The organism is Paenirhodobacter populi, from assembly GCF_004022215.1.
In the GTDB taxonomy this organism is placed as follows: Bacteria; Pseudomonadota; Alphaproteobacteria; order Rhodobacterales; family Rhodobacteraceae; genus Rhodobacter; species Rhodobacter populi.
Genome location: NZ_SAUZ01000015.1, coordinates 53,960 through 110,309 on the forward strand (window position 1 = coordinate 53,960; position 56,350 = coordinate 110,309).

The 56,350-nt window shown below is 63.6% G+C and carries 54 protein-coding genes and 1 pseudogene (2 of these 55 cut by a window edge); 35 read left to right on the plus strand and 20 right to left on the minus strand.

Annotated elements, in window-relative coordinates; all coding sequences use genetic code 11:
• The 3 genes in view from D2T30_RS13510 to D2T30_RS13520 are tightly spaced (at most 30 nt apart) and all read right to left on the minus strand, a layout consistent with a single transcriptional unit that may run on beyond the window.
• Positions 1-494, minus strand: partial view of a hypothetical protein gene (locus D2T30_RS13510; protein ID WP_128209288.1) — the 5' portion only. 115 nt of this gene lie to the left of the window's left edge; 494 of the gene's 609 nt are visible here — the first part of the coding sequence; the start codon lies at positions 492-494; the stop codon falls past the left edge of the window.
• Complete coding sequence (locus tag D2T30_RS13515; protein ID WP_128209289.1) at positions 491-958, minus strand: Fur family transcriptional regulator; 468 nt, start codon at positions 956-958, stop codon at positions 491-493. The genes D2T30_RS13510 and D2T30_RS13515 overlap by 4 nt, the downstream gene beginning before the upstream one ends.
• Positions 959-988: 30 nt before the next feature.
• On the minus strand, positions 989-1,438 hold the full coding sequence (locus D2T30_RS13520) for a Fur family transcriptional regulator (RefSeq protein ID WP_164884305.1): 450 nt from the start codon (positions 1,436-1,438) through the stop codon (positions 989-991).
• 191 nt (positions 1,439-1,629) lie between these two features.
• On the opposite strand from D2T30_RS13520, the gene D2T30_RS13525 reads away from it, so the two are divergent.
• The 10 genes from D2T30_RS13525 to D2T30_RS13570 all read left to right on the plus strand — a co-directional run bounded on the left by D2T30_RS13525 (position 1,630) and on the right by D2T30_RS13570 (position 11,939).
• Positions 1,630-2,529, plus strand: coding sequence for a metal ABC transporter substrate-binding protein (locus tag D2T30_RS13525; RefSeq protein WP_128209291.1), 900 nt, complete (start codon positions 1,630-1,632; stop codon positions 2,527-2,529).
• A gap of 109 nt (positions 2,530-2,638) precedes the next feature.
• Positions 2,639-3,520 carry a manganese/iron ABC transporter ATP-binding protein gene (locus D2T30_RS13530; RefSeq protein WP_128209292.1) on the plus strand — a complete coding sequence of 294 codons (882 nt, stop codon included), beginning with the start codon at positions 2,639-2,641 and terminating at the stop codon, positions 3,518-3,520.
• Positions 3,517-4,395 (plus strand): metal ABC transporter permease, encoded by an 879-nt coding sequence (locus tag D2T30_RS13535; RefSeq protein WP_128209293.1) that lies wholly within the window; start codon positions 3,517-3,519, stop codon positions 4,393-4,395. Before D2T30_RS13530 ends, D2T30_RS13535 begins: the two co-directional genes overlap by 4 nt.
• Positions 4,392-5,225, plus strand: a complete 834-nt coding sequence (locus tag D2T30_RS13540) for a metal ABC transporter permease (protein ID WP_128209294.1) — start codon at positions 4,392-4,394, stop codon at positions 5,223-5,225. The genes D2T30_RS13535 and D2T30_RS13540 overlap by 4 nt, the downstream gene beginning before the upstream one ends.
• Before the next feature lie 124 nt (positions 5,226-5,349).
• Positions 5,350-6,417 carry a hypothetical protein gene (locus tag D2T30_RS13545; protein WP_128209295.1) on the plus strand — a complete coding sequence of 356 codons (1,068 nt, stop codon included), beginning with the start codon at positions 5,350-5,352 and terminating at the stop codon, positions 6,415-6,417.
• Positions 6,418-6,470: 53 nt separating this feature from the next.
• Complete coding sequence (locus D2T30_RS13550) at positions 6,471-7,817, plus strand: hemolysin family protein (protein WP_128209296.1); 1,347 nt, start codon at positions 6,471-6,473, stop codon at positions 7,815-7,817.
• Positions 7,818-7,972: 155 nt separating this feature from the next.
• Complete coding sequence (locus D2T30_RS13555; RefSeq protein WP_206612956.1) at positions 7,973-8,944, plus strand: LysR family transcriptional regulator; 972 nt, start codon at positions 7,973-7,975, stop codon at positions 8,942-8,944.
• A gap of 70 nt (positions 8,945-9,014) precedes the next feature.
• Positions 9,015-9,314, plus strand: a complete 300-nt coding sequence (locus D2T30_RS13560) for a DUF4167 domain-containing protein (protein ID WP_128209297.1) — start codon at positions 9,015-9,017, stop codon at positions 9,312-9,314.
• 176 nt (positions 9,315-9,490) lie between these two features.
• Positions 9,491-11,476, plus strand: coding sequence for a conjugal transfer protein TraG (locus D2T30_RS13565; RefSeq protein ID WP_128209298.1), 1,986 nt, complete (start codon positions 9,491-9,493; stop codon positions 11,474-11,476).
• A gap of 10 nt (positions 11,477-11,486) precedes the next feature.
• Positions 11,487-11,939, plus strand: coding sequence for a ribbon-helix-helix domain-containing protein (locus tag D2T30_RS13570; protein WP_128209299.1), 453 nt, complete (start codon positions 11,487-11,489; stop codon positions 11,937-11,939).
• Between the two features lie 24 nt (positions 11,940-11,963).
• Here the strand turns inward: D2T30_RS13570 and D2T30_RS13575 are convergent, their stop codons facing one another.
• Positions 11,964-12,371, minus strand: coding sequence for a VOC family protein (locus D2T30_RS13575; RefSeq protein WP_128209300.1), 408 nt, complete (start codon positions 12,369-12,371; stop codon positions 11,964-11,966).
• Between the two features lie 75 nt (positions 12,372-12,446).
• On the opposite strand from D2T30_RS13575, the gene D2T30_RS13580 reads away from it, so the two are divergent.
• From D2T30_RS13580 to D2T30_RS13645, 14 genes are all read left to right on the plus strand, one after another.
• Entirely contained in the window at positions 12,447-13,028 is a 582-nt protein-coding gene (locus D2T30_RS13580) for a TetR/AcrR family transcriptional regulator (protein ID WP_128209301.1), read from the plus strand.
• A 258-nt stretch (positions 13,029-13,286) separates the two neighbouring features.
• Entirely contained in the window at positions 13,287-14,240 is a 954-nt protein-coding gene (gene trbB / locus D2T30_RS13585) for a P-type conjugative transfer ATPase TrbB (protein ID WP_449295456.1), read from the plus strand.
• Positions 14,237-14,569: a TrbC/VirB2 family type IV secretion system protein gene (locus D2T30_RS13590; RefSeq protein WP_128209303.1), complete on the plus strand. Its 333-nt coding sequence runs from the start codon at positions 14,237-14,239 to the stop codon at positions 14,567-14,569. The genes trbB and D2T30_RS13590 overlap by 4 nt, the downstream gene beginning before the upstream one ends.
• The gene (locus D2T30_RS13595; protein ID WP_128209361.1) at positions 14,566-14,847 is read left to right on the plus strand and encodes a VirB3 family type IV secretion system protein; all 282 of its coding nucleotides are present in this window, start codon (positions 14,566-14,568) and stop codon (positions 14,845-14,847) included. Before D2T30_RS13590 ends, D2T30_RS13595 begins: the two co-directional genes overlap by 4 nt.
• Positions 14,848-14,857: 10 nt before the next feature.
• Complete coding sequence (gene trbE / locus D2T30_RS13600) at positions 14,858-17,491, plus strand: conjugal transfer protein TrbE (protein WP_128209304.1); 2,634 nt, start codon at positions 14,858-14,860, stop codon at positions 17,489-17,491.
• Positions 17,488-18,261, plus strand: a complete 774-nt coding sequence (gene trbJ, locus D2T30_RS13605; protein WP_128209305.1) for a P-type conjugative transfer protein TrbJ — start codon at positions 17,488-17,490, stop codon at positions 18,259-18,261. Before trbE ends, trbJ begins: the two co-directional genes overlap by 4 nt.
• 41 nt (positions 18,262-18,302) lie before the next feature.
• Positions 18,303-18,614 carry a putative entry exclusion protein TrbK-alt gene (gene trbK-alt, locus D2T30_RS13610; protein ID WP_128209306.1) on the plus strand — a complete coding sequence of 104 codons (312 nt, stop codon included), beginning with the start codon at positions 18,303-18,305 and terminating at the stop codon, positions 18,612-18,614.
• Between the two features lie 3 nt (positions 18,615-18,617).
• The gene (trbL, locus tag D2T30_RS13615) at positions 18,618-19,940 is read left to right on the plus strand and encodes a P-type conjugative transfer protein TrbL (RefSeq protein WP_128209307.1); all 1,323 of its coding nucleotides are present in this window, start codon (positions 18,618-18,620) and stop codon (positions 19,938-19,940) included.
• Complete coding sequence (trbF, locus tag D2T30_RS13620) at positions 19,937-20,626, plus strand: conjugal transfer protein TrbF (RefSeq protein WP_128209308.1); 690 nt, start codon at positions 19,937-19,939, stop codon at positions 20,624-20,626. The genes trbL and trbF overlap by 4 nt, the downstream gene beginning before the upstream one ends.
• On the plus strand, positions 20,623-21,675 hold the full coding sequence (gene trbG, locus D2T30_RS13625) for a P-type conjugative transfer protein TrbG (RefSeq protein WP_128209309.1): 1,053 nt from the start codon (positions 20,623-20,625) through the stop codon (positions 21,673-21,675). Before trbF ends, trbG begins: the two co-directional genes overlap by 4 nt.
• On the plus strand, positions 21,672-22,814 hold the full coding sequence (locus D2T30_RS13630; RefSeq protein ID WP_206612957.1) for a TraB/TrbI/VirB10 family type IV secretion system protein: 1,143 nt from the start codon (positions 21,672-21,674) through the stop codon (positions 22,812-22,814). The genes trbG and D2T30_RS13630 overlap by 4 nt, the downstream gene beginning before the upstream one ends.
• A 2-nt stretch (positions 22,815-22,816) precedes the next feature.
• Positions 22,817-23,041: a DUF2274 domain-containing protein gene (locus D2T30_RS13635; protein WP_128209310.1), complete on the plus strand. Its 225-nt coding sequence runs from the start codon at positions 22,817-22,819 to the stop codon at positions 23,039-23,041.
• Between the two features lie 229 nt (positions 23,042-23,270).
• A complete protein-coding gene (locus D2T30_RS13640; RefSeq protein WP_241651277.1) occupies positions 23,271-23,810 on the plus strand; it encodes a DUF6088 family protein in 540 nt (179 codons plus the stop codon).
• Positions 23,807-24,892 carry a nucleotidyl transferase AbiEii/AbiGii toxin family protein gene (locus tag D2T30_RS13645; RefSeq protein ID WP_338325444.1) on the plus strand — a complete coding sequence of 362 codons (1,086 nt, stop codon included), beginning with the start codon at positions 23,807-23,809 and terminating at the stop codon, positions 24,890-24,892. The genes D2T30_RS13640 and D2T30_RS13645 overlap by 4 nt, the downstream gene beginning before the upstream one ends.
• A gap of 225 nt (positions 24,893-25,117) precedes the next feature.
• Here D2T30_RS13645 and D2T30_RS13650 read toward each other — a convergent pair whose 3' ends face one another.
• The 3 genes from D2T30_RS13650 to D2T30_RS13655 form a co-directional block, all read right to left on the minus strand.
• A complete protein-coding gene (locus D2T30_RS13650; protein WP_241651278.1) occupies positions 25,118-25,693 on the minus strand; it encodes a DUF2285 domain-containing protein in 576 nt (191 codons plus the stop codon).
• Positions 25,686-25,901 (minus strand): transcriptional regulator domain-containing protein, encoded by a 216-nt coding sequence (locus D2T30_RS23645; RefSeq protein WP_241651279.1) that lies wholly within the window; start codon positions 25,899-25,901, stop codon positions 25,686-25,688. The genes D2T30_RS13650 and D2T30_RS23645 overlap by 8 nt, the downstream gene beginning before the upstream one ends.
• Before the next feature lie 109 nt (positions 25,902-26,010).
• Positions 26,011-27,564 (minus strand): MFS transporter, encoded by a 1,554-nt coding sequence (locus tag D2T30_RS13655; RefSeq protein ID WP_128209312.1) that lies wholly within the window; start codon positions 27,562-27,564, stop codon positions 26,011-26,013.
• A gap of 141 nt (positions 27,565-27,705) precedes the next feature.
• Between D2T30_RS13655 and D2T30_RS13660 the strand changes: the two genes are divergently transcribed.
• Positions 27,706-28,644, plus strand: a complete 939-nt coding sequence (locus D2T30_RS13660; RefSeq protein ID WP_128209313.1) for a LysR family transcriptional regulator — start codon at positions 27,706-27,708, stop codon at positions 28,642-28,644.
• Here the strand turns inward: D2T30_RS13660 and D2T30_RS13665 are convergent.
• Together D2T30_RS13665 and D2T30_RS13670 are read right to left on the minus strand one after the other, a co-directional pair.
• Positions 28,629-29,663, minus strand: coding sequence for a serine hydrolase domain-containing protein (locus D2T30_RS13665; RefSeq protein ID WP_206612959.1), 1,035 nt, complete (start codon positions 29,661-29,663; stop codon positions 28,629-28,631). The genes D2T30_RS13660 and D2T30_RS13665 overlap by 16 nt on opposite strands.
• Before the next feature lie 149 nt (positions 29,664-29,812).
• Positions 29,813-31,072, minus strand: a complete 1,260-nt coding sequence (locus D2T30_RS13670) for an MFS transporter (RefSeq protein WP_128209314.1) — start codon at positions 31,070-31,072, stop codon at positions 29,813-29,815.
• Between the two features lie 173 nt (positions 31,073-31,245).
• Between D2T30_RS13670 and D2T30_RS13675 the strand changes: the two genes are divergently transcribed.
• The gene (locus D2T30_RS13675; RefSeq protein WP_128209315.1) at positions 31,246-32,142 is read left to right on the plus strand and encodes a LysR family transcriptional regulator; all 897 of its coding nucleotides are present in this window, start codon (positions 31,246-31,248) and stop codon (positions 32,140-32,142) included.
• Between the two features lie 202 nt (positions 32,143-32,344).
• Here D2T30_RS13675 and D2T30_RS13680 read toward each other — a convergent pair whose 3' ends face one another.
• Both D2T30_RS13680 and D2T30_RS13685 read right to left on the minus strand, forming a co-directional pair.
• Positions 32,345-32,674 carry a conjugal transfer protein TraD gene (locus D2T30_RS13680; RefSeq protein WP_380730359.1) on the minus strand — a complete coding sequence of 110 codons (330 nt, stop codon included), beginning with the start codon at positions 32,672-32,674 and terminating at the stop codon, positions 32,345-32,347.
• Entirely contained in the window at positions 32,613-32,939 is a 327-nt protein-coding gene (locus D2T30_RS13685) for a conjugal transfer protein TraD (RefSeq protein WP_128209316.1), read from the minus strand. The genes D2T30_RS13680 and D2T30_RS13685 overlap by 62 nt, the downstream gene beginning before the upstream one ends.
• Before the next feature lie 179 nt (positions 32,940-33,118).
• On the opposite strand from D2T30_RS13685, the gene traA reads away from it, so the two are divergent.
• From traA to D2T30_RS13705, 4 genes are all read left to right on the plus strand, one after another.
• Entirely contained in the window at positions 33,119-36,103 is a 2,985-nt protein-coding gene (traA, locus tag D2T30_RS13690) for a Ti-type conjugative transfer relaxase TraA (RefSeq protein ID WP_128209317.1), read from the plus strand.
• A gap of 395 nt (positions 36,104-36,498) precedes the next feature.
• A complete protein-coding gene (locus D2T30_RS13695) occupies positions 36,499-38,448 on the plus strand; it encodes a TIR domain-containing protein (RefSeq protein ID WP_128209318.1) in 1,950 nt (649 codons plus the stop codon).
• Positions 38,445-40,001, plus strand: coding sequence for an argonaute/piwi family protein (locus D2T30_RS13700; protein WP_128209319.1), 1,557 nt, complete (start codon positions 38,445-38,447; stop codon positions 39,999-40,001). Before D2T30_RS13695 ends, D2T30_RS13700 begins: the two co-directional genes overlap by 4 nt.
• Positions 40,002-40,634: 633 nt before the next feature.
• Complete coding sequence (locus tag D2T30_RS13705; RefSeq protein WP_128209320.1) at positions 40,635-42,896, plus strand: hypothetical protein; 2,262 nt, start codon at positions 40,635-40,637, stop codon at positions 42,894-42,896.
• Positions 42,897-43,027: 131 nt separating this feature from the next.
• On the opposite strand, the gene D2T30_RS13710 is transcribed toward D2T30_RS13705, so the two are convergent.
• The 4 genes from D2T30_RS13710 to D2T30_RS13725 are packed head-to-tail and all read right to left on the minus strand — an operon-like array spanning position 43,028 to position 47,338.
• Positions 43,028-43,696, minus strand: a complete 669-nt coding sequence (locus D2T30_RS13710) for a hypothetical protein (RefSeq protein ID WP_164884306.1) — start codon at positions 43,694-43,696, stop codon at positions 43,028-43,030.
• Positions 43,693-45,663, minus strand: coding sequence for a DUF3732 domain-containing protein (locus D2T30_RS13715; protein ID WP_128209322.1), 1,971 nt, complete (start codon positions 45,661-45,663; stop codon positions 43,693-43,695). The genes D2T30_RS13710 and D2T30_RS13715 overlap by 4 nt, the downstream gene beginning before the upstream one ends.
• Positions 45,663-46,163: a three component ABC system middle component gene (locus tag D2T30_RS13720; protein ID WP_128209323.1), complete on the minus strand. Its 501-nt coding sequence runs from the start codon at positions 46,161-46,163 to the stop codon at positions 45,663-45,665. The genes D2T30_RS13715 and D2T30_RS13720 overlap by 1 nt, the downstream gene beginning before the upstream one ends.
• Positions 46,160-47,338 (minus strand): ABC-three component system protein, encoded by a 1,179-nt coding sequence (locus tag D2T30_RS13725; RefSeq protein ID WP_128209324.1) that lies wholly within the window; start codon positions 47,336-47,338, stop codon positions 46,160-46,162. The genes D2T30_RS13720 and D2T30_RS13725 overlap by 4 nt, the downstream gene beginning before the upstream one ends.
• Positions 47,339-47,908: 570 nt before the next feature.
• Here D2T30_RS13725 and D2T30_RS13730 point away from each other — a divergent pair.
• The 5 genes from D2T30_RS13730 to D2T30_RS13750 all read left to right on the plus strand — a co-directional run bounded on the left by D2T30_RS13730 (position 47,909) and on the right by D2T30_RS13750 (position 50,816).
• The gene (locus tag D2T30_RS13730; protein ID WP_128209325.1) at positions 47,909-48,124 is read left to right on the plus strand and encodes a helix-turn-helix transcriptional regulator; all 216 of its coding nucleotides are present in this window, start codon (positions 47,909-47,911) and stop codon (positions 48,122-48,124) included.
• On the plus strand, positions 48,114-48,359 hold the full coding sequence (locus D2T30_RS13735; RefSeq protein ID WP_128209326.1) for a hypothetical protein: 246 nt from the start codon (positions 48,114-48,116) through the stop codon (positions 48,357-48,359). Before D2T30_RS13730 ends, D2T30_RS13735 begins: the two co-directional genes overlap by 11 nt.
• A 66-nt stretch (positions 48,360-48,425) precedes the next feature.
• Positions 48,426-48,845 (plus strand): putative toxin-antitoxin system toxin component, PIN family, encoded by a 420-nt coding sequence (locus D2T30_RS13740; RefSeq protein ID WP_164884307.1) that lies wholly within the window; start codon positions 48,426-48,428, stop codon positions 48,843-48,845.
• Positions 48,842-49,096: a toxin-antitoxin system HicB family antitoxin gene (locus D2T30_RS13745; RefSeq protein WP_128209328.1), complete on the plus strand. Its 255-nt coding sequence runs from the start codon at positions 48,842-48,844 to the stop codon at positions 49,094-49,096. The genes D2T30_RS13740 and D2T30_RS13745 overlap by 4 nt, the downstream gene beginning before the upstream one ends.
• 70 nt (positions 49,097-49,166) lie before the next feature.
• Entirely contained in the window at positions 49,167-50,816 is a 1,650-nt protein-coding gene (locus D2T30_RS13750; RefSeq protein WP_128209329.1) for a recombinase family protein, read from the plus strand.
• Here the strand turns inward: D2T30_RS13750 and D2T30_RS13755 are convergent.
• The 5 genes and pseudogenes from D2T30_RS13755 to D2T30_RS13770 form a co-directional block, all read right to left on the minus strand.
• Complete coding sequence (locus tag D2T30_RS13755) at positions 50,709-51,353, minus strand: hypothetical protein (protein ID WP_241651280.1); 645 nt, start codon at positions 51,351-51,353, stop codon at positions 50,709-50,711. The genes D2T30_RS13750 and D2T30_RS13755 overlap by 108 nt on opposite strands.
• A 33-nt stretch (positions 51,354-51,386) precedes the next feature.
• A pseudogene (locus D2T30_RS24020) lies at positions 51,387-51,506 on the minus strand (hypothetical protein); the annotation flags it as partial.
• A 418-nt stretch (positions 51,507-51,924) separates the two neighbouring features.
• Positions 51,925-52,326 carry a hypothetical protein gene (locus D2T30_RS13760; protein WP_128209330.1) on the minus strand — a complete coding sequence of 134 codons (402 nt, stop codon included), beginning with the start codon at positions 52,324-52,326 and terminating at the stop codon, positions 51,925-51,927.
• Positions 52,327-52,419: 93 nt separating this feature from the next.
• On the minus strand, positions 52,420-53,736 hold the full coding sequence (locus D2T30_RS13765) for an McrC family protein (protein WP_128209331.1): 1,317 nt from the start codon (positions 53,734-53,736) through the stop codon (positions 52,420-52,422).
• Positions 53,733-56,350, minus strand: partial view of an AAA family ATPase gene (locus tag D2T30_RS13770; protein WP_206612960.1) — the 3' portion only. 112 nt of this gene lie beyond the right edge of the window; the window shows 2,618 of its 2,730 coding nt (coding positions 113-2,730); the start codon falls outside the window, past its right edge — the gene reads right to left on this strand; its stop codon occupies positions 53,733-53,735. Before D2T30_RS13770 ends, D2T30_RS13765 begins: the two co-directional genes overlap by 4 nt.

The following is a 56,350-nucleotide window of genomic DNA, read 5'->3' on the forward strand; positions in this document are numbered from 1 at the left end:
CCGTCTGCAACGCCAGCCGCCTGTGCAGCGCCGAGCCGGGGCTCAAGATCGACCCGACCGGCCCAGGCGGCAGTGGCGGCGAGGGCGAAAAGCGCGACCTCCGGTGCATCCTGATCCTGTGCTATGTCAGGAGAGCATCCGGCACCGGTCGCGCCCGGGCTGGCTCCCTGCGCCAGCAGCGCCGCGACCGTCACCCGTTGCGCAAGATCGCGGGTCTGATGGGTGATCCGACCTTCTGCATCCCGTTGGACAGCCTGGACCAGATCGGGGTGTCCGGTGGCGATGGCCGCCGCGATGGCAGCGCCCCATTTCTGATCCTCGCTCAGGGATCCCGGGTTCTGATCGAGGGCGAGGAGGAGCCGCGAACCCGCGATCTCCGCCCATGCGGGCAAGGTCGCGCAAAGCGCGGCCAGAGGGCGAAGCGGGGGCTTGCCGGTAGACCGGGTGATCAGCGACTGGCGCGCGATCTGACGCAGATGCTGGCGACGGTTCATGCGGTTGCTCCTGTGTTCGGCGGCGCCATCGGTTCAAGGCGGATCACCACGTCGATATTGGCGATCCGGTAGCCCTGCGGCGGCTCGGGCAGCCGGGCGAAGGCGATCTCTTCCGGTTCGATGTCGATCACCCGGTTGTCGGCCTCGACATGGAAATGGTGATGATCCCCGGTGCCGATGTCGAACTGGGCCGGGCCTCCGGCGGTGGCGAGGCGGCGGATCAGCCCATGCGCCGCAAACTCGCTCAGGGTGTTGTAGACCGTCGCCAGCGACAGGCGCTGCCCGGCTGCCATCGCGGCCGCGAAGATCTCGTCGGCCGTGAAGTGGTGATAGCTCCGACCGAACAGGATATCCGCGATGGCGCGGCGCGGGCGGGTGCTGCGCAGCCCCGCCGCCTCCAGCAGGTCGGCGCCCGTCGGGTCCGGGCGGGATGGATCGGTCTGAATGATGGCTTCCTGGAGCATGGGAGCTGGCTTGTCGCTTTGGTTTCGGGGTCAGGATCTGTGTTCGGAGGCATCATCGCGGCGAATGCGGCACAGCACATCTACGCCGGAGATCGTATAGCCAGGCGGCGGCGGCGGCAGATCGCCCAGGCGGATCAGATCGGGCGGGATGTCGAGCAGGCGGTCCTCGTCCTCGACATAGAAATGGTGATGATCCTCGCCTTGCAACTCATACCAGGCGGTGTTGCCGTAGATCGGCACCCGCCGCATGAGGCCGGAGGCGCAGAAATGCTTGAGGCTGCCATAGACGCGGCTCAAAGAACCGGGCGCACCCCGCCTGCGCACCTCGTCATACAGGCCCTCGGCCGAAACATGAGCCGGGGGCTGGCCGAACAGGATGTCGATCATCGCCAGACGCTGCCGGGTCGCGCGCAGCCCGGCCTCGGAGAGGATGCGGCGCGCTTCGTCGGGGGCAAGCCCGCTGTCGTGGCTCAGCGTCATGATCGACCTCATATATTGCGAGTGAGTCGCAACAAAGATGCGCGGACTGTCCGGGGGCGTCAAGTTAATATTGCGACTGATTTGCAGTTGCAATTTCTAGAGCGCGCACTATTCATATTGCGACTCACTCGCAGCTAAGTCTTGGGCTCGACTGCGATGGATCTTGACCCGAAAACAGGAAAGGACTTCCGATGTCTTCGACACTGTCGCGTCTGCTTGGCGCTGTTACAGCCACGGCTTTGATGGCCGGCACCGCCATGGCGGATGATGACCGCATGAAGGTCGTGACGACCTTTACAGTTCTGGCCGATATGGCAAGCCGGGTGGCAGGAGATGCCGCAGATGTGGTGTCGATCACCGTTCCGGGCGCCGAAATCCACGGCTACGAACCGACGCCGCAGGACATCGTGCGCGCCCAGGATGCCGACCTGATCCTTTGGAACGGCATGAACCTGGAACTGTGGTTCGAGCAGTTTCTGCGCAATCTGGGCGACGTGCCTTCGGTCACACTGACCGACGGGATCGACCCGATCTCGATCTCGGGTGGCGAATATGACGGCAAGCCGAACCCGCACGCCTGGATGGGCCTCGACAATGCGCTGATCTATATCGACAACATCCTCGCCGCCTTCGCGGCCCAGGACCCGGAGAACGCGGCGACCTATGTGGCCAACGCCACCGCCTACAAGGCCGAGTTGCGCGCGACGCTGGAGCCGCTGCGCCGCCAGATCGCCGAAGTGCCCGAGGCGCAGCGCTGGCTCGTGACCTGCGAAGGCGCCTTCAGCTATATCGCCCGCGATTTCGGCATGCAGGAGCTCTATCTCTGGCCGATGAACTCCGACCAGATGGGCACGCCGCAGCAGGTGCGCGCGGTGATCGACGGGGTGCGCGAGCACAACATCCCGGTCGTGTTCTGCGAAAGCACGGTGAACACCGCCCCGGCCCAGCAGGTCGCCCGCGAGACCGGCGTCCGCTACGGCGGAGAGCTTTATGTCGACAGCCTGTCGGAGCCCGATGGCCCGGTCCCGACTTATCTCGACCTGCTGCGCGTGACCTCCGAGACCATCGCCAATGGCCTGTCGGTCGAGTGATCTGACCGCGTGAACCATCAAGCCTGTCGCGCCGCCCGGCGCGGCAGGTTCGGTCGTTCAGGCACTGGCATCTCCGGGCGACCGTCCCTCTCCGGCAGAAAGACGACAGATGATGCATGACAATTCGATCCATGCCGATGACGGAGCGGGGATCATCGCGCGCGACGTGACGGTGACCTACCGGAACGGCCATACGGCACTGCGCAACGCGAGTTTCCAGATCCCGAAAGGCACGGTGACGGCGCTGGTCGGCGTGAACGGCGCGGGGAAATCCACGCTCTTCAAGGCGGTCATGGGTTTCGTGCCGGTGGCGAAGGGCGAGATCCGGCTTCTGGGCATGACGGTGAAAGAGGCGCTGAAGAAGAACCTGGTCGCCTATGTGCCGCAAAGCGAGGAGGTCGACTGGTCTTTCCCGGTGCTGGTCGAGGATGTCGTGATGATGGGGCGCTACGGCCATATGGGCTTTCTGCGCATCCCGTCGAAAGCCGATCATGCGGCGGTCAGCGCTGCTCTGGCCCGCGTCAACATGCAGGACTACCGCCATCGCCAGATCGGCGAGCTGTCCGGCGGGCAGAAGAAACGCGTTTTCCTGGCCCGTGCCCTCGCCCAGGACGGGCAGGTGATCCTGCTGGACGAGCCCTTCACCGGCGTCGATGTGAAGACCGAGGAGCAGATCATCGCCCTGCTGCGCGAGCTGCGCGACGAGGGCCGGGTGATGCTGGTCTCGACCCACAACCTCGGTTCGGTGCCTGAATTCTGCGACCGCGTGGTGCTGGTGAAGGGGACGGTGCTCGGCTACGGCCCGACCGAGACCACCTTTACCCGCGACAATCTCGAGGCGGCCTTCGGCGGCGTGCTGCGGCATTTCACCCTCGGCGGCGACGCGCTGCATGACGATGCCGACGCGCGCCATGTCACCATTCTGACCGACGACGAACGCCCGCTGGTGCAATACGCGGGCCGCACGCATACGCGGGAGGGGGCGAAATGACGGTGCTTCTCGAACCTTTCGCATACAACTACATGACCAATGCCATGTGGGTCTCGGCGCTGGTCGGCGGGGTCTGCGCATTCCTCTCCGCCTATCTGATGCTCAAGGGCTGGTCGTTGATCGGTGACGCCCTGTCCCACTCCGTGGTCCCCGGCGTCGCAGGGGCCTACATGTTGGGCCTGCCCTTCGCGCTCGGGGCCTTCCTCTCGGGCGGGCTGGCGGCGGCGGCGATGCTGTTCCTGTCGGACCGGTCGGGCCTCAAGGTCGATGTGGTGATCGGCCTGATCTTCACCTCCTTCTTCGGCCTGGGGCTGTTCATGGTCTCGGTCAATCCGATGTCGGTCTCGGTCCAGACCATCACCATGGGCAATATCCTGGCGATTTCGCGCGAGGACACGATCCAGCTCGCCATCATCGGCTTCGTCTCGCTCGGCGTGCTGCTGCTGAAGTGGAAGGACCTGATGGTGGTGTTCTTCGACGAGAGCCACGCGCGGTCCATCGGCCTGCATCCGGGGGCGCTGAAGGCGGTGTTCTTCATTCTGCTTTCGGCCTGCGTGGTGGCCGCGATGCAGACGGTCGGGGCCTTCCTCGTCATCGCCATGGTGGTGACGCCCGGGGCGACGGCCTATCTGCTTTGCGACCGTTTCCCGCGGCTGATCGCGCTGTCCGTCGCCATCGGCACGGTCACGAGCTTCGTCGGCGCCTATGCCAGCTACTTCCTCGACGGGGCGACCGGCGGCATCATCGTCTGCCTGCAGACGCTGATCTTCCTCGCGGCCTTCGTCTGGGCGCCGAAGCACGGACTTCTGGCGGCAAAAGCCAAGGCGCGTGCCGCCCTGCGTGAAGACGCGCTGAACGGGGAGGCTTTCCAATGATCGACACGCTTCTCCTGCCGTTCCAGTTCGGCTTCATGCAGAACGCCTTCTGGATCGCCGCCATCGTCGCGGTGCCCACCGCGCTCCTATCCTGCTTTCTCGTTCTCAAGGGCTGGGCGCTGATGGGCGATGCGGTCAGCCATGCAGTCCTGCCGGGGATCGTGCTGGCCTATATCTTCGGCTTCCCGTTGATCCTCGGGGCCTTTGCAGCCGGCCTCTTCACCTCGGTCGCCACCGGCTATCTGGCCGAGAACAGCCGGGTGAAGCAGGATACGGTGATGGGCGTGGTCTTCTCCGGCATGTTCGGCCTCGGGATCGTGCTCTACACCTCGATCACCTCGGACGCGCATCTCGACCATATCCTGTTCGGCAACATGCTGGGCGTGGGGCCGGAAGACCTCTGGACGGCTGGCGGGATCGGCCTGGTGGTCTCTGCCCTGCTGCTGTTGAAGTGGAAGGATCTGATGCTGCATGCTTTCGATCCGGCGCAGGCGCGGGTCTCGGGTCTGCCGGTTGGGCTCTTGCATTACGGGCTTCTGACGATCCTCTCGCTGACCATCGTCGCCACCATGTCGGCGACCGGCCTGATCCTGGCCGTTGGGCTGCTGATCGCACCGGGTGCGATTGCCTTCCTCGTCACCCGCAGCTTCGGCAAGATGCTGGTGGTGTCGGTCGTGGTCTGCCTCGTCTCGATGCTGGGCGGGGTCTATGCCAGCTTCTTCCTCGACTCTGCGCCCGCGCCCACGGTGGTGCTGATCCTGACCGCGATCTTTATCGTCGCCTTCATCCGCAAGACCCACCTACAGCGCAGGGTCACGGCCGCGATCTGAACATTCCAAAGAGCGGAGCCAGCAGGTCACAAGCCCCCGCCATTGCGCTGCCGGTCTGGCGGGGAAACCCGCCAGCGGCCCCCTCTGGCGCGAGCAGTCGCGCCCACCGTCAAAGGAAACTTCCATGCGTGGCACCTCGCTCGCCGCAACCGCATTCGCGCTTGGCCTGACCGCCTCCGCAGCCTCGGCGGAAATCGCGTCACCTTGGGAGGGAGAGCTTGGGCTGGAGTTCGGCATCGACTCGACCTTCCGCTCCGACGATCCCGACGCCGAGCTGACCGATGTGTTCGGGACCGCCGAACTGGCTCTGCGTCTGCGCCTGACAAAAGGCGCCGCGCTGAACTTTGGCGCGACCGCGGAATCCGTCCTCGACCCGCGCCCCGGCAAGGATCGCACCTTCGGCGACATCGGCCTCTATATCGACACGCTGAATGTCGAGGTTGAAGCCGGTCCGGTGACCCTGACCGCAGGGAAATTCGCGGCCGGCTTCGGAACCGCCTGGGACACCATGCCCGGTATCTGGGGGTCCGATCTGGCCGAGGATTATGAACTGGCCGAGCAACTGGGCTTCGGCCTAGCCTGGGATCTGGGCGAGACCCCGGTGGGCGCGCTGACCTTCGGGGTGAATCTGTTTACAGCCGATACCAGCGCCCTGTCGGACTCCGCCTTCACGAAACGCGGCCGGCTGACGCGCGCCGATGGCGGGGCCGGCAATACCGGCAAGCTGAACAATGTCTCTCTGACCCTCGACGGCGCGGATATTGCGGCGGCCCCCGGCCTGTCCTGGCATCTGGGTTACCGCGAACTGAAACCCGGACTGGGCGACAGCGCGACCGAACGCGGCATGGTCTTTGGCCTGGCGCAGGCGCTCGACCTTGGCAACGGCACCGAGTTGACGGTCGTCGGTGAGGTGGCGCGGCTGCGAAATGTCGGTGGCGGCGATGACCGGGCCGATTATGCGACGCTGGGGATCGGCTTCGCGCGCGGTCCCTGGCACGGCGAGATTGCTGCCTCCACCCGCAAGACCCGCCTCGGTGCCGGCGGTTCCGAGCGCGACAGTCTGGTCCAGATCTCCGGCGGCTACACCTGGGAGAACGGCATCGACCTCAGCCTCGGCTATGCCAGGCTCTCCGAAGCGGGCGCGAAATCCGACACCATCGGCCCGCGCCTGACCCGCAGCTTCAGCTTCTGATCTTTGGCCTCGGGGATCGTCCCCGGGGCCGGTTCCAGCCTCACCGGGACACCATGGACTTTTTCGACTGGACCATCCTCGTCAAGCTGTCGGCCGTTTTCGTTCTGGTCGTTGCAAACGGCTTCTTCGTCGCCTCGGAGTTCTCGCTGGTGGCGCTGCGCCGCTCGCGGATCGACCAGATGCGCAACGAGGGGCACCCGCTGGGGCAGGAACTCACCCGGGCCAGCGACAATCTCGACGCCTATCTCGCCGCGACCCAGATCGGTATCACCCTGTCCTCGCTCGGTCTCGGCTGGATCGGCGAACCGGCCGTCGCCGCGGTCCTTGGTCCGTTGTTCTCTGGTCTGCCCGCGCCCCTCAACTGGCTGGGCACCCATACGGCCGCCTTCATCATCGCCTTCAGCCTGGTCACCTTCCTGCATGTGGTCTTTGGCGAGCTGCTGCCCAAGAGCCTCGCGATCCAGAGGTCGGAACAGGTGGCGCTGCGCATCACCCGGCCGCTGGCGATCTTTCTCCTGATCTTCCGCCCGCTGCTCTATGTGCTGAACGGCTTTGCCAACTGGGTCCTGCGCAAGATCGGCCTCGATCCGGCAACAGGGGAAGGTCACCTCTATTCCATGGAGGAACTGCGGCTACTGATCTCCGCCTCGAACGAGGCCGGGCTGATCCACAAGGCACAAGGCAATCTGGTGGATCGTGCCCTGACGATGGGAGACCGCAAGGCGCTGGCCTATATGACGCCTGCGGTCGATCTTGAATGGGTGGAGCTGGATCGCCCTCTTGCCACGATCCGGGCGCAGATGCTGGCAAGCCCCTACAGCCGCTTTCCGGTGCGGATCGGAGACGGCTTCGGCATCATCACCGCCAAGACCATCCTCGGCCTCGATCCCGCACTGCCCTCCCTTCCGCCGGAGGCAATCACGGAGGCAGTTTTCGTCCCGGAACATGCGCGGGTGCTCCAAGTCATGGAGGAGTTCCGCCGCAAGCATCTGGAATGCGTTCTGATCCTCGACGAACACGGAGATCTGGAGGGGATGCTGACGACGCACGACCTGTTCGACGCGCTGGCCGGGGATAGCCGCTCTCAGCCTCAAACGGTGAAGATGAAACCACGAAAACCGGGGGCAACTGCGATACCGGCGGGGATCGGGGAGGGTCGGATATTCGACGCCGGACTTCCCCTGGACGAATTCGCCCGGATGATTAACCACCCGTTTCTCGGGGTGCAGGAATACCGCTGGTACAACACGCTTGCGGGCTTCGTTCTAGAGCAAATGAAACAGATACCCCAAGTGGGCCAGTGCTTCGTCCACGATGGCTTGCTTTTCGAGGTTGCGGAAATGCAGGAGCGCAGGATTACGAGGGTCCTGGTGCAGGACCAGACCAGACAACGAAGCTGATCAACTCTCTGGGATGAGCAGGACAGTGAACGACGTTTTTCGGACCGTTCTCGATTTGTCGATCACTTTGGCTATCAATTCACCCTGAGGTGACCGGAGGACCGAAAGCAAGGGGCACAAAGTGAGGACTGCCTGTGAAGGAGGTGACGAGTATCGTGAGCGACGAACAACCGTCGAAAGGGCGGATGACTGCCCGCAGCAGCGTCGCCCGCGTCGGCCGCCGGATATCGCTGCTGACCCTGACGCAGGTTCTGGCGGTGGCCGAGCATCTGAACTTCCGCCACGCCGCCGAGGCGCTGGGCATGAGCCAGTCCAGTCTCAGCACGCGGATCCGCAATCTGGAGGAGGAGATCGGCGTCCTCGTCTTCGAGCGCCGCCATCGCGGCGTGCGCCTGACCGAGGCGGGGAGGGCTTTCGTGGCCGAGATCGCATCCGGTCTCGGCCAGATCGACCATGCGGTCACCGTGGCGAAGACCTTCGCGGAGGGCAGGTCCGGCAGGCTGCGGATCGGGCTGCACGGCGTTCCGGCCACCGGCTTCGTGGGCACGCTGCTCGGCAATTACGGGCGGAACCGGCTCGGGATCGAACTCGTGGTGACCGAGGGCCAGATCGAGGATGCGGTCCCGGCGGTGATCGGGGATCATGTCGATATCGCCCTGGTGGTCGGCGAGCCGCGCGCCCCGCAATGCCACAGCCGGCTGCTCTGGTCCGAGCCGCTGGTGCTGACGCTCGGGCAGAATCATCGGCTTGCCGCCAGGGATGAGATCCACTGGCGCAATCTGGACGGCGAGACCTTCCTGATCCGGCATGGCGGGGCAGGGCCGCTGGTGCGCGACCATGCCGTGCGGCGGATGGGCGAGCACGGGATCACGCTGCATTTCCGGCGGGTCGACGTGGAGCGCGATACGCTGATGCAGATGGTGTCGCGTGGCGAGGGCGTGACCTTCTCGGGCACCAGCCTGAAGGCCGTCGCATCCGAGGGCCTGATCTGGCGCCCGATCGCGGACGACGACGAGCCGGTGCGGCTCCACGCGCTCTGGTCGCCGCAGAACCGCAGCAAGACCCTGAGGGATCTCCTCGCGATGGCGGGCAAAACCCGTGCGGGCTATCGCTCGGCGCCTCGCTGACAATCACGTCGCCCAGGCCCGCAGGCAGAGATGAAGCGGCCGACAGGCCGATGCGCAGCAAAGAGGCAGGATGAATCAGCACCGACCGAACAATCAGTTCCGGCCCGAAGAGCGTCGGCCGGCCCACCTGTCTCCGTGGCATACCGGCAGTATCGTCAATCGGGTCTACGAGAGTTCCGGACCGGCGGGGAAGCTCCGCGGCACGGCGCAGGATCTGGTCGCCCGATATCTTTACCACGCGCGTGAGGCCGGGATGCGCGGCGACGCGGTCGCGATGCAGGCCTGCCTGCAATATGCGGAACATTACCGCCGTATCATGGACCGGATCATGGACGAGGCCAGCGTCGGCCGGTTCGATCGCGGGCGCTGACCATGGGTGTCTTCGCCCGCGGGAGCACATTCAGATCGAATCGACGCGCCGCCGCAACCCGGCCTTTTCACCGCCGATAGCTACCCGGCAGCCCTCCCGGGCCGGATTCCCTGTTGCCGATCAGCGGATCGGTCACTCTCTGATCGGCTCCGTATCATCTGCAGATCGGAGGCGGGATGCGCGGAGGCCGGATTCTCTGGGGACAGATCGCGGTGGTCTTCACCATCGTCATGGTGATGACCTGGGCGGCGACGCAGTGGACAGCCTGGCGGCTCGGCTTCCAGGCTCAGCTCGGCAATCCATGGTTCGAACTGGCGGGCTGGCCGGTCTATCATCCCCCCGCCTTCTTCTGGTGGTGGTTTTCCTTCGACGCCTATGCGCCCGCGGTCTTCATCGAGGGCGGCATCATCGCGGTCTCGGGCGGTTTCATCGCCATCGCGGCCGCCATCCTCATGTCGATCATCCGGGCGCGCGAGGCGCGAAACGTCGCGACCTACGGTTCGGCGCGATGGGCCGAAGATCGCGAAATCCGCGCCGCCGACCTGCTCGGCCCCGATGGGGTCGTGCTCGGCCGATACGACCGGGACTATCTGCGCCACGATGGGCCGGAGCATGTCCTGTGCTTCGCCCCCACGCGGTCGGGTAAGGGCGTTGGCCTTGTGGTGCCAACGCTGCTGACCTGGCCGGGAAGCTGCATCGTCCATGACATCAAGGGCGAGAATTGGACCCTGACGGCCGGCTTCCGCGCGAAACATGGTCGCGTTCTGCTGTTCGATCCAACCAATGTGAAATCCTCCGCCTACAACCCGCTTCTGGAGGTGCGGCGGGGCGAATGGGAGGTCCGCGACGTGCAGAACATCGCGGACATATTGGTCGATCCAGAAGGCAGTCTCGACAAGCGCAACCATTGGGAGAAGACTTCTCATTCGCTGCTTGTCGGCGCGATCCTGCATGTCCTCTATGCGGAGAAGGACAAGACGCTGGCGGGCGTCGCCAGTTTCCTGTCCGATCCTCGTCGCCCGGTCGAAGCCACTTTGCGCGCGATGATGGACACGCCGCATCTCGGCGAGGCCGGCGTTCATCCCGTCATCGCGTCCTCGGCCCGCGAACTGTTGAACAAGTCCGAGAACGAACGGTCGGGCGTATTGAGCACGGCGATGTCGTTTCTCGGCCTCTACCGCGATCCTGTCGTGGCGCGCGTCACCGCACGTTGCGACTGGCGCATTGCCGATCTGGTCGGCAGCCGCCAGCCGGTCAGCCTCTACCTTGTCGTGCCGCCGTCCGACATCAACCGCACGAAACCGCTGATCCGGCTGATCCTCAACCAGATCGGCCGGCGGCTGACCGAGGAACTGAACACGTCCGGCAAGCGCCACCGCCTGCTGCTGATGCTGGACGAGTTTCCGGCGCTCGGCCGTCTGGATTTCTTCGAATCCGCGCTCGCCTTCATGGCCGGCTACGGTCTCAAGAGCTTCCTGATCGCGCAGTCGCTGAACCAGATCGAACGTGCCTATGGCCCGAACAATTCGATCCTCGACAACTGCCATGTCCGCGTCGCCTTCGCCACCAACGACGAGCGCACGGCCAAGCGCGTGTCGGACTCCCTTGGCACCGCGACCGAGATGCGCGATTCCACCAACTATGCCGGCCATCGGCTCGCGCCCTGGCTCGGGCACCTCATGGTGTCGCGGCAGGAGACCGCCCGCCCGCTGCTGACGCCGGGCGAGATCATGCAGCTTCCGCCCGCCGACGAGATCGTCATGGTGGCGGGCACGCCGCCGATCCGGGCGAAGAAGGCGCGCTATTTCGAGGACGCGCGCTTGCAGGAACGCATCCTGCCGCCGCCCGAACTGGTCTCCGCTCCGGCGGCTGCACCAGCATCCGACGACTGGTCGAGCCGCGTCCTCTCGATGAGAGGCGGCACAGCCGCCGTCGCCGGGAACGATACCGAAGGCGACCCGGCCAATGCCGGTATCCGCCGCGAGCCGGAATTGCCCGAACACGAGGAAATCGTCGCGCCGCCACCGTCGCCCGCGCAGGAGTTCGAGTTTCTCGACGACGAGCCGGACGTGGATGCCGCCAAGGCCCGCGCCCTGCGCCAGCGCATGCGGATCGTGGCGCGGCAGGTCGCCCTGAACCCCGACGACGGCATCGAGCTTTGAGGAACCGCCCATGACCACGCGCAGCCGCATGAACGTCTATTTCGACCCGGATCTTCTCGATCGGGTGAAATCCCTGTCGCTGCGCAGGCGCGTGTCGCAGTCCGCCATCGTCGAGGCGGCCGTCGCCTCCTTCCTGTCGGGGGATTCCTCCGAACAGATGGAAGCCGCGCTTACCCGCCGGATCGACAGGCTCGGCCGCCAGATCGACGGGCTCGACGAGGATCTGGCGGTGCTGGGCGAGACCCTGGCGCTGTTCATCCATTTCTGGCTGACCGTGACGCCGCCGCTGCCGGACAGCGCGCAGCCCTCGGCCCGCGCCAAGGGGGCGGAACGGCTGGAAGGCTTCATGCAGACGCTCGGCCGCAGGCTGGCGACCGGCGACAGGTTCCTGAAGGAAGTGTCCCGGGACGTCCTTCGGCCCGAGGAAGCCGGCGTCGCCCCGGCTCCGCCCGACGCGGGTTGAGCATCCGGGCTCCGGTTTTCGGGTTCAGATCTCCGACGACAGCAGACCCTCGCGTTGCGGGGCGCGGATGAACTGCTCCACCAGCTCGGGCCGCCATTCGACATATTCGACATGAATGCTGTCTCTGTGCCGCGCATACAGCATCCTGCCGGTCGGGACGTCGACGATATCCTGGGTGATCTCGGCCCCGGCCTCCAGCAGGGCCTCTTTCACGCGGCCAAGATCGCCGACGATCACCGGCCCCTGCGTGTCGCGGATCGGGGTGAGCGCCTCCTCCGTGCCCGCGACGATCAGCATGTCCCCGATGGCGATCAGCTCCAGCTCCCCGAAGCGGAACCGCAGATGGGCGTCCCCCTTGTGCAGGGGCCGCAGCGTCTCGAGGGCCGATCCGGCGTCATGGGTGAACACCCTCGCATAGGTCTTCAGGATCATCGCTCTTCCTTTCTTAGTGACCGATACAAAAGTCGCGATTGACCCGGGGCTGTCAACTGATATTTAGTGATCGCTATGAAACAAGCCTCGCGCATCACGGGCCGGCCACGCGGCTTCGACAGGGAAAAGGCGGTCGAGACCGCGATGACCCTGTTCCGCAGACATGGATATGAAGGCGTGTCGCTGGCGATGCTGACCGATGCGATCGGCATCGCGCCGCCCAGCCTCTATGCGGCGTTCGGCAGCAAGGCCGGGCTCTATGCCGAGGCGCTCGATCTCTATGCCGGGCGTGCGCGGCATGTCGCCCTGCCCAAAGAGCAGGGCCTTTCCCTGGACCAGGCCCTGCTGCGGTTCTTCGCTTCCGCCATCGAGCATGTCCGCGATGCGCGGCAAAGCGGCTGCATGATCTCCACCGGCATGCTGGAATGCCATCCCGATCACGCCGGGCTTGCCGCCGACCTGTCCCGCCGCCGCGAGGCCATGCAGGCGTGCATCGAGCAGGATCTGGCCTTCTGGCTGCCGCCCGACGACGCGGCGCAGCTTGCCCCCTTCGTCTGCGCGATCCTGCAAGGGATTTCGGTTCAGGCACGGGACGGAGCTTCCGTCGACCAGCTGCGCGGGATCGCATCCCGAGCGGTTCGGTCGTTGGCGACATAAGATCGATAGGAGCGTTGGACTCGGCCGGGCGAGTCGCCGTTCGACGACGGAATCCGGCGACGACCGGACAGACGACCCGTCCCATTCACCGCCGATTGCCGCCGATTACCGCACGCGGGCAAACAGCTGTTGAAGGCGAGGGTTTCGTGGCTCTCTTAGTCGTCCCCATCCGGGGATCGTCATGCTCCTCCCCGGTGGAACGGGGACGATATGACCTTCACCGACCACAGGCAGGAAGCGATCGGACGCGGTGCGCGGATGCTGCGCACCGCGCTCGGGCCTGCCATTTCCGCGTATTTGCAGGATCCGGGCGTCATCGAGGTGATGCTGAACCCGGATGGGCGGATCTGGATCGACCGGCTCTCCGACGGCCTGGCCGACACGGGCGAGATCATGGCCCCTGCCGATGGCGAGCGCATTGTCCGGCTGGTCGCGCATCATGTCGGCGCCGAGGCCCATGCCCGCAATCCACGCGTCTCGGCCGAACTGCCCGAGACCGGCGAGCGGTTTGAGGGGCTGCTGCCGCCGGTAGTCGCTGCCCCGGCCTTCGCGATCCGCAAGCCGGCCGTCGCGGTCTTCACGCTCGACGACTATGTTGCCGCCGGGATCATGTCCCGGGTGCAGGCCGAGGTGCTGCGGCTGGGCGTCGTCACCCGCGCCAATATCCTCGTCGCAGGCGGCACCTCGACCGGCAAGACCACCCTGACCAACGCGCTGCTGGCCGAGGTAGCGAAGACGCAGGACCGCGTCATCCTCATTGAAGACACAAGAGAACTGCAATGCGCGGCGCCTAACCTGGTTGCCCTGCGCACGAAGGACGGCGTCGCCACGCTTTCCGATCTGGTGCGCTCGTCGCTGCGCCTGCGCCCCGACCGTATCCCGGTCGGCGAGGTGCGCGGCGCCGAGGCGCTGGACCTGTTAAAGGCCTGGGGCACCGGCCATCCCGGCGGCATCGGCACCATCCATGCCGGGTCGGGCATCGGTGCCCTGCGCCGCCTCGAACAACTGATCCAGGAAGCCGTGGTCACTGTGCCACGCGCCCTGATCGCCGAGACCATCGATCTGGTCGCCGTCCTCGCCGGACGCGGCAGCAACCGCCGCCTTGTCGAACTCTCCCGCATCGAGGGCCTGGGTCCGGACGGCGATTACAAGGTCACCTTCGCAGACTTTCCACCCGCAACCTCCAGTCCAGAACAGGGAGATCCCGCATGATCCGTCACGCCTTCACCATCCGCCGCCACATCGCCAGCGCCGCGACCTTCGGATATGTCAGCCTCCTGCTGGCGCCCGCCGCCCATGCTTCCGGCTCCTCCATGCCCTGGGAGGCGCCGCTGCAGTCGATCCTGCAATCCATCGAGGGGCCGGTCGCCAAGATCGTGGCGGTGATCATCATCATCGCGACCGGCCTGACGCTGGCCTTCGGCGACACCTCCGGCGGTTTCCGCCGCCTGATCCAGATCGTCTTCGGTCTCAGCATCGCCTTCGCCGCCTCATCCTTCTTCCTGTCGTTCTTCTCCTTCGGCGGCGGGGCGCTCGTCTGATGTCAGCCTTCGAGCAACCCGACACGGTGCCGGGCTTTTCCGTTCCGGTCCACCGGGCGCTGACCGAGCAGATCCTGCTCGGCGGCGCACCGCGCTCCATCGCCATCATGAACGGGACGCTGGCCGGGGCCGTGGGCCTCGGCCTGCGTCTCTGGCTGGTCGGCCTCCTGATCTGGGCGGTCGGGCACGTCCTCGCCGTCTGGGCCGCGCGGCGCGACCCGCTCTTCGTCGAGGTCGGGCGCAGGCATCTGCGCCTGCCCGGACATCTGTCGGTGTGAGGGCGCGGCCATGATGAACCTCGCCGAGTACCGCCGCACCGCCGCCCGCCTCGCCGATTACCTGCCATGGGCGGCGCTGGTCGCGCCCGGCATCGTCCTGAACAAGGACGGCAGCTTCCAGCGGACGGCGAAGTTCCGCGGGCCGGATCTGGACTCGGCCGTCGCCGCCGAACTGGTCGCGGTGGCCCATCGCATCAACAGCGCCATCCGCCGCCTCGGTTCGGGCTGGGCGATCTTCGTCGAGGCGCAGCGCAACCCGTCCTCGGCCTATCCCGACAGCATGTTCCCCGACGCGGCCTCGGCCCTGCTCGACGCCGAACGGAGGGCCGGGTTCGCAGAAGACGGGAGCCATTTCGTGTCGGGGTATTTCCTGACCTTCCTTTGGCTGCCGCCTGCCGAGGATGCGGCAAAGGCCGAGGCCTGGCTCTACGAGGGCCGCGCGCAATCCGGCGTCGATCCGCAGGAACTGCTGCGCGCCTTCGTGGACCGCACCGACCGCGTGCTGGCGCTGCTCGACGGCTTCATGCCGGAATGCCGCTGGCTCGATGACGCGGGAACGCTCACCTACCTGCATTCGACCATCTCGACCAACCGGCATCGCGTGCGCGTGCCCGAAGTGCCGATGCATCTCGACGCGCTGCTGGCCGATCAGCCGCTGGCAGGCGGGCTGGAGCCGCGCCTTGGCGACCAGCACCTCCGCGTGCTGACCATCGTCGGTTTCCCCACCGCGACCACGCCCGGGATCCTTGACGATCTGAACCGGCTGGCCTTTCCCTATCGCTGGTCGACCCGCTCCATCCTGATGGACAAGATGGAGGCGACCCGGCTGCTGACGAAGATCAGGCGGCAATGGTTCGCCAAGCGCAAGAGCATCGCCGCCATCCTGAAGGAGGTGATGACCAACGAGCAGTCCGCGCTGGTCGACACCGATGCGGCGAACAAGGCGCTCGACGCCGACATCGCGCTGCAGGAACTCGGCGCGGATGTGGCGGGCATGGCTTACGTCACCGCCACGGTCACGGTCTGGGATGCCGATCCACGGCTTGCCGACGAGAGGCTGCGGTTGGTCGAGAAGATCGTGCAGGGCAGGGACTTCACAGTCCTGCCGGAGAGCGTCAACGCGGTCGATGCATGGCTCGGCAGCCTGCCCGGGCACGCCTATGCCAATGTGCGCCAGCCGCCGATCAGCATCCTCAACCTCGCCCATATGATCCCGCTCTCCGCCGTCTGGGCCGGGCCGGAACGGGACGAGCATTTCAACGAGCCGCCCTTGCTCTACGGCAAGACCGAGGGCTCGACCCCGTTCCGGCTGTCGCTGCATGTCGGCGATGTCGGCCATACGCTGGTCGTCGGTCCGACCGGCGCGGGCAAATCCGTGCTGCTGGCGCTGATGGCGCTGCAGTTCCGCCGCTATGCGGGGTCGCAGATCTTCGCCTTCGATTTCGGCGGCTCGATCCGGGCCTCGGCGCTGGCCATGGGAGGCGACTGGCATGATCTCGGCGGCGAGACGACCGCCGCCGCCGTCTTCAGCCCCGACAGCCCCGTGGATCGCGATCTGGCGGTCTCGCTCGCGCTGGACATCGCCGGCGTCGCGCTCCAGCCGCTCGCCCGCATCCACGACACCTATGAACGCGCATGGGCGGCCGACTGGATCGCCGCCATCCTGATGCGCGAGGGCGTGACAGTCTCGCCGGAGGTGAAGGAACATATCTGGACCGCGCTGACCTCGCTCGCCTCCGCGCCGCTCCGCGAGCGCACCCTCACCGGCCTGATGATCCTGCTGCAATCCGGCGACCTGAAGCAGGCGATCAGGCCCTATACCCTCGGCGGCCCCTACGGGCGGCTGCTCGATGCGGAACGGGAGACGCTCGGATCGGCCCCGGTTCTCGCCTTCGAGATCGAGGGGCTGGTCGGCACCGGCGCGGCGCCCGCGGTCCTGTCCTACCTCTTCCACCGGATCGGCGACCGGCTCGACGGGCGGCCGACTCTGCTGATCATCGACGAGGGCTGGCTGGCGCTGGATGACGAGGGCTTTGCGGGCCAGCTGCGCGAATGGCTGAAGACGCTGCGAAAGAAGAACGCCTCCGTCATCTTCGCCACGCAATCGCTCTCGGATATCGACAGATCCGCCATCGCGCCGGCGATCATCGAGTCCTGCCCGACGCGGCTTCTCCTGCCCAACGAGCGCGCCATCGAGCCGCAGATCACCGCGATCTATCGCCGCTTCGGGCTGAACGACCGCCAGATCGAGATCCTCGCCCGCGCCACGCCGAAGCGTGACTATTACTGCCAGTCGCGGCGTGGGAACCGCCTGTTCGAGCTTGGCCTCAGCGAGGTAGGCCTCGCCCTCTGCGCCGCTTCCTCCAAAACTGATCAGGCTGCCATCGAGCGCATCTGGCTCGCACATGGCCCGGACGGGTTTCTGGCGACCTGGCTGCGCCATTGCGGCGTCGACTGGGCCGCCGAACTGATCCCGAACCTCACCAATCTCGTGCCGGAAACCGCAGAGCCCGGACGGGGCGATGACGACGGGAAAGGCGGTGATCCGGCCGATCTGCCGAAGGTGGCGCCCGCTGCCGCCCCGGCCCCGGACGAAGATTTCGCCGCCTACGACACACTCAGCGAACAGGAGATCGAACCATGACTTCCGCCTTCACGAAGACCCGCCCCATCGTCGCATTGCTGCTCGCCGGGGCATGCGTGGTACCACCCATCGTCGCCACGGTTCTCGTCCCGACACCCGCCCAGGCCTGGCGCATCGTCTACGACCCCTCGAACTACGCGCAGAACGTGCTGACCGCCGCCCGGACGCTCGAGCAGATCAACAACCAGATCCGCTCGCTGCAGAACGAGGCGCAGATGCTGATCAATCAGGCGCAGAACCTGGCAAGCCTGCCTTATTCCGCGCTCCAGACCCTGCAGGCCAATGTGGCACAGACCCAGGCGCTGTTGGCTCAAGCCCAGAACCTCGCCTTCGAGGTCGGCCAGATCGATCAGGCCTTCCAGAGCGAATATGGCGCGGTTTCCCTCTCAGTATCCGAGGCGCAGATCGTGGCCGATGCCCGCTCCCGCTGGGAAAATACCGTAAGTGGGTTGCAGGATGCGCTGAAGGTGCAGGCCGGTGTCGTCGGCAATATCGACAGCAACCGTGCCGAGATGGCGGCCCTGGTCGGGGAAAGTCAGGGCGCGGAAGGCGCGTTGCAGGCCACCCAGGCCGGGAACCAGTTGCTCGCCCTGCAATCGCAGCAGCTTTCCGACCTGATCGCGGTGATCTCCGCCAATGGCAGGGCCGAGGCGCTGAGCGAGGCCGAACGCGCCACGGCGGCCGAGCAGGGCCGGGTCCAGCGCGAGCGCTTCCTCACCCCGGGCACGGGCTACCAGCCCGGCAATGCCCGCATGTTCAACGGCAACTGACGCAGCGGGCGCGCTCCGCGCCGTCGGGAAAGGAGAACGTCATGGAAGGCAAGACCGGCGCCCGGATCGTGGCGATCATGCTGGCGGCAGTGGCGCTGACCGCTGCCCTCGTGTCGCTGAACCGGGAGGAAAAACCGGCGCCGGTCGCCATCGTGCCGGAGGCTCAGGCCCCGGCTGATCCGCTGCGCCAAGATCTGCGCCGCTGCCAGCAGTTGGGCAATGCGGCGCTGGAGGATGACAGCTGCCGCGCCGCATGGGCGCGGAGCCGCGACCGCTTTCTGGGCCGGGAACCTGCGGGTGCCGCAATGCCCGCCGCTCCCGAAGCGCCGAGCCGCTCATCAGAAGGACGCTGAGATATGGGCGGCACCGGCGTCATCGACAGCTTTCTCGGCATCTTCACCTCCTACATCGACTCCGGCTTTGGCCTGCTCGGCGGCGAGGTCGCCTTCATCGCCTCGACCCTGATCGTGATCGATGTGACGCTGGCTGCGCTCTTCTGGTCCTGGGGTGCGGATGACGACATCCTCGCCCGGCTGGTGAAGAAGACCCTCTTTGTCGGCGTCTTCGCTTACCTGATCGGCAACTGGAACAGCCTCGCGCAGATCGTCTTCGACAGTTTCGCGGGCCTTGGGCTGATGGCTTCCGGTACCGGCTTCTCGACCGCCGATCTCCTGCGTCCCGGCCGCGTGGCGCAGACCGGCCTCGATGCCGGACGGCCGCTGCTGGAATCGATCTCCGATCTGATGGGCTTCGTCTCCTTCTTCGAGAACTTCATCCAGATCGCCTGCCTGCTCTTCGCCTGGGTGCTGGTGCTGCTCGCCTTCTTCATCCTCGCCGTGCAGCTCTTCGTCACCCTGATCGAGTTCAAGCTCACCACTCTGGCGGGCTTCGTCCTCATCCCCTTCGGCCTTTTCGGCAAGACCGCATTCATGGCCGAGCGGGTGCTGGGCAATGTGGTGTCGTCGGGGATCAAGGTGCTGGTCCTCGCCGTCATCATCGGCATCGGTTCGACCCTCTTCGGGCAGTTCACTGCGGGCTTCGGTGGTGTAGCCCCCACCGTCGACGATGCCATGGCGATTGTTCTCGCGGCACTTTCGCTCCTCGGTCTCGGCATCTTCGGCCCCGGCATCGCCTCGGGCCTTGTCTCCGGCGGGCCGCAGCTTGGCGCGGGCGCTGCCGTCGGAACCGGCCTTGCCGGAGCCGCCACGCTGATCGCGACCGGCGGCGGCGCCATGATGGCGGCAAAGGGCGGTGCGGCGGCCGTTCGTGGTGGCGCCGCCACGGCAGGCGCGGCCTCTGCCGCCTATAGGCTGAACTCGGCAGGCCAGTCCGGCGCGGCCGGTATGGCTGCCGGCGCGGCCGGGATCGGCAAGGCCGCTGGCGGTGCCGCTCTCTCTCCGCTGCGCCGCGCGGCCGCCAGCATTACGGCCAGCCATGCTTCCGGCGTGAAGGCCGGGTTCACCGGCACTGGTGGTACCACCACTCAAGGCACGGTCGGTGCTGGCACCAGCGGTGCAGGGCCGTCCGGCGGTGGGACCTCCGTCCCCGGGTGGGCGCAGCGCCTGTCGCATGGTTCCGCCATCACCCGCTCCGCCGGCATGGCCGCCCATACCATCCGCGCCGGGGACAGCCGGGGCGGCGGAGCTTCCGTTTCTCTTTCCGAAAGCGATCACAGATGAGCATCTTCAGACGGGCTGCCCCCCATTACGGCAAGACACCCGCCCCCGAGACCCCGTATCAGAAGGCGGCCCAGGTCTGGGACGAGCGTATCGGCTCCGCCCGGGTGCAGGCGAAGAACTGGCGGCTGATGGCCTTCGGCGCGCTGATCCTCTCGGCCGGATTCGCCGCGGCGCTGGTCTGGCAATCGGCGCGCGGCACCGTGGTGCCATGGGTGGTGCAGGTCGATGATCTCGGCCAGGCGCAAACCGTCGCCCCGGCCGTGGCCGATTATCGCCCCTCCGATCCGCAGATCGCCTGGCATCTCGGCCGCTTCATCGAACAGGTCCGCGCCATTCCGGCCGATCCGATCATCGTTCGTCAGAACTGGCTCAGGGCTTATGACTGGACCACGGATCGCGGGGCGTCGGCGCTGAACGATCATGCCCGTGAGAACGATCCCTTCGCGAAGGTCGGACGCCAGCAGATTGCGGTAGAGGTCTCCTCGGTCATCCGCGCCTCGCCGGACAGCTTCCGGGTGGCCTGGACCGAGAGGCATTACGAGAGCGGGCAACTGGGCGCCACCGAGCGCTGGACCGCGATCCTGACCATCGTGATCCGCACGCCGCGCGATGCCGAACGGCTGCGCGCCAATCCGCTGGGGATCTACGTCAACGCCATCAGCTGGTCGCGGGAGATGAGCCAATGACCACCGCCCCTCTTGCAGAGAACCGTCGTTTCCCCCAACGCCCAGTCTCTCTTTCCCTCACGGCCCTGCTGATCGGCACTGCGCTGATCTCTGGCTGCGCAAGGAAGGCAGTGCCGGAGTTCGGCTATGATGCCGATGTTCCGGCGCTGCCGGCGGTGCAGGCCGGTGCGGCAGAGACCACGCCAAAGCCCCTGCATACCCCGCCGGGCTGGACCGTCGCGCGTGGCGGGGCTGCCGCAGCCGATGCGACCACCCGGGTCGGCAATGCCAATGCCGCCGCACGGGTCGAGCCGCGCCGCGACGGCTATTACAACGCCATCCAGATCTACCCCTTCTCGGAAGGGGCGCTCTATCAGGTCTATGCCGCACCGGGTCAGATCACCGATATCGCGCTGGAACCGGGCGAGAGTCTGACGGGGGCCGGTCCCATTGCCGCAGGTGACACCGCGCGCTGGATCATCGGCGATAGCGAAAGCGGCAGCGGCGCTGCGGCCCGGGTCCATATCCTCGTGAAGCCGACCCGTCCCGATATCGCGACCAATCTCGTGGTCACCACCGACCGGCGCAGCTATCTGATCGAACTCAGGGCGCAGGAAGCGCTCTACATGCCCGCCGTTGCCTGGTCCTATCCGGCCCAGCCGGGAAGCAGGCGGCAGGCGACGCCCGCCGCGCCGGTGATCCCCGCGGAATCCGCCCGCAACCACCGCTACGGCTTGCAGATCGAGGGCGCCAGCCCGCCCTGGCGGCCGGTCTCTGTCTTCGACGATGGCCGCCGGGTCTATGTCGTCTTTCCGCGCGGCATCGTGCAGGGCGAGATGCCGCCGATCTTCGTCCTCGGCCCCGACGGCGAGCCGCAGATCGTCAATACCCGGGTGCATCGCAATATCCTGATCGTCGACCGGCTCTTCGGCGCGGCCGAACTCCGCCTCGGCAGCGGCAGACGCCAGCAGGTGGTGCGGATCCTGCGCGTCGAGCCGAAAGAGACCGCAGCCGGGACAGCGGCAGGAACCCTGCCGGAGGCCCCGGCCAGCGGGAAGGTTCCGTCATGAGCGGCGGCAAACCGGCATCCGACACCGCCTCGCCGATGCGGCTGCGCGCCGAGCCAGCCCGTATCACCCGTCTTTCCCGGCGCATGCTGGCGGGCACCGCCGCCATTGCGCTGGTCATGATCGGGGGCGCGCTGATCTATGCGCTGCAGACCCGTCAGGCCGGGGAAGGCGGCGAGGAACTCTATTCCATCGACAACCGCGCCACCGCCGATGGTCTGGCGGCCCTGCCGCGCGACTATGCCGGCCCGATCCTCGGCCCGCCGCTGCCCGGCGATCTGGGCGGGCCAATCCTCGATGCGCAAAACCGCGGCCAGCCTGTCGTCCCGCCCATGATCGCGGCACCGGCTGCGGCCGATCCCGACGAGGAACGGCGCCGCGCCGAGGAAGAGGCCGCGCGGCTGAGCCGGGTGTTTTTCCCCGCCACATCCGGCACCGGCGCTGCGGCGGACGCTGCCTCTCCGGGCTTTGCCGGGCTCGACCTCTTGGGGGCAACAGGGTCGCAGGATCCGCAGACCGCGTTCCTGAACGGGCCGGTGGACCGGCAGCCCGTGGCGGTCGACCGCATCGCTGCGCCATCATCGCCCTGGATCCTGCAGGCCGGATCGGTAATTCCGGCGGCGCTGATCACCGGCATCCGTTCCGATCTGCCGGGCCAGATCACCGCCCAGGTCACCGAGCCCGTCTATGACAGCCCGACCGGATCCCTGCTGCTGATCCCGCAGGGCACCCGGATCATCGGCGAATACGATTCCGGCGTCGGCACCGGCCAGCGCCGGGTGCTGCTGGTCTGGAACCGGCTGATCTTCCCCGATGGCTCCTCGCTGGTGCTGGAGCGTCTGCCCGGCGCCGATGCCGCCGGCTATGCCGGGCTGGAGGATGCCGTCGATTATCACTGGGGCGAGGTCTTCAAGGCCGCCGGCCTCGCGACCCTGCTGGCGATCGGCACTGAACTCGCCAGTGACGACGAGGACCGGCTTGTCCGCGCCATCCGCGACGGTGCGCAGGACACTGTCAATCAGGTCGGCCAGCAGATTGTGCAGCGCCAGATGCAGGTCGCGCCCACGTTGACCATTCGACCGGGGTTCCCCGTCAGGGTGATCGTTACGAGAGATCTGGTGTTCCAGAGAGAAGGAGGCTGAACATGGTAAAGCTGAAGCTCAGGCCGCTGCCCGACGACAAACCTGTGAAGCTGACGGTGGAACTGCCCGCCAGCCTGCACAGGGACATGATCCTCTACGGCGAACTGCTCGGCCGGGCGGGAGGGCAGGGGGCCGTCGAACCCGTCCGCCTGATCGTGCCTATCCTCGAGCGATTCATTGCAACGGATCGAGGGTTCGCAAAGGCGCGGAAAGGCGACGGGAAGTGAGCGCGTTGTCCTGATGAGTGCGGGTGGAGCATCAGGCGAGTTCGTCCGAAAAATGTATGCATATTTCGGACGCGAGGATTGCCGACTGTCCGAAATTATGCTACATATTTCGGACATGATAGAGTCAGCATCAGATCTGAAGAGCGCCGTTCTAGCGCGAATTGGGGCAGGGGCCTCCAGCGCCGTCTGGACGCCTCGGGATTTCCTCGACCTCGGGGCGCGGGATGCGGTGGACAAGACGCTGCAACGCCTGACCGGCACAGGAACCCTGCGGCGGATCGATCGCGGACTCTATGACAGGCCATCCTTCAACACGCTGACGCAGAAGGCCAATCCCCCCGATCCGCGCAGCGTGATCGATGCCATCTCCCGGCGTGATCAGATCCGTGTGCTGGTCGATGGCATGACAGCCGCCAATGATCTTGGTTTCACCAATGCGGTGCCAGCGAAAGTGGTCGTGCACGCTGATACGCGGCTGAAATCGGTCTCGCTGGGTCAGTTGGAGATCGTCTTCAAACCGACTGCGGCGAGCAAGCTCTATTGGGCAGGCCGCCCGGCCATGCGTGTCGTTCAGGCGCTTCACTGGCTGCGCGATACTTTGGGGAAGGGTGATGGTGACGAGCTACTCGCCCGGCGTTTGGACATGATCCTTCATGACCCGAAGGACGGCCCGGCACTGCGGCAGGATCTGTCAGAGGGTCTGGCGTCGCTCCCCGCATGGATGCAGAACCTGCTGCGACCAATGCTCAAAGAACAGGCCGCCTCATGATGAATCCCGCATACGATCAGATTCTTGCGGCCGACGCACAAACGAAGGCGGGCGTCTTCACGACGACGGCGCAGCGTCTCGGAACCACGCCGCAGAATGTCGAGAAGGACTTCTGGGTCTGCTGGACGCTGGACGCGCTGTTCAACGGTCTGAAAGACAGGCCACGCCTGCTGTTCAAGGGTGGCACGTCGCTGTCCAAAGGCTTTGGCCTGATCAGGCGCTTCTCGGAGGACATCGACGTCACCGTGTTTCGGGACGATCTTGGAGAAGCGGCATCAATCGAAGAGTTGCAGGCGCTCAGCGGCAAGAAGCGCGGTGCGGCGCTGGATGCAATCAAGGCTGCGTGTGAGGTTTATATCAACGGGCCATGCCTGGCGGGTCTGTCCGAGATCGTTGATGAGGTCGCGAAGAGGAACAGGCTGAGCTCCGGGCAGTTCCGGGTCGAAGCTGATCCACATGACAGTCAGGCACTCTACCTGCGCTATCCATCGGCAACCCCAGAGGACGCCTACATCGCAAAGGCCGTCAAGATCGAATCCGGGGCGAAATCCGCCCTCGATCCCAATTCGACGCGCATCATCCGACCCTACCTTGAAGCCGATGTCCCTGGCATCGACCTCGGTGTTACCGACGTCACAACGGTCGATGCGGAGAGGACGTTTTGGGACAAGATCGTCATTTTGCACGGGCTCCGGCGCTGGTTCGACAACCGGGGTGAACTCAGAGGGGACGGACAACGGGTTTCACGGCACTATTACGATGTGTGCCAGCTTATGGCGTCAGATGCCGGGAAGAGCGCGCTGAAAGACCGTAGGTTGGCCGAAGATTGTGTCGCGCATGCCAGAATGTTCTTCAACCGCCCGGCCTTCGACCTGGCGATCGCCGCGCCGCCGACATTCTCCATTCATCCCGAGGGGAAGATGCTCGATGATCTCCGGCGCGACTACCGTGCCATGGCGGGCATGATCTTTGGCGAGGCGTCTGCCTTTGAAGCGATCATGGATGGTATTTCCGAACTCGAAGTGGCGCTGAACTCTGCAGATGAGGAACCGGAGGTTGGAGGCAAAAGGGGAGATGCCTGAGAAAACACAGGGAATCCGTGAGAGGGGTGGCACAGGACTGATGGTGTCAGATCGCCGCCCGGATCGAATGTCGGTCTCGTAGGTTGCGCGCCCCCGCAACCAATTCCAACATAAATCACTCGAAATCCAAGTCTGATAAAACGCTTAGGCCGCCTCCAGGCGGCCTTTTGGCGTTTGAGGCAGGCGCAATATCGGTCGTTCCGGCCGCGCCGAAGCTGTGTGCGATCAATGGCTGTGCGTTTTGATGGGATAGTGCAGCAGCAGCCGATAACCGCCCTGCATCATCCTGATGCCGTGGGCGACGAGGCGGCGGGCCTTGTTCTTGCGCGGATCAACTTCCCAATCCTCTTTCGTGCCGCTGAATCCGAGCAGCACTTCCGCGATGGTGCGATGGCTCGCGCCGTGCAGTCGCGCGTCCAGGGCGCGTAACGACAAGATGTGCCATTGGCGGAGCTGGGCGGGCATGACCCGAAACTCCGGCCCCGGCCGGCGGCCTTCGACAGAGCGCCAGAACCGCCGGGCAGCATGGGATCGCAGTTCGTAGAAGGCATCCAAAGGCAAGAACGTGCCGTAGAAGGCCGAAGCGTCGGGAGCGGCGCAGGGCAGCCACAATTGATGCGCAATGCCATCGGCCTGCCAGATGCCGTGGCAGCCATCAGCCGCGCGGCGCAGGTCGAGGCCCCCGAGATGGGCCAGCTTGATTGTCGGCCCGCTTGCGTCGGTTATATGCGCCACGGGCAACAGTATGAAGGCGTTTGGATGCACGCGCGGCGACCAGAGTGGCGTTTGTAGATCAGCCACCGTGTCCGGATCGCTTGGGAAACAGCAACCCCCAGCGGCGCACGAACGATTCCAGTTGGTTCGCGTCCTGCCTGCGGGCCAGCGCCAGCGTCTGGCAGTCGTGGCGATATTCGTCGTTGCGGCGAAGATATTCCCAAGCGAAACCGGAGGCGGCAAGCTGCCATATGTAGCCGTAAGGGGCATGGTGCCACCATTCAATATGCAGCATGGCGTCGCTTCCTCCATGCCGAGCCTTGATTGGATGAGCGACGCGAGGGGGGCGGCACTCCCCATAGGCGGCTAACCATCCGTGCTGAATGCCATCGCCGCCGCATCGCTTACCGGCCTATGCCTCGTCCGTCTGTATCGCAGGACGGCCTTTCCCGTAATGTGAGCAGGCAGATGGCGGCGGTAAGTATGGCGAGCACCGCCAGCACGAGAAGGATCGCGCGGAGCGCATCCGTGTAGGCGACATTCGCCAGTGCCATGATCGTTCCGTCCAGTGCCGGGCCTCCGTTCGTCGCGGTGCCATGCGCGCCGCTGCTAATTGTTGATGCGATTGCGGAGGCGTTCGTCGGGAGCGATATGGCGCTATCGGCTGCGGCGACGATTAGTCCATGCGCCGTAAGTCCGACCAGCGCAGCGCCGATCGCGGCTATGGCGATGGCTTCGCCCGCAACGCGCATGGTGGTGAAGATACCGGCCGCCATGCCGGCGCGCTCCTTCGGCACGACGCTGACGGAGAGCGCGTCCATCAATCCCCATGGCAGGCCGTTGCCGATGCCGATCAGCAGCATTGGCAGGATCATGGGGCCAAGCCCGGCTTCTGGCGAAAGCCGCATGAGCAGGAGCACACCGGCGGCGGCGATCAGGAAGCCGATGCCGGAGAGAATACCGGGCGAGACGAACTTTGCCAGCCGGCCTGCGATCAACGGCACCACGAGCATCGGCGCGGTGAGCGGCAGGATGGCGAGGCCGGCGGCGAAGGCGTCCCGGCCCTGAATGGCCATGAACCAGATCGGCAGATAGACGATCAGGGCGACGAAGCTGAAACCTGTGGCGACCGGCAGGAGCTGGACGCCGATGAAGCGCGGATAGCGAAAGAGCGACAGGTCGAGCATCGGATGCGCGCGCTTCAACTCGACGGCAACGAAGGCCGCAAGCAGCACGATTGCGCCGCCGAGCAGGCCGAGAACCGTGGCGCTCGCCCATCCCTCCTGCGGGCCGAGCACGATGGCGAAGGTGAGGCCGACCAGAGCGGCCGTGAACAGGATCGTTCCCGGCCAGTCGATCCCTCGCGCATCCGGGTCGAACGATTCCCTTATCCGGGGCGTTCCTAGCACGAGGATCAGGATCGAAATGACGGCGATGGAGAAATAGAGCACGCGCCAGCCCCAAAGCTCGATGACGAAGCCGGAGGCCATGGGGCCGAAGGCGAGGCCAACGCCGAAAGCCGTGCCGAGGAAGGAGAAGGCGCGCGGCCGTTCCGCGCCCTCGAATTCCTGTGCCAGCAGCGATGTGGCCGATGTCAGCACCAGCGCGCCGCCGACGCCTTCGAGCGCGCGCAGGAGATTGAGCACCAGCAGGCTCGGGGTGAGGCCGATCAGGACAGAGGTTACAGCGAAGATCACGAGGCCGGTGACGAAGCAGCGCTTGCGCCCGATCTGATCGCCGAGCGCGCCCGCCGCCATGACGCAGCCGCCGAAGGCGATGGCGTAGGCGTTCACGATCCATCCGAGGCTAGTCTGATCGCCGCCAAGATCGCGTGCGACCGAGGGGATGGAAATGGCCGGGCCGGTGAAGACCAATGGGATGATGACGGCCGAGATGCAGATCGCGAAGAGAACCTTGTAACGGTTATCGGCGGGGGTCGGGATTGATGCTGCGTCCATGTCGAACTCCGTTTCGCCGCACCGGAGCGCCCGGCGAGACGGAGGGAGCGGAAGCGCGGACGGTTTTCCGCGATGGTAATTTGGAGATAGTAAGACTATAATAGTAAGAATATTCAGATTACTTCTGCATTGGATGCAGCAATGGACGGAACGGATTTTGACCAGATCGCGGCCTTTCTCGCCACGGTGGAACACGCAGGATTCACCGCCGCCGGGACCGCACTGAGCCGGGATGGCTCGCTCGTCTCGCGGCGGGTGACGGCGCTGGAGAAGCGACTTGGCGTGCGGCTTCTGGAGCGGACCACGCGCCGGGTCGCCCTGACCGAAGCCGGCGAAGCCTATTACCAGCGGATGCGGAAAGCCGTTCAGGCGATGGGCGAGATCGACACGGACGCCGTTGACGCGGCTGGCTCGGTGCGGGGAACGCTGCGTCTGTCTCTTCCGGCGACCTTCGGGCGGATGTGGATCGCGCCGATCCTGCCGGTATTTCTGCGGCAGCATCCTGGCCTTGCCGTCGAGGCGCGCTACGAGGATCGCTATGTCGATCTCGTTGCGGAGAGCTTCGACGTTGCAGTGCGGATCGGTGAACTCGCCGATAGCCGCCTGATCGCCCGTAAACTTGCCCCTGCCAGTCGCCTGTTGTGCGCTTCGCCAGATTATCTGGCCGAGCGCGGCATGCCTGCGCATCCTTCCGACCTTGCCAACCACGACTGCATCGGGTTTTCGCGGCTCGCGTCGCATCCGATCTGGCATCTCGGTGATGATGGCAAGACTGTCGCGATCCGCATCTCCGGTCCGCTCGTCACCGACGATGCAACCAGCTTGCTCCAAGCTGCCGTAGCCGGTGTAGGTATCGCGATGGTATCCGACTGGCTCGCGGGACCGGAACTCAAGAGCGGTCGGCTGGTGCCGGTACTGCCCGGCCATCCGGTCGCCACGCCTGAAGGCATCTACCTCGTCCACCCATCTGCAAAGCTCGTCCCGGCAAAGACGCGCGTTTTCATAGACGGGCTGGTTGAGGCGTTTGTTTCCCCGCCGTGGCTGGCCCATACCGCGCATCTCGATCACAACCCGTCATAGATCGCCCGCGTGATGTCGGCGGGAAATCGTCCACCCGGAGATTGCCCTTCAAGCCCGGCGTTGGTGAACGCCACGAGGCTGAGCCTGTTGGCGGGATCGACGGACCACGAATGTCCATAGGCCCCGCCCATACGCCATGTGCCGGGCGTCTCCGCGAAGCCGGCCGCAGCGGGATCGCGCAGAATAGTGAAGCCGAGACCGAAACCGCGTCCCGGCCATGGAGCGAGGTCCATGCCCGCCGCGTGATCGGTAGCCATTTCGCTGACCAGTTCGGCAGGCAGAAGCGGCTCGCCACCCCGCCGAAGTGTTTCGAGGATGCGCAACGTATCGCCGGCCGTCCCGATCATTCCTGCACCACCGGAGGGGAAAGCATTCGTATCGAAGGCGCGGGCTGGCGACAGGCGCAGTCCCTCGACCTCTTCCCAAAGGGGCACGATCTCGGCATCCGCCATCCGACGCGGGCCGGACGCTTCGTTGACGTAAGGAACGGCCAGATGAACGGGATCGGCGACCGCGAATCCGGTGTCATTGATCCCGAGCGGCGTCGTTACCAGCTTGCGCACCGCCTCGGGGAGCGGAACGCCCGTCACGCGTGCGATCAGCCCACCCACGACATCCGTTGCGAGCGAGTAGTTCCATGCCGTTCCCGGTTGAAAAAGAAGTGGCACCGAAGCGATGCGGCGGATGTTTTCCTCAAGCGAGATGTCCGACAGGTCCATGCCATCGGACACGCCGGCACGGTGATAGGGGCCATCCGCCGGTTCGAGGAAGCCGTAGCCGAGCCCGGACGTGTGGCTTAGCAGATGGCGCAGGGTGATCCGGGCCGCCGAGCCGTCCGCGAGCTTCGGTCGGAAATCCGCAAGCCATGTATCGACGGGTTCGTCGAGCGCCAACCGCCCTTGCGCGACCAACACCATCGCGGCGGTGGACACGTAGAGCTTGGAGACGGACGCCAGCCGGAACAGCGTATCCTCGCGCATCTTCGCGATCGGCAAAGCCGGCGGCGCGGCGATAGACAAGTTTCCCATCCAGGGAGAGAAGGACAACGGCCCCGACAAGGCGTTGCTCGGCAATGGTCGTGTCGATGGCGGCGTCGATGCGATCCGGCAGACCGTCAATGGTGATCGCCGTCGAGGGCTCTGCGGTGACTATGGATGTATTCATGGCCTCACCTGTTTTGCAGATCATTGGCCTGGCTGGCGGCCGATCCGGGTTTCGATGATGGGAACCCGTGCGAGCGGGCGGCCCAGGCGACGGCGAACGTCGCGACGAGCAGCGCCAGTACGCTCCACGGAAAGGCAGACACGCCGAGGGTTTCGAGCAGGATGCCGCCGACGATCCCGCCTCCGGCAATCGCCATGTTCCAGGCCGTGACGATCATGGATTGCGCCACATCGGCCGCTTCGCTCGCCGTTTTGGCCGAAGCGGTCTGGAAGAGTGTCGCCGCACCGCCGAAGGCCAGCCCCCAAACGGCGACCGCGACGTAGATCACTGCCGGCACCTCACCCCAAATCCCGAGAAGCAGCGCGGACAGGCCGAACAGCACGGAACTGACAAGGACCAGCTCGCGCAGCCAGCGGTCGATCAGTACGCCGACGATCCAGATGCCGAGAAGCGCCGTCACGCCGAAGACCAGCAGCACCACGTCGATGCGCTCCGCGATGCCGGCCGGTACGAGGAAGGGAGCGATGTAGGTGTAGAGGATGTTGTGGGCGAGAACGAAGGCGAGTGTGACGAACAGCACCGGCCGGATGCCCGGCAGGGTGAAGACTGTCCGGAGCGCGAAGCCCTTTCCGCGCGCCTGACCGGGGAAGTCCGGCATCTTGGCGAGCACCCAAAAGACGAGGATGACGGTCAGCATGCTCATGAGGCCGAAAGTCACGCGCCAGCCGAAGGCCGCGCCGAGGAAGGTGCCCGCCGGAATGCCGAGCGAAAGGGCGAGCGGCGTTCCGACCATGGCGACGGCGATGGCGCGGCCTTTCAGATGCTCCGGCACCATGCGGGCGGCGTATCCCGCGACCAACGCCCAAAGCAGCCCGGCGAACACGCCGGCGAAGAAGCGGGCGACCAGCGTGATCGCATAGTTGTCGGAGACGGCCGTCACCGTGTTGACGATGGCGAAGCCGCCGATGGCGATCAGCAGCAGCGGCCGACGCCGCCACCCTTGCGTGGCGGTTGTCAGCGGAATCGCCGCGACGAGCGAGCCGACCGCGTAGATGGTGACGAGCTGGCCGACCAGCGCCTCCGAGACCACAAGACTCTCCGCCATCTGTGGCAGCAGCCCCGCCGGCAGGGCTTCGGTCAGAATGGTGATGAAAGCCGCCATCGCGAGCGCCAGCAGCGCAGCTAGAGGAAGCCGGTCGCCTACGGCCGAAGGCGCATCGCCCTGTTCAATGGGAGTGGTGTCGCTGGTCGTCGTCGTGGTCATTGGTCCGCCTGAGCCTTGTCTGAAAAGCCGCTGGCGGATGAGGCGATCTGAGAAGGCCGGCGCAATCCGCCGATGACGGCATTGTCCAAAAGCTAGACGTGTTTCCGTTTATGGAGAACTGAGCTACAGTTCCAAATACTCCTGACGAAACTGTCAGCAATGGAATTGTGCTTATGGATAGTCTCGGATCGCTCAACGCTTTCGTCCAAGCGGCAGATACGCGCAGCTTCACCGCTGCCGGGCAAAAGCTCGGTGTTTCCTCGTCGGCAATCAGCAAGGCGGTGGCGCGGCTGGAAGAACGGCTAGCCGTGCGCCTTTTTCACCGCTCGACGCGCACCGTCACGCTGACGCCGGAAGGTGCGTTGTTCCTCGAACGCTGCCGGCGCATCTTTTGCGAGATCGAGGCGGCTGAGCTGGAGCTGTCGCAGACCAGGGGCGCACCGCGCGGCAAGCTGCGGGTGAGCCTGCCGCTGGTCGGAATGCTGATGATGCCGACGCTCGCGGCCTTCATGCGGGCGTGGCCCGACATCGAACTCGATCTGGATTTCAGCGACCGGCTGGTGGACGTGATCGAAGAAGGCTTCGACGCCGTGGTGCGCACGGGCGAGATCAGAGACTCCCGACTGATGATGCGCACGCTCGGCACCTTCCCCTACAAGCTGGTTGGCTCGCCGGCCTATTTCGGGGAACACGGCACTCCACAGACGCCCGCCGATCTGTCAGCCCATCGCGGCCTGCGTCATCTCTATCCGAGCACCGGAAAGATTGAAGACTGGCCGTTGCACGGCAAAGGCAATCCCGCGACCGCCGATATTCCGACCGCAGCCGTCGCCAGCGCCATCGAGCCGCTGATCTATCTGGCCGAACAGGGACTGGGTCTCACCTGCCTGCCGGACTTCGCCATCCGCGATCAACTCGGAAAGGGGTCGCTGGTAAGCGTGCTCGACGATGCGGTCCGGCACTCCGTCACGTTCCGCATCCTCTGGCCGTCCAGCCGGCACCTGTCCCCGAAGCTCCGCGCCTTCGTGGACTTCATGGGGGAGAACTTCATCCCGGCTTCGCCCGGGTAGCTAAAGCCGCTATCCCCTCCGCCGCCCCAATTGCCACGACACCGAACCGCCCTACACGACGCCCTCGACTTCGCGGACGAGTTGGCGGTCGATCATAAACCTCCATGGATAAGTCTATCCGTTCCGTTGTCTTTGCGCGGCGTTGCCGCGCGATGGCGGGCGACGCTGCGATATGTGGGGTCTCCGCGCCGCCCGCCATCGGTCACGCGCGATCCTGCGGCGGTTGAGTTCTGTCATGCGCGCGTGCCGGACGTTCTGCCTCGAACGCCTGTTTCCCCTTTCCGGTCCACAGTTCGCGCGCTCGTTCGCCGTCCTCGCTGTTGAGCTTGTCGGCCATCCAAAGCAGCGCCCCGTAGATCGTGGCGCGATCATCGCCAGTCAGTTCCACCACGCCCGCCTTGGCGACGAGGCCCCCGAGTTCAATCAGATGCCGCGTTCGCTTGCGGCGCTCGACCTGCCATGTGCGCATGTCATGCCGCGCCCGTGCCGCCTGATGCCGGTTGCGCGCCGCCCGGTTGCGTTTGAGCACCACCGCCGTCGCGGTCAGGCGCTGGTGCAGATCGCCGCGACCGGCCCTGAAAGAACGCCGCACCGCGTTTCGCCCATGCCTCCCTCTTTCCGGCATCGTTGGTTTCCGCCAGCACGATCAGCGCACCGGCCAGCTCCTCGGCGGTGAGCGCATCGGCCCCGGTGGCGATCACCAGTTCGCCGAGCTGCTGCACCTTCCGCGTTTTCAGTTCCCGCGCCTTGTCTTCCATCGCCTTCAGTTCCGCGTCGTAATCGCGTGGTTTCCGCATTCCAGTGTCCTTTCCCGTTCGCAAGTGGTTGATGCGGTAAGGATAGTTGCGCAGACGGCGGAACGCAGTATTGTTGCCGGGACGGTCTGGCACGGCCCGGTCCATCCCGAGATTTTTTCGAGGGAGGGCGCGCTTATACGTCGTTCCGACGTGCGCTTCGCCGTGCTGCTGATGTCGCCATGGCGATCTATCATCTTCACGTCAAGGTCATCGGCCGCAAGGCGGGATCGAGCGCGGTGGCCTCTGCCGCCTACCGCTCGGCCTCGCGGATGCGCGACGAGCGCACCGACCGCATGCAGGACTTTTCCGCCAAACGCGGCGTTGTCCATTCCGAGGTGATGCTGCCGGAGAACGCGCCGGAGCACTGGTCCGACCGCGAACGGCTCTGGAACGATGTCGAGGCTTTCGAGGTCCGCAAGGACGCGCAACTTGCACGCGAGGTGGAGTTCGCCATTCCGCGCGAGATGACGCAGGCGCAGGGCATCGAGCTTGCCCGCGACTTCGTCCAGGCCGAGTTTGTCGATCAGGGCATGATCGCCGACCTCAATGTGCATTGGGATTTCGCCGAGGACGGCAGCCCCAAACCCCATGCCCATGTTATGCTGACCATGCGCAGCGTGAACGAGAACGGTTTCGGCCAGAAGGTGCGGGAATGGAACCGCACGGAGATGGTGGAGCGGTGGCGCGAACGCTGGGCCGATCATGTCAACGAGCGGCTCACTGAGCTCGACATAGACGCGCGGATCGACCATCGCAGCCTTGAGGCGCAGGGCATTGGGCTTGAGCCGCAATGCCAGATCGGCGCACCCGCGCAGCGGATCGAGGGCGAAGGCATGGAAGCCGCAGACCGCGCCGACATGCACCGCGAGATCGCCCGCAACAACGGCGCACGGATCATCGCCGATCCATCGGTAGCGCTGGACGCGATCACGCAGCAGCAATCAACCTTCACGCGCCGCGACATGGCGATGTTCGCGCACCGGCACAGCGACGGCATCGAGCAGTATAACGAGGTCATGGGCGCGATGCGCAGCTCGCCCGATCTGGTCGAGCTTGGACAAGACGGACGCGGCGAGGATCGGTTCACCACCCGTGACATGATCGAGACTGAACAGCGCCTCCATCGCGCCGCTGACCTCATGGCCGAGAAGGAACGCCATGAGGTCAGTGACAGGGACCGCGAAGCCGCATTGACGCGCGCCGAACAGCGCGGGCTTGTTCTGTCCGGCGAGCAGGCTGATGCGCTGGCGCATGTCACGGATGGGCGCGATCTTGGCATTGTCGTCGGCTATGCCGGGACGGGAAAGAGCGCCATGCTCGGCGTGGCGCGCGAGGCATGGGAGGCGGCAGGCTACGAGGTGCGCGGTGTTGCCCTGTCCGGCATCGCCGCCGAGAATCTGGAAGGCGGATCGGGTATCGCCTCCGGCACCATCGCCAGCATGGAACATGGCTGGAAGAATGGCCGCGACATTCTCACCAGCCGCGATGTGCTTGTCATCGACGAGGCGGGCATGGTCGGCACGCGGCAGATGGAGCGCGTGCTGTCCCATGCCGCCGAAGCCGGTGCAAAAGTAGTGCTGGTCGGCGATCCGCAGCAGTTGCAATCCATCGAGGCGGGCGCGGCGTTCCGTTCGATCCATGATCGTCATGGCGGCGTCGAAATCCACGAGGTTCGCCGTCAGCGCGAGGACTGGCAGCGGGACGCAACCCGAGATCTGGCGACCGGCAGAACCGTCGATGCGATTCATGCCTATGACGCGCACGACATGGTGCATGAAGCGCAGACCCGCGAACAGGCCCGTGACGATCTGATAGACTGCTGGGACCGTGACCGGCAGGCGTCACCGGACGCGAGCCGCATCATCCTGACCCATACCAATGCCGAGGTGCGGGAACTCAACGAAGCCGCCCGCGACCGGATGCGGGCGGCTGGCGATCTTGGCGAGGACGTGCCCGTGACGGTCGAGCGCGGCGAACGCAGCTTCGCCGCTGGGGATCGCGTCATGTTCCTGCAAAACGAGCGCAGCCTTGGCGTCAAGAACGGCACGCTCGGGACTATCGAGCAGGTCAGCACGCAGAGCATGACCGTGCGCACCGATGACGGGCGCGGCGTCAGCTTCGATTTGAAGGACTACGACAAGCTCGACCACGGCTATGCGGCGACCATCCACAAGGCGCAGGGCATGACCGTGGACCGCACGCATGTTCTGACAACACCCGGCATGGACGCTCACGGCAGCTATGTCGCCCTGTCGCGACACCGCGACGGCATGGACCTGCATTATGGCCGCGACGATTTTGCCAGTCAGGATCGTCTTGCCCGCACCCTGTCGCGGGATCGGGCCAAAGACATGGCGACGGACTACGATCAGCAGATCAATCCGGAGCAGGACTATGCCGAACGGCGCGGCATCACCTTCCGCGCCCGGGTTGCCCAGATCATGCGCAGACTGATGCCGGAACGGCTGCGTGATGCGGTCGATGGAATGCTTGACGGGTTGCGCCATCCCGGCGACGGCGTGCCTGGCGCTGATGTTGTGAAGCAGCCGGAAAGGGATAGCGCCGGGAAACAGGGGGCGGAGAGGCAGGCCGGAGAAGACCCGGAGGCAGCGTTGCGGCGCGCCCGTGGCCGGGCCTTTGTCCGCCATGCCCGCGCCGTGGACGCGATCTTCAAGGCGCAGGATCAGGGCACCAGCGCCAGCCCGGAACAGGTTAGGGAACTGCATGACGCCCGCGCCGGATTTGATGAACTCCGGCCTCACGGCTCACACGATGCCGAGGCAGTCTATAAGACGAATCCCGAATTTGCGGCCGATGTCGCATCCGGCGATCCTGATCGCGCCGCGCCCGCCAGACGCGCCCTGCAACTGGAAACCGAGATACGCCAGAACCCCAATCTGCGCGCAGACCGTTTTGTGGAACGCTTTCAGGAACTCCGGCAGGCCAGCGAAAGCAGGTATGCGGCGGGCGACTATTCCGGCCACAGGGCCGCACGCGCGGAGATGGGCAATATGGCGATGAGCCTCGAACGCGATGCGCAGATGGACTCTCTGCTCCAGAGCCGCAAGCGGGAGCTTGGCATCAGCATCGACACGGGCCACAGCCTCGGCCGGGACCTCGCCATCAGTCACGGTCTCGGCAGGGGGAGGGGTATCGGATTGTAAAGTGAAGTATCGGAACTGATGTGTCGCATCGGAAGGTACGGCCCTGAGCTGCCGTTTGACAGGGCGCTGTGCCGCCCTGCGGCATTCCCCAGACCGGCCATTCGTGCCGCACGCAGCAATTTCGACTGGTCAGTGCCAGCGACGCGGGACGAAGTGAGTTTTCGCTGCGGCTGCGCCAAAGTTTGCTGTGACGAAGCCCGCTAAGTAAAAAGCGGTCGTTTCCGCCCGGTGACAAAACGTATGGATATCGGTTGTTCTTGCCGTCGGATGGTTGAGGACCTGTCATGCGACCGTATCCAACAGGTACCCTAGATTCACTGTTGGGATATTAAGTTAGCATGTCTGTGTAGTAAATCTTGAGTGTAAACCGGGCTAAATGTCGATATATAGAAGTTATGCATACCGACTTCTCTGCCTTATCGCCCTCTGAGTTCGAGGCGCTTTCAGCCGACCTGATCGGTCGTGCTCTTGGCATCCGCTTCGAGCAATTCGGCGAAGGAGCCGATGGTGGGATAGATGGACGCCACGCGCCGGAGGCGCAAGGCCTGACGATCCTACAAGCTAAGAGATACGAGAGATCTGCTATCTCAGCTTTGAAGCGTGAAATGTCGAAGGAGCGGGCGAAGATCGATCAGTTGGCGCCCGATCGCTACATCCTGTCGACGTCTGTAGCGATGACGCCACAACGAAAGCAGGACCTCGTAGAGATTTGCGGCCCCGCCATCCGATCTCCGGGAAACATCTTCGGGCGCGAGGATCTTGAGGCGCTGCTACGCGCTCATCCTGACATCGAAGAAGCTCATCCCAAGTTATGGACCCCCGCGAGCGGGCGTACGCTGAAGCGGATGCTGAATGAAACGCTGGATGAGCGCGAAGGCCGCTTGACGCCACCTTCGGTCCTTCAAGCGTTGCTTCCAAAGCCAGGGATCGGCAGCAAGGTGGAGTCGGAGGCGGAAGCGCAAAGGGATACTCTGTTCCTCGTCGGAGCACGCCCCGACCACGATCAGTTCATTCTATGGCTCGGTCCAAAGCTCGAAGCGCACGGGTATCGCGTTTTTTCCGAGATCCAGACCCTCGAGCCTGGAGACAGGTGGCACAAGGAGATTGGAGTGGCGCTGGAACACCGCGCTGCAAAGGTGCTGGTGGTGTCGGGCGCGGCCACCCGGGCAAATGAAGACGCGATGGACCTGATCGACAGGGCGAAAGTGCTTGCTGCAAGTCTTGGCGACACTCGCCTGATAATCCCATTACGGATCGAGGATGGGGCCAAGATTGATGGCCTCCGCGATGCGACGCCTGCTGATTTCGCGCGGGGTTGGGCAGAAGGGCTTTCGAAGCTTCTCGAGACATTGCGCCGCCAAGGCGTGATGCGTCGATCTGAGGACATCGTGGTCGCAGCTCAATGGGACAGCTTCCGCAAGCGCGGTGCTGTTCCGCTGGTCCGCGAGCCAGAGTCCTTGGTCTCGAATTGGATTCAGATATTGGAAATGCCCGATGAACTCCACTTCTACGAGGCGACGGGAGCAGTCCAAACCGGCGTCCTCAAGAGACGGGTGCAAGGGCTGTCGTTTCCTGCCGTAGGGCATGAGCGAGGCGTGATTACTTTCGCAGCGCCGCCTGATATTGAGGAAAGCCTCGGAGGTGTGGCGAAGTTGCGCCTGCGTACATCTGTGCCGGTTGTGGATGCAGTGGATAAGGGTATGCCCGAGATCGGTGTCGCAGGACGCGATTTGTCGAACATGCTCACGGGCCTGCTGCGCGATGGATGGGAGCGGCACTGCAGGAAGATCGGCATGGTCGCTTACGCGTATTCCAACGGCGATGGTTTCCATGTGTCCCCCAGCCAGGTTGGAATTGGTGAACGGGTACCCTGGGGCCGGCAAGGCGAGCGCCGGTCGTCGATGCTGCGCAACATCGCCCGAAAGCATGTCTGGTCGTATGGGGTTACAGCGATTCCTCGGAACTGGCCTTTCTGGCACTTCCGCCTGAAGGCGCGCGTCCTTTTCGCGGAGGACAACGATACAGAGCAGGGCGGACGCATAGACGACCCGAAGAAGATGCATCGCCTTCGCAGATCGGGCTGCAAGGGTTGGCGCAACAAGCAATGGCATGGGCGGCTTCTGGCATTCCTTCAGATCATGTCCGGTGAGTCCGCCTACATTCGGGTTTCGCTGGCTCCGGGTCAGGACATGCTTCTTTCATCTGAGCCCCTTCTCTTTATGTCACCGGTCAGCACCGCACTTCCAGACGTGGGCGACCCGGATGCCGAAGAGCAGGACGAAAGCACGCTCGGTCGGCCAGGGGCTGACGACGAAGATGCTGTGCCCGAAGGAGACGGTACATGAGGTTTTCCGAGGCACACTTGATCGTGGATCACTTCGACGAGCCAGAACTCGACTTCTGCCATGACCAGAGAAGTCACCACCCAAAGGATGGCCTTTATCTATATGGACCTCATGACGGCCCAAGGAAGCCTCGAGAGATTCGAATTGGGGTTGTCGGAACGTCGGACGGGGTCGGTCACTTCCGCTCATGGAGCCGACGGCTGCTTTCGGGGATACCGGTGCCGCCTCCGGGGCCGACGGAGAAGAAGGACCGCCTTCATCTCGCGGATTTCGCCGGACTTGAAGAGACGTTCGGCGTTACGTTCGATCCAGATCGGCTCAGGGCCCTGACGGTCGAGTTCGACGCTATCGAGCGCGCGACGAGGGTGCAGAACATGCACGAGGCCGTCGATGCGGTCGCCCGTATCTACACTGAGCGCGTCCACAAATTCAGGCGGAACGAAGAGGGATCGATCGACGTATGGATATTCGTCGTGCCCGAGATAGTCTACGAGCGCTGCCGTCCGGAATCGAGGCGGACCGGTCTGACCCTCGTCGCCGGAAAAACGCCCAAGAAGCAGCGCGCAAGGTCACCCCAGTCATTCCTTTTCATGGACGAACGGTTCGACCCGCGCATCGAGGACGTGTTTGACGACATTCCCGACTTCCGTAGGCACATTAAGGCGACCTTGCTCTCGATCGCGCCATCTCAGATCCTGCGCGAGTCGACCCTCGAACCGACAGCGTTCACCAACAATGCGGGCTATCCCAAGCGAACCACCCAAGACCCGGCGACAGTGGCGTGGAACATCGCGACGGGGCTTTACTACAAGACTCAGGACCGACCGCCCTGGAGGCTGTCGAACGTGCGCGAAGGGGTATGCTACATCGGGATGGTCTACAAAAACCTCCCGAACAACCGCGACAATCACGTCTGCTGCGCTGCGCAGATGTTTTTGAGTGAAGGCGATGGCGTGGTGTTCCGCGGCGCGAATGGCCCTTGGAAGACCGGCGAGTACGAGTACCATCTAAACGCTGACGCCGCTGAAGAGCTTCTTAGGACTGTGATCGAAGCGTACCGGGAGTTGCGCTCCGAACCTCCCAAGGAGCTCTTCATCCATGGGCAGGCGTCGTTCAACGACGAGGAGTGGAATGCCTTCTGTCGCGCGGCACCGAAGGGGACGAATGTCGTTGGCGTACGGATCAGGCCAACGGGTGGTGACGCAAAGCTCTTCCGTGCAGGCGACTACCCCGTGATCAGGGGAACGGCCCTAAATTTGGACGAGAAGAATGCCTACCTTTGGACGAGCGGTTACGTCCCGCAGTTGGATACGTATATTGGGCCTGAAACACCCAACCCGCTTTTGGTGACGATCTTGCGCTCAAAGCATCGACAGCCAGAGATGCGGACGGTTCTTTCGGACATCATGGGACTGACAAAGATCAACTACAACTCGTGCAACTTCAATGACGGGCTTCCCGTAACGGTTCGCTTCGCGAAGATGGTCGGCGACATTCTTGTGATGGGCTCGGCGCGGGAGGGCGGCCCGCAACCATTCAAATACTATATTTAGCGGGGCTGCTCTCGGGCATGTGTTCAGATAGCTGAGGCAACGACGGCCCATAACGGACGGTCGATGCGGGAGGATGCCGCACGGCGGCATTCTCGCAGCGGCCTGTTAGTCAGCTCTGCAGAAAATACTGAACTGATGCGGTGGATGCCACCATCACTGCGGAGCGGTAGTTGGCGTTTCAGCCTGTTGATACAGTGCTGCTGAGCCCGGACTACCTAGCACGGGTGGCGGCGATAGCTGCACGGCGAGGCACGCCAAGTATGCGCAAGATACCCCATGGCGGCGGTGTAGTACCTGCCGCCGCCGCTGCGAGGCTGGCGTTACAGCGGGAAAATCAGCCAGAGCGCTGCTACCTCACCCCCTTGCCATTAATCGCGGTTGTGGCGCCTCGCTCCCGGCTATGGCGCGCCGTCGCACAGGATTGAGAGGCCAGCGGCAACCGGCACATCCGCTCTCAGGGCAGTGGCGGGCAACACCGAAAGACGCGCGTGCAGCGCGGCGTGCGTGGTTTGCGGAAGCTGCACAATGCGGTCCCTTATGGAAGCCACCGTGCGTTGTTCTGCGTTGTTCCGAATCGAATTGACCCGGCGCCTCGCTGCCTGTAGAAGTTATGGTACAACGGAGAACAACACCATGACCGATCGCAAGTTCACTGCTTCGAAGACCAGATCCAACCGCCCGGGATGGAGCGTCACCTTCCGGCACCCTGTTCGCCGTGACAGCCGCAATGAATGGGGCCTCAAGGTAAGAAAAGGCCTTGGAACCTCTGATGATGCGGAAGCGGACCGGCTGGTCGGGCAACTGAATAAACTACTGCAGGACGAGTCCTGGTGGTCTGGCGATCGGCGCAAGGATGCAGCACTCGAGTTCGACGACATCGTGGTCTCCGCATTCTTCGACGGAATCGAAGCGGAAGTGCATGATGCGGAAGCGAGCCGCTCGGCTGTGATCGCACTCCCCACCCGCGACGACGGCTACAGCACGGTGCTGTTTCTCGGAACAACGGGCGCCGGCAAGACGACTTTGCTGCGCCATATCATCGGTTCTGACCCGGAGACTGATCGTTTTCCGTCGACCTCGACAGCCAAGACGACCACTGCCGATATCGAGATCGTCGTTGCACCCGGCGACTTCTCCGCTGCCGTGACGTTCATGCCCGAGCATGAGGTACGCGCGCACATTGATGAGTGTATCGAGGAGGCTTGCCTCGAAGCGATCCAAGGCAAGTCGGACGCGAAGATTGCTGCGGCCCTTCTTGAGCACCGGGAGCAGCGGTTCCGCCTTTCGTACATTCTCGGCGGATGGAATACCGCTCACGAGAGCGACGACGACGATTTCTCTTTCGAAGACGAGGCAAAGCCGGACACCGCGATCAGCGAAGACGAGGAAGTCACGGCAGAAGAGATCGAAACCCAGCGCGTTCGCCTGCTCGGCTTTGTCAATGCCATCAAGGATCTTGCGAAAGAGACGGGTACCTTCTGCGAGGCGCAGATCGGTCGGCTCAGCGATGAGAAGTCGGCCGACGGCAAGGCTGCATGGCTTGAGCTGTTCGGCGTCGAGGCGTTCAAGAACCCTCGGTTCTCGACGCTCGCTCTGGACCTGATGGACGAGGTCGCCGAGCGGTTTGACCGCATTGAGGTTGGGAACACCGAGCGATCCACAACTGACTGGCCGACCATCTGGACCTATGTCAGCGATGACCGTGATGACTTCCTTGCTGCTGTTCGCTGGTTCTCGAGCAACCATCACAAGCAGTTCGGTCGGCTGCTCACCCCCCTTGTCGACGGCATTCGCGTTCAGGGACCGCTGTACCCTGATCTCGATGATCAGGACGAAGAGTTGAAACTGGTGCTTCTGGACGGTCAGGGCCTTGGCCACACCGCAAGCAGTGTCTCCTCGGTTTCTACTCGCGTGACCAACAAGTTCTCTCGCGTCGACATGATCCTCCTTGTCGATAATGCGCAGCAGCCGATGCAGGCCGCCCCGCTTGCTCTCCTTCGCGCGATTGGCAGCTCAGGCTTCGCCGACAAGCTGGCGATCGCCTTCACCCACTTCGATCAGGTCAAGGGTGCGAACCTTGGTTCTTTCGACCAGAAGCGCGACCATGTCCTAGGCTCAGTCGGCAATGCCATCTCGAGCCTCCGAGACATTGTGGGCGCAGGCGTAGCGGGTGCCGTCGAACGGCAGGTCGATGTGCATTCCGTTTTTCTTGGTGGCCTGGACAAGCCGACTGCAAAGCTGCCCGGTGGCTTCAAGCGCCAACTGGAAAAACTGGTCGAGATGATGCGCTCGGCTGGCACACAGAGCGAAGAGACGGACTGCAGCCCGATCTACGAGCTCAAGGGCCTAGAAATTGCCATGCATGATGCAATCGATGCATTCAGAGATCCTTGGCGGGCTCGTCTGGGAATTTCCTACCACGATGGTATCTCCAAGGAGCACTGGACGAGGATCAAAGCCCTGAGCCGCCGCCTCGCTTCGCGTTGGGCGGACGAGTACGACAACCTGACACCAGTGGCCGACCTTCTTGCTCGGCTGCAGGAGGAGGCTTCAAAGTGGCTGGACCGACCTGCCGACTGGACACGGCCTCCGCACACCGATGAAGAACGCGAATTGGCCCTCGACCGGATCCGCAGGACAGTATTCGCGCGTTTGTACGATCTGACGAAAACACGGCTGACAGATGACCAAGTAGCCAACTGGCGAGAGGCCTTCGATCACAGCGGACCAGGGTCAGCAATGCGCAGGGCCCACACGATTGAGGCCATTCATGATGTGGCCGCGCCCCGGATCAGTGCAGCGATGACTTCTGATGCACGTCTGTTCCTGAGCCGCCTGCATGAAATCCTGCGTGAAGCGATCAAGGATGCCGGGGGGCAGATCACGCAAGCTTAACGTGCGCCTCCCCCAAATTCGCGATCAGACGTGGCCGGTAATGAGCGCTGATCAGGCCGGAATAACCTGCATCAGGCACCGGATATCATCAGGCGCTGGATATCTGAATATGACCTAATTCTAAGCATAAGCTATGCTATCCGAGCCACGGCTGCCTCTCTCTCGCCCCCATTTTCAAAGACTTGCATTTCGACACATTCGTGGGCTTTTACGATCCGCAGAATGATAGGAAATTCAATCGCATGTGGAGCATACGTTTTCTCATCGGCCGTAAGATTCCTCGCCCAAGCATCAAGAGGGATAGATTGGCCTACTAAATCCTGACGGACTAAGGCTCTGGCATGCGCCACAGCATTTGCGTTGGCTTCTGGCCTAGACGCGAACGCAATAGCGCAGCCAACTTGATTTGTGTGGCCGAAGTCACCCAAGGCGAAGTTTAACCAGTGGATTGCAGGGCGCCCGTCGAGCTCCAAGCCCGCTAAGATAAAGAACAATCCGGGATCAGCCACTCCAAGCGCAACCGCCTTTTCACGGCACTGCGAATAAATGCGCGCACCGATTACCCTCAATCGCTGGGCAATCTCAGCAGGGCCGCAACCTTCAATCCCACTTTCGATTAGCGCTTGCCAGGCCCCATCCGCATCGGGGCCATAACCAGCCTTCGCTCCTACCACACGATTATTGATCGCAACTGTCTTATCCGCATGCCCCGCACTGCCGTTGTCCACTGCATTGTGTCGCAACGTATCTGCAGCCAGCGCCGCGCCCTCTTGGAGGGTTATACCCATAATGATTGTCATGATCTGGAACCGGTGCTTGCCATCCATTCCAACGGCACAAGCTTTTCGCTACCGCGCCATTCGTCGACCAAGTGGATGTTATCAATCCCGTTCCAGACCTCTTGGGCGGCGTGGTCAAGCAAGACCACCTGGAGTCGACCCTCTGCGAGAATCGTCTCCGCGCTGACTGCCGCGAAGACCTTTCTAACCGCTTCGATGTCCTCATCTCGCCACTCGCCCTCGTCAACCTCCTCCGAATGAACTCCCTTGGGGAAGTAGACCTGGCTTGGCTGGTCGTAGATCAGAAACCCAGGCACGGGGTGTGCTGGAGTTTTCAGAAAGAATCTCTGAAGGGCCAGGGAAACAGACACGTGGTAGGCAAGCCAGTTGGCACCACTGCCGATTTCCCAGAGGTAGTCATCGCGTGTTCCCTGAACAACCTTAATGGTAAGATCGGGAACTACGATCTTGATAGGCGCGTCGGGCCACTCGGCGTCTAGCTTCGGGATGATCTGACCGGCAATATTTTCGATCGTCGCGAGTGACGACTGCATAACTTGGCGAATTAGCTGCTCAGAGATTATTGCTCTTAAGGGACTAATCTTGCCCTTCAGGGCCTCTACTTCCCCTCTGAGTTCCGAGTCTTCGCCTGACCTCCCGTACAGCTTCAGCGCCTGCTCGAGCCGACCGAGATAGCGTTCAACTTGGTCGGCGCGGTAGATTTCCGCTCTGGCTGCCTCAGAACGGCGCTCCAGATCAGCAATCTGGGCTCGTAGGGCACCAAGCCGCGCCAAGCTTTCTTCCGCTTGGGCGCGCAGTCTGTGCCGCTCCTTATCCATCTTGTCGCTGACCGTGGTTCGGGAACGGATTTCAAGTTCGAGTCCGTCGAGTGCCTCGCAGAGCTTGTCCAAGTGATCCTTGCCTTCCGGCGCGATTGCTTCCAATGGGGCGCGACCTTCCTGACCCAGCTGCCTCAGCCAGTCCGAGATCGCCAGCCTGTCGCGTTGAATATGCAGGGCGGACCCATAGCTCTTGCTGCTTTCCAGCAGGCGGCTGATTTCCATTAGCCGCTGTCGGAGCCGAGACAGCGTGGCTGACTCGTCGCTCTCAAGTGACCGCAGCCCTTCAAGCTCTGCTATCGTGGCCTCGATCGTCGTCATGGTTGGGCGCGCTGCCCGGTAGTTGCTTTGCGAGAGCGTTCGGAGTGCGCCCAACATCTCCAGCCACTCCGAGGGTGGCGGTGTATCGCTTTGGATCAGCCCAAATTCCCGGCCCTGTTGCAGCCAGACTTCAGCCTCGCTCATCCAAACTCGAACCGCGGAATTCACGTCACTGAGCGCGGCCTCTCTCTGACGAAGAAGGCGCTCCAGCCGCTCCAATTCCCATCTTGCCGCTAACGTCTCCTGAGTAATGGCATTGAGAACATACGGAAAAATTGCCTTTAGTTTTTCCCTGTGCTCTGTGGTGTCAGCTTTGAAGAACAGGACGTCGGGGTTCGCGATGATGTTCTGTGGCTGGAACGTGAATGCCATAAGATCGCGAAAGCTCGTCCGGTCACCTGAATAGCCCTCGGAGTTCGGGTCCATGCCCAAATTTGACAGACCGGATAACCGATTCAAAAGCGCGCGAACCTGATCCGTATTTGAGTTCTTGGCCTCAATACGGTGTGGGATTTTGACGGTCTCTCCTTCTGCAAAGTACATATCTCCAGTCTGTTTCTGGTCGCCCGGCTCTCGGCGAGCGAGCAGCTTTTCACCTTCGACTGTGCTAATAACAACACCGAACCACTCACAGCTTTCGCGTATTGTACCTACCGGGATGGCGCATTTATTTGAGCACAAGCAGTAATCAATGATTGGAATGACTGCTGATTTTCCTGTCTTCGAGGCACCGCTAATTACATTGACCTTTCCGGGAGCAAACTCAATCACTCGAGGATCAAAGTCACCCCGCGGCCAGAGAACAAGCTTGAGAATTTGAAACTGCATTACGCGACCACCTTCAGCGCATGAAAGACTTCAGAAGTTTTCAAGGCTGAAAACCAAATGCCAAGCCTTTCTGCCCCTTTTACCTGTACTTTGACTCGCTCGCTCAGCGAGGGATCGGCAACTTCGAGCGCTAGCAATCTTGCAGTTTCGTATTCGATTGCCAATATCCCGCTCCGTTCGCCAAACGCCAATGAGTTAAGGCTAAGCTCTTTAAGTGCAAGACATCGCTCATGGATCGCAAACAATTCCTCGCGCCTCTCTGATAGCTTTTCGCAAAACTTGCCAAGGCCTGAACGTGCTTGTGTTCCAACGACTATGTCAAGCGTTGGGCGATGAAGGCAGAGCGGGAGTACTAGGAATGCGAGGAGCATGTCGGAAGGTTCAGCTGTGAGCTGCGCTTGGAAGGATCGCCCGTACTTCCAGATGAGCATCGCCCCAAGGGCGGGGTTTTGCACTCGCTCAACTTCACTAAGGTAATCATGGCCGCGTTCCGGCGTCATGTGGCCTCGTCATCCAGCAATTTGTCGAAGTCAGGGTGCCAGCCGATTTCGCGCCGATCAGCAAGAGCGTTGAGGCTTCCCGACATGAAGTGTTCCGGTACAATTCTGGCTTCCAGCGCCATCGGCGAAGATTGAGAGCATCTTGAATACAGTAGGCGTCCCTGTTCCTTCTCGCTGAGGCTCTTGTTTACCAGCCCGACTTCGGTTTTCAGGTTCTGGTGGCGCCTGAGAAGGGCACTGTCGTACTCATTCATGCTACCCTCGAAAACTATTCCTTCCTCGGCCCAACGAGTGCGATCCCCTGTGGTGCGAAGAAAGTCACTGGCGGCTCGTGTCTTCTCATCGATGTTCGAATCTACGAGATCAAGCTGTCTGATGAAGCAGGGCGATTCAGAGACCGTAGACTTGATAACCTCGTCTGTGGGTGCATCGGCCAGAGAATGCAGAAATCGCTCAGAGTCGTGCGCAGAAATAAACGCGTGAAACCGTTTCCTGAACGCTGAAGCACTGATCACAGGAGGCGCGCCGCTTCTCATTGTCTCGTCGATTAACTTCAGGGCATCGCCTATGCCATATCGAACTGCCGCCTCCTGCATTTCCCTGCGCACTGTTGCATCGAGATGCGCGAAGATTGGTGCAATTGGATCGCTATCGCTATTGACAAGAATGAAGTTGCGTATGAGGTGTCGCCGCAGGGCTAGGTCTGTACCAAGTACCTTAAGAAGGAATGGTTCGCACTCTGGCGCCGATGCCAGCTTGCTCCGCTTCTTGGCGATTTCCGCGATCGCCGCATCTATTTCATTATCAGTCCTAAGGTCACTTAGTTTCCCTGAAAATCCATGGATTTTCTGAGGAACAACATACATCTGGATGCTCGTGGTTTCAGGGCTGAGGAGCCCAGCATTCGAATTGTCGATCCAGTTTGCTATCGTTTTCCAGAAGTCTACAGACCAGTTGGAAGTAGGGTTGCCGGTGAGGGCACTCTTGCACTGCTCCGCGAGCACTACTTTGTCGCCCACGTGCACCGAAACGTCGTCAACGTGTTCAAGGCCGACATAGGCGCCACTGGGACAAGTCAGCAAATGGAAGAACAGCCGCACTGGCTGCAGGGCGTATCCGAGATACTGTCCTGGAGCGCTTCCTTTGGCCTTCTTAAGAGTTACCGCGTCGCTCAAATTTCGGTCGCTCGCTTCAAAAGTACTCTAGATTATGGTGGATTAAATGCCAGTCTTACATAAGGCGACGGGTGTGTGAACTGTTTTGTCAAGGTGTCCCTCGCTTGTTCCCGTTGAAGCGGACGTCGGCTTTCCGCCCGCTCAGCGCACCGACGCGACCACTGCACTACAATCTGACTAGGCGACCGCTTTTCCGGTTTCGCTGTGGCTGGCATGCCGCACCGCGGTAAGATCGCTCTCCGCCCGATCTGCTCTTTGCCCGCGTGAGCCGCCTTGCGGTACCGCAGATGGTTGGAAGGTCTTATAGCTACGGTGTTTGCAGCCTGGCGCTTGCCCTTGCCGACCGCGAGTGCGCCTTGGGCATCTGGAGCGACTCAGGCCGCAACCTCACTGGCACCCACCGCATCGACCTCGTATAGGGCTGGGGTCTCCGACTGTAGAACCGTCCCATTTACCGCCGTTTCTACGCCATAGCCCTCCTGTGCTTAAATATCTCTTGAACAACGATAAATCGCTGCTCCGTCTGGTCCCTGCAATCGTCAGAAACAACCAGCAGGAGGGAGTAAGACCATGAGCCAACCAGACCGCATCATCCGCCTTGATACTGTCCGCGACCGCACCGGCCTGTCCCGGTCCACCATCTACCGCAAGATCGCCGAAGGCACCTTCCCGCGGCAACTGAAGATTAGCGCCAACGGCGCGGGGTGGCGGGAATCCGACATCGACCGATGGGTTGCCGATCCCGTCAGATGGCGACCGGAGGCAGAGGCCGGTCATGGGCGATGACGGACAGCGCCCGGGCGGAGAGAGACCGGCGAACGACAATCACCCGCTCAACGGACAGGGTGCCGGGAACGCAGCCGATGCCGCCGAACGGCTGGACGCGGTGGTGCTGACCATCGCCCGGCTGATCGGCAGGCGCATGGCGCGCGAAGACTTCGAGAAAGCGATGCGCGCCGCCAACGACAATGCACCACCGGGCCGCGACGGGGGCGGGCAGGATGCAGATGATGTGGAATGAAGCCAACGCGCGAGTTTGTGGGTCGAGATATTGACATCACATGAGATGTCAATATATGGTGTGAGCATGAGACTGGTCTTGGACACCAATGTCATCGTGGCCGCGTTCCGCAGTCGCAACGGCGCAAGCAACCTGCTGCTGCGGGCGGTTGACCGGGGTGTGCTGACGCCGCTTTGTTCGACGGCGCTGTTTCTGGAATATGAGGCGGTGCTGAGCCGGGAAGAAATCCGGGCGGCAACGGGTCATAGTCTGGAGGACGTTGCGGGGGTGATGAGCGCGCTCGCTGCCGTGTCCGAGGGCGTCGATATTTCGTTTCGGACGCGGCCCATGCTGTCCGATGTCGCGGATGAGATGGTGCTGGAAGCCGCGCTGAACGGGCAGGCCGAGGCCATCGTGACGCATAATGTCAGGGACTTCCGCCCGGCACTTACGCTGGGCGTCACCATCGCAACACCGGGAGAGATCGTCAGGAGGTTGAACACATGACGCAGACCCAACGCTACAAATATCCGCTGCAACTGCCGCAGTCGCTCAAGGAGACGGCGGCGCGGCTGGCGCAGGAGGATGGCGTGTCGCTTAATCAATGGATCGTTTCAGCGGTTGCGCAGAAGATCGGAGCGGTAGAGACCGCCGCCGATTTCCTCAAGGCGCGCGCAGGCACGGCGAAGCGCGGCGACCTGACGGCATTTCTGGATCGCGCGCCCGATGTGCCGCCGATGCCGAAGGACAAGATTTGAACCGCATCGCGAAGTGCTTGCCGACTTTGGGACAAGATAACGAGGACTGAGTCGAACGGAGATTACCGCCATGACCCGCGCCGCTCTTTACGCCCGCTATTCCGACGACAAGCAGAACGAGGCGTCCATTGAGGACCAGTTCCGGCTCTGCCGCGAACATGCGGGGCGGGAGCGGTGGCAGATCGTGGGCTCGTACGAGGATGCGGCGATTTCCGGGGCCAGCACGATCCTGCGTCCCGGCATCCAGCGGCTGATGAGCGATGCTCAACAGGGCGAGTTCAACATCCTGCTGGCCGAGGCGCTGGACCGCATCAGCCGCGATCAGGCGGACGTGGCGACCCTGTTCAAGCACCTGAAATTCGCGGGCGTGACCATCGTGACGCTGGCCGAGGGCGAAGTCACCGAACTTCATGTCGGGCTGAAAGGCACGATGAACGCGCTGTTCCTGAAAGACCTTGCCATGAAGACCCATCGCGGTCTGCGGGGCAGGGTGGAGAAGGGCAAGGCGGGCGGCGGGCTTTGCTATGGCTACAAGGTGCTCAAGAAGCTGGACGGGAACGGTGAGCCGATCCGGGGCGACAGGGAAATCGTCTCTGAGGAAGCAGAAACCATCCGGCGTATTTTCCGCGAGTTCGCATCCGGCAAAAGCCCCAAGGCTATCGCTGTCGATCTGAACAAGGAGGGCATTCCCGGCCCGCTGGGCCGTGCATGGGGCGACACCAGCATCCGGGGCCACCGCAGTCGTGGCACAGGCATCGTCAACAACGAGCTTTACGCGGGTGTTCTGGTCTGGAACCGGCTGCGCTTCGTGAAAGACCCGTCCACCGGCAAGCGCGTCTCCCGCCTGAACCCGGAAACCTCGTGGATCAGGACGGAAGTGCCGCATCTGCGGATCGTGGACGATGCACTCTGGAACGCGGTGCGCGAGCGCCAGAAGCAGATCGCCGAAATCTTCGGCCCGAACCCGGCCAATACGCGGGAGGGCCGCATGAAGCGGCTGCATCTGGCGAACCGGCCGGTTTCCCTCCTTTCCGGCCTGATGACCTGCGGCTGCTGCGGCGGGAAGATCGGCATCATCCTGTCGGACCGGCTGGGCTGCCTGAACCACCACCGGCGCGGCACCTGCGACAACAACCGCACCATCCTGCGCGAGAAGCTGGAAGCGCGGGTGCTGGCCGGGTTGCAGGAGCGGCTGGTCTCGGCCGAAGCGGTGAAGGAAGCGGTTCGCGCCTATGTCGAGGAAACCAACCGGCTGAACCAGCAGCGTCGGGCGCAGCATGACATTGACCGCCGTGCGCTGGCGAAGATCGAACGCGCCATCGCCGGGATCATCACCGCCATTGAGGACGGCATGTATCAGCCATCCATGAAGGCCCGGATGGACGAGCTGGAACGCCAGAAGGCAGAGATCGCTATCCGCATGGCCGAGGCCCCCGCCGACATGCCGGACGTGCATCCGAACGTGGCCGCGAACTACAGCCGCAATGTCGCGCGCTTCGCCGAGGCCCTGAACGATCCCGATGGTGGAAGGCAAGCCGCCGAGGCGCTGCGCTCGCTGATCGGGGAGGTGATCGTCACGCCCGGCGAAAAGCGGGGCGAGGTCCATGCCGAGCTACGCGGCGAGTTGATGGGCATTCTCGGTATTGCCGCCGCCCAGCCGGAACAGGGGCGAATGCCAGTTATGTTCCCGGTGGCCGCAGGCCCCCGCAACCAATACTAATTCTACACTTTGCATAACCTCCTGTTCGCAGGAGGTTTTTTGTTGTCCGGACAGCTGATCCATCTTCAGGCTCACGGCCAGGATCCCGGCCAGATCGCCGTGCAGCGTCAGCTCGAGGCTGTTGCGCCTGCCCTTCGTCGGAACCGGCGTCGCGACGATCTTCCCGATCAGGCCCCGGATCGCCTCGCGGGCCTCGCCCTCGTGGTCGGGTTCGGTCAGGCCGCGCACTAGAGCGCGAATGCGGTCCTGCCAGGTATCGGCCATCTTTGGATGGATCCGCGTCGTCGCCGTCGGGGCAGGGGCGGCGGCCAGGTCCTGTTCCAGTTGCTTCTGCCGTGCGGCCAGCTGCTCCATCTTCGCCTTGATCCGTTCTGGCGGGGTGCCCGCCAGAAGCGCGTTCACCAGAATGTCCTGTTCCCTGATGACCTTGGCCAGATCTCTCTCCTTGACCGCCCGATCATCGACATGGGCGGCCGCGAGGCGGTTGCGCTCGGCGATGTATTCGGCGGCGAAGACCTTGACGAGTTCGGGATCCATCAACCGCTCGGACAGGATCGTCAGGATCCGGCCTTCCAGCTCCTGCCGGGTGATGCCGGTGCGGTTGCCGCAGACCGAGGTGCCCTTGTTGCGGGAGTTCGAGCAGCCGAACCGGTCCTTGCCGATCGTCGAGAAGCCGCCCCCGCAGCAGCCGCATTTGACGAGGCGTGGTTAGAGGCCGGGGCAAGGGGCCCTAATCCCTTGCCTTGGCTCGCCCAATATGCCGCCCGGAGGTCGTCCGGTGCGTTATGGCGAAATGGCTCGCCGGGCGTTCTGAGGACTAATCAGAAATCTGATTTGTGAAAGGGGCACGTACAAGTCAGGGTTCCGCCGTAATTTGAGAATGCGGGCAGAACTTAGCCATCAGCCTAAATCCAGCTTGTTTCTGCCTCCTTCGGTCTGGATTCGCTTGTAGGGCTCGCGTCGCCTTGGTTTCGGCAGTCGTCACGAACACTGTTTCAGGTAACTCTGCTGCGCAGTGTTCATCATGCCGTCCAGAAAGGACATCCCCAGTGGGCTGCCGGATATGTCCGGCATCTGGCCGTGGGGCCGCGTTCGCGCAGTACCTTTGTCAGCTGGTCGGGATGATGTGCCGGAGCATGGATCCGAACACCAATGAGAAGGCCATGGCGTCTTGCTGGTTCAGGTTGCCAATCGTCGGGACCGTCGGCACCGGCCGGGCGGAGAGCCGCGCCACCTCTGCCGGATCCGCATGCTGGTCGGCCTCCGTGGCGGCGCCGATCTTCTCGATATCGGCGACCGAGCGGGTTGCCACCCCGCACTCGATCTCCCGGAGTGCGCCGCATTGTTCCGGCGAGAATCGCATCTGCCGGTGGCAGCGTGGCGAACTGGGCCGCCGCTGGCATGGCGAGGGGGCAGAAGGCGACGACGCGACCTCGCCTTCCGCTGTCGCTCCGTGCAGTTGAAAGACCTGTCTCGCCAGGTCCACGCCGATGATCGAGACTTCCTCCATAGCCTGTTCCTCCTGATCCTGTCTGGACCACTGTGGCACATAGGTGCCGTCAGGAGGGGCTGCTCAACCCATCATCAGAGCCACTCAGACCTTTTACTCTTTCCCAAAAACCAACTCTCTCAAGGACGCGGTCTGTTTGGCTCTTGGCGCCACCAGATCATGGGTTGCCACGATCAGTCGTTTTTCGGCCTTCGGCTCTGCTATGTTATATGTCTGGTGGATCTGTTCCTGCGGCAGATCGCCGTGATGCGGATAAAGCAGCATGACCCGGTCACAGTCATAAAGCTGCGCATAGGCCATGAGTTGATATACATCCGACTGGCTGATCCCCTGTTTGGGATCATCTATCCGGGGCACCATGCGCTTCCATTTAGTGTCGATGATCAGCGGGATCCGTTTTCCGTTGTGAACGATCAGATCGGGGCGGGTTCGGAAACGGCCTTTCTTGTCATCGGATGTGTGATGGCCCTCGTAAAGGCAGGAGAGATACCCGCCCTGAGCCGTAAGCCCGTGCCCACTTTCCACGAGCGCGAGGCGCAGGACCTGCTCGATGTATTTCTCGAAAAGGGTGTTCATCGGGAACAGGAGCGTGTGGCCGGAAACGTTGCCGAGGCTAGTCTGCTGATACCGGCCCGAGAGGAATAATCGGGCAAACGCAAGCAGATCGCGCCAGCGGCCGTTTGTGCGGTCAAGCGTGATCCGCTCCCATGCGATCGCCCGCGCCGGCAGATCGGCGATGCCATCGTAGACGAGCGCGAGTTCACGCAGCGCCCGGCGATTGTCGGGCGAGAGGGCGATGCCCGACAGTCGGGAAACGGTCGCACGCATGACATGGTTCAGCGCGATGTCGGGCGAAAGCACGTCATGGCGGCAGGCCAGCCGATGCGGGGTCGCCGCCAGGGTGGAGAACTGCCGCGTGACGTTCAGCCGCCCGCGCAGGGCTGGAAGGTCGTCCTCATGGTTGACGTAAAGGCGCGGCAATCCCTGTCGCACGGCTTCGGCGAGCTTGTGACAGAACAGGCCGATCAGGACTTCGAGCACCGTTTCGCTCTGCCAGCCGAGCCCGGTCATCGTTCCGGTCTCGACAGGCAGGTCATGGGTCACGGCCAGCATGTCGATGAGGCGCCTGCGCAAGGTCCCCTTTTCGACGCCCTTTCCCGCCTCATCGCCGGCGCCTTCGATCTTGGGCAGGATCTCGAGCTGAAATCCGGGCGTGGCGATCACGCCCACGATACCGCGCGCCCGCAGGCCCTTGCGGCCGTGTTCCAGCACGCCTTCGGCGCCCCCGCCCGAAAAGCCCGATGCCTTCGCCAGCGCGGCGATCCGGTCGGCATGAACCTCCGGGATCTCGTCCGCCCCGTCGCCATAGGGAATGTATCCCCATTCGCAGATGCTGCGCGAAAGGGTCATGGCTGGAGGTTCTGGTAACTGAATGCGCCTTCCTTCATCTTCCAGCGGTAGCGCGGGGCCATCTCATCCCCAGCGAGGCCCGTGGGGGCTGTCAGTCGCCTGCGGACGAGAAAGGCCCCATCGATGTCTCCTTCCTGCGGTGTCAGATCGCCCAGAACGGCGGCCACTTTCGACCAGTCCTCGTAGAAATACTCCGCCAAAAGCGGAATGATCTTGTGGCGCATGACATCATCGACATCCTCTTTCGTCTCGCAGCGGATGAAATAGGCATGCCCGATCTGATGGTCCCGGTCGAACAGGTATTCGATGCGGTCGTTGAGCGTGGTCAGAAGCTTTCGCAGGTCGATGCCGTCGACATTCGAGGACAGGACATTCGGGTCCGGCATCAGCTCCCTGAAGGTGAAGCGGCGGCGTAGCGCGGTATCCAGAAGCGCGATCGAGCGGTCTGCCGTGTTCATGGTGCCGATGATGTGCAGGTTTTGCGGCACGCCGAAACGTTCTCTCGAATAGGGCAGCTTGATATGCAGTTCGTTGTCACATCCAAGGCGCTTGTCCTCCTCCAGCAGGGTGATCAGCTCTCCGAACACCTTGGAAACATTGGCGCGGTTGATTTCGTCGATGATGAGCACGAAGGGGTCGGGTGCGGCGGGTTCTTCCGGGGTGCGGCTGTTCATGTAGCGTTCAAGCACCGGAACGTTCAGATCCTCGGGCACGAGGGGATACAGCGTGAGCTGCGAGAATTTTTTACGGTAGAACTCGGTGGCAGGCACGCCTTCCGCATCACTCCACAGCCAGCGCACCGCACGGCGGTGGCCATAGTCGCCCTCCGGCCGGGGATGGAATTCATATTCACCGGTGACCTCGCCCACCGCGCGCACCAGAAGATTGCCCCGGGTGACGATCAGGATATCCCCGGGCTTCAGGCGGTTGCGGAAGATGTCGGTCATGCGCACGCTGGGAGAACCGGGTTTGACCCCGGCCCAGTCGTCAAGCCTTTGCATGGCAGAGGCGATCTCGGCCGGCTCGGCAAAGCGCGGGTCCGACCAGTCGAGATCGGCGAAACCGAAGATGGTGCACCCCTCGGCAAGCGCCTGTGCGAACAGCGGGGCATCCTGCGGCAGGGCGCTGTTGCCGATCGACATCTTGTAGACCTGTCGCCCGTCAAGGTGCAGCGCACTGGCCGAGCGACCGCGATCCCTTTCCGCGCTCGACGCGATCCGCCGGAAGATTCCGGGAACCGGTTTCAGCCGGAACCCCGCCGATGTCGCGGGTTCGTCCCCGTCGCCATTCGTTACTGGCCGCAGTCCTTCCACGAAATCCTCGTAGGACATCGACTGGTGGAAGGTTACGAACTCGATCCGCCCTTCCTCTGACAACCGCCGGTAGACCTTCATCAGTTCGCCGTGATCTTCCGGGACCGGCTCGCCACACAGCAGCCGCACGGCTTCGGCGGCAGTGGCGTATGTCTTGCCCGTGCCGGGAGGGCCGAAAAGGATCAGGTTGGTCGGTTTGGTGTTCGACATGGACAGTTCTCCAGCGGGGACCTCAGGCATCGAGGCCGTCGGGATCAGGGAAAAGGTGTATTCGGTCGAGGCCCCCTGCACGGGCCCGGTGCGCCGCGGTTCGGAAACCGCCGCAAGGGTGCGGAACTTCGATCCTTCCAGCGCCTGACAGACATTCGCCCAATTGCGCACAAGGCCGCTCATGCCATGCAGATCTCCGACGCGGATGGTAACAGCGGGCCTGCCCGCTTCGCGTGCGGGCGCGATGAAATAGTTGAGCGCGACGAGGCGCGCGCGCTCTGCTCCGCGCATCAGATGGGCATGGCTCTCGGGCAGCGGCAGGGGCTGGTCGCTTTCGTCGGTGATGACATACCCCGCATTGTGCAGCAGCGCCGCAGCGGTCTGCGGCTGGCTCCACCCCCCGCTGAAAGCGCTTGCCGGTTTGTGCAGCAGCTTGCCGACGATGGGTTTCGAGGGGAACCGCCGGTCCGGGCGCGGCCTGGTTGAGCGCACCCAGTAGCCCGTCGGTTCCTCGAAGCCTGCGAAGTCATCGGCATGGGCGCCGGACGCGCGATATTCCTCAAAGTCGTCCATCGCCGCTTCGACCGCGTCGCGAGAGAAAGGGTTTTCCTCCCCTTCGGCTTCGGGGCGCAAAAGGCGATACCCCAAAGCCTCCAGTCGGGCGAAGGCCTGCGGCTCGCCGAAACCGCCGAAGAACTGCTTCGTCCCGGGGGTCCGGCCGCCGGGCAGATGCCCCATCGCGGCAGCGACCACTGCCTTGGCGGGGTAGTTGCGTTCTCCGCGATCCTCGCCCGCCACCCAGACCTGAGGCTTGACGAAGCCACCCCGAGCCAGAAATGCCGCAAGGCCAAGCCGGTCGCAGTCGTCCATCGCCGCCTCGATCTCGGCTCGGGTCAGACGCGCCACCTGTGCCTGCTGCGTGGCTCGGTCGGGGGTGGCGTTCTGTTCGGTCAGGAACGCATGGTAATGCTTCAGCGCCTGCTGGAGGCTGGCAAGACCCGTGCGCAGGTCGCCGTCAATGGGCACCGGGGAAGGGTTGGGGCGTCCCGCGCGCGCATCCTCGGCCGTGTAGTCAAACCGGTTCAGGAGGT

What these genes read in the sequence shown, in the direction of transcription:
- D2T30_RS13560 (WP_128209297.1), top strand. Translation starts at nt 9,015, where the DNA reads ATGAATCAGCACCGACCGAACAATCAGTTCCGGCCCGAAGAGCGTCGG.
- D2T30_RS13740 (WP_164884307.1), top strand. Translation starts at nt 48,426, where the DNA reads ATGAGACTGGTCTTGGACACCAATGTCATCGTGGCCGCGTTCCGCAGT.
- D2T30_RS13705 (WP_128209320.1), top strand. Translation starts at nt 40,635, where the DNA reads ATGACCGATCGCAAGTTCACTGCTTCGAAGACCAGATCCAACCGCCCG.
- trbK-alt (WP_128209306.1), top strand. Translation starts at nt 18,303, where the DNA reads ATGGAAGGCAAGACCGGCGCCCGGATCGTGGCGATCATGCTGGCGGCA.
- D2T30_RS13565 (WP_128209298.1), top strand. Translation starts at nt 9,491, where the DNA reads ATGCGCGGAGGCCGGATTCTCTGGGGACAGATCGCGGTGGTCTTCACC.
- D2T30_RS13580 (WP_128209301.1), top strand. Translation starts at nt 12,447, where the DNA reads ATGAAACAAGCCTCGCGCATCACGGGCCGGCCACGCGGCTTCGACAGG.
- trbL (WP_128209307.1), top strand. Translation starts at nt 18,618, where the DNA reads ATGGGCGGCACCGGCGTCATCGACAGCTTTCTCGGCATCTTCACCTCC.
- trbG (WP_128209309.1), top strand. Translation starts at nt 20,623, where the DNA reads ATGACCACCGCCCCTCTTGCAGAGAACCGTCGTTTCCCCCAACGCCCA.
- D2T30_RS13735 (WP_128209326.1), top strand. Translation starts at nt 48,114, where the DNA reads ATGGGCGATGACGGACAGCGCCCGGGCGGAGAGAGACCGGCGAACGAC.
- D2T30_RS13535 (WP_128209293.1), top strand. Translation starts at nt 3,517, where the DNA reads ATGACGGTGCTTCTCGAACCTTTCGCATACAACTACATGACCAATGCC.
- D2T30_RS13685 (WP_128209316.1), bottom strand. Translation starts at nt 32,939, where the DNA reads ATGCGGAAACCACGCGATTACGACGCGGAACTGAAGGCGATGGAAGAC.
- D2T30_RS13550 (WP_128209296.1), top strand. Translation starts at nt 6,471, where the DNA reads ATGGACTTTTTCGACTGGACCATCCTCGTCAAGCTGTCGGCCGTTTTC.
- D2T30_RS13760 (WP_128209330.1), bottom strand. Translation starts at nt 52,326, where the DNA reads ATGGAGGAAGTCTCGATCATCGGCGTGGACCTGGCGAGACAGGTCTTT.
- D2T30_RS13675 (WP_128209315.1), top strand. Translation starts at nt 31,246, where the DNA reads ATGGATAGTCTCGGATCGCTCAACGCTTTCGTCCAAGCGGCAGATACG.
- D2T30_RS13575 (WP_128209300.1), bottom strand. Translation starts at nt 12,371, where the DNA reads ATGATCCTGAAGACCTATGCGAGGGTGTTCACCCATGACGCCGGATCG.
- D2T30_RS13660 (WP_128209313.1), top strand. Translation starts at nt 27,706, where the DNA reads ATGGACGGAACGGATTTTGACCAGATCGCGGCCTTTCTCGCCACGGTG.
- D2T30_RS13530 (WP_128209292.1), top strand. Translation starts at nt 2,639, where the DNA reads ATGATGCATGACAATTCGATCCATGCCGATGACGGAGCGGGGATCATC.
- D2T30_RS13645 (WP_338325444.1), top strand. Translation starts at nt 23,807, where the DNA reads ATGATGAATCCCGCATACGATCAGATTCTTGCGGCCGACGCACAAACG.
- trbE (WP_128209304.1), top strand. Translation starts at nt 14,858, where the DNA reads ATGATGAACCTCGCCGAGTACCGCCGCACCGCCGCCCGCCTCGCCGAT.
- trbJ (WP_128209305.1), top strand. Translation starts at nt 17,488, where the DNA reads ATGACTTCCGCCTTCACGAAGACCCGCCCCATCGTCGCATTGCTGCTC.
- D2T30_RS13630 (WP_206612957.1), top strand. Translation starts at nt 21,672, where the DNA reads ATGAGCGGCGGCAAACCGGCATCCGACACCGCCTCGCCGATGCGGCTG.
- D2T30_RS13515 (WP_128209289.1), bottom strand. Translation starts at nt 958, where the DNA reads ATGCTCCAGGAAGCCATCATTCAGACCGATCCATCCCGCCCGGACCCG.
- D2T30_RS13695 (WP_128209318.1), top strand. Translation starts at nt 36,499, where the DNA reads ATGCATACCGACTTCTCTGCCTTATCGCCCTCTGAGTTCGAGGCGCTT.
- traA (WP_128209317.1), top strand. Translation starts at nt 33,119, where the DNA reads ATGGCGATCTATCATCTTCACGTCAAGGTCATCGGCCGCAAGGCGGGA.
- D2T30_RS13655 (WP_128209312.1), bottom strand. Translation starts at nt 27,564, where the DNA reads ATGGACGCAGCATCAATCCCGACCCCCGCCGATAACCGTTACAAGGTT.
- D2T30_RS13520 (WP_164884305.1), bottom strand. Translation starts at nt 1,438, where the DNA reads ATGACGCTGAGCCACGACAGCGGGCTTGCCCCCGACGAAGCGCGCCGC.
- D2T30_RS13745 (WP_128209328.1), top strand. Translation starts at nt 48,842, where the DNA reads ATGACGCAGACCCAACGCTACAAATATCCGCTGCAACTGCCGCAGTCG.
- trbB (WP_449295456.1), top strand. Translation starts at nt 13,287, where the DNA reads ATGCTGCGCACCGCGCTCGGGCCTGCCATTTCCGCGTATTTGCAGGAT.
- D2T30_RS13715 (WP_128209322.1), bottom strand. Translation starts at nt 45,663, where the DNA reads ATGCAGTTTCAAATTCTCAAGCTTGTTCTCTGGCCGCGGGGTGACTTT.
- D2T30_RS13765 (WP_128209331.1), bottom strand. Translation starts at nt 53,736, where the DNA reads ATGACCCTTTCGCGCAGCATCTGCGAATGGGGATACATTCCCTATGGC.
- D2T30_RS13720 (WP_128209323.1), bottom strand. Translation starts at nt 46,163, where the DNA reads ATGACGCCGGAACGCGGCCATGATTACCTTAGTGAAGTTGAGCGAGTG.
- D2T30_RS13700 (WP_128209319.1), top strand. Translation starts at nt 38,445, where the DNA reads ATGAGGTTTTCCGAGGCACACTTGATCGTGGATCACTTCGACGAGCCA.
- D2T30_RS13545 (WP_128209295.1), top strand. Translation starts at nt 5,350, where the DNA reads ATGCGTGGCACCTCGCTCGCCGCAACCGCATTCGCGCTTGGCCTGACC.
- D2T30_RS13540 (WP_128209294.1), top strand. Translation starts at nt 4,392, where the DNA reads ATGATCGACACGCTTCTCCTGCCGTTCCAGTTCGGCTTCATGCAGAAC.
- D2T30_RS23645 (WP_241651279.1), bottom strand. Translation starts at nt 25,901, where the DNA reads ATGCTGCATATTGAATGGTGGCACCATGCCCCTTACGGCTACATATGG.
- D2T30_RS13710 (WP_164884306.1), bottom strand. Translation starts at nt 43,696, where the DNA reads ATGACAATCATTATGGGTATAACCCTCCAAGAGGGCGCGGCGCTGGCT.
- D2T30_RS13635 (WP_128209310.1), top strand. Translation starts at nt 22,817, where the DNA reads ATGGTAAAGCTGAAGCTCAGGCCGCTGCCCGACGACAAACCTGTGAAG.
- D2T30_RS13525 (WP_128209291.1), top strand. Translation starts at nt 1,630, where the DNA reads ATGTCTTCGACACTGTCGCGTCTGCTTGGCGCTGTTACAGCCACGGCT.
- D2T30_RS13750 (WP_128209329.1), top strand. Translation starts at nt 49,167, where the DNA reads ATGACCCGCGCCGCTCTTTACGCCCGCTATTCCGACGACAAGCAGAAC.
- D2T30_RS13590 (WP_128209303.1), top strand. Translation starts at nt 14,237, where the DNA reads ATGATCCGTCACGCCTTCACCATCCGCCGCCACATCGCCAGCGCCGCG.
- D2T30_RS13670 (WP_128209314.1), bottom strand. Translation starts at nt 31,072, where the DNA reads ATGACCACGACGACGACCAGCGACACCACTCCCATTGAACAGGGCGAT.
- D2T30_RS13755 (WP_241651280.1), bottom strand. Translation starts at nt 51,353, where the DNA reads ATGGATCCCGAACTCGTCAAGGTCTTCGCCGCCGAATACATCGCCGAG.
- D2T30_RS13730 (WP_128209325.1), top strand. Translation starts at nt 47,909, where the DNA reads ATGAGCCAACCAGACCGCATCATCCGCCTTGATACTGTCCGCGACCGC.
- D2T30_RS13570 (WP_128209299.1), top strand. Translation starts at nt 11,487, where the DNA reads ATGACCACGCGCAGCCGCATGAACGTCTATTTCGACCCGGATCTTCTC.
- trbF (WP_128209308.1), top strand. Translation starts at nt 19,937, where the DNA reads ATGAGCATCTTCAGACGGGCTGCCCCCCATTACGGCAAGACACCCGCC.